The following is a 53798-nucleotide window of genomic DNA, read 5'->3' on the forward strand; positions in this document are numbered from 1 at the left end:
GAGTTTGCCCTACAGTGGGCCACGACCCACCAACCCCAAGTCGCATAGCGACTAGACCACCAAACGGGTCCCCCTCACAAGCGCGGACCGTCCGGTGAGCAGGTAGTTGAGCTGAATATCCCGCACGCAGTACCAGACATCGCCGAGTTCGTGCAAAAAGCGGAGCTGCGGCATTCCAATGAAGTTATTGCCATGGTGTTCAAGGGTTGACGGAGGCTGAACGCCTGGCGAGGGCCCGGGTGGCCTACCGCGAGGGTATTCGCTGGCGGGGCACCTCGTCGAGGCCGCTAGCGGCTAGCGTTGACGTCATCGCTGCCACGACCTTCTCTGCTGGCCAGTCATCGGGCGCTGAGATGAGCGTGCCACCTGCTAATTCGGTGGCGGTCAGTCCTTGCTCCAGCTGACTGATTGTTCCGACTTGTGCGTCGAACCAGGTTCGGTAGCCGACGGGGATCTTCCAGCCGCCACGTCTGGCCGTGCGGTTCACGAGCAGGTCGGACAGACTGAGGGCCAACGGGTTCCACGTCTCGGCAACCGCTGCGCAGACCGTGTCACCAACGATCGAGGTGACGCCGCCGAACATCAGCTCACGGATGTCAATGGAGACGGTGTGTAGAGGGACCCGTCGGCCTCTCGATTTAGCACCGGCAGAGATGTGCACGTGCAGCAGCAGTCGCTGGTTAGTGCCCGATACGGTGAAGCGATAGCCACTTTCCGGTTCCGGGCCGCCGAATGTGCCTACCGTTACGTGCTTAATCACTATCTCTGCCAACGCTTCTAGCGTTCCCGCCCATAGCTCGCCCTGGGGTGTTTCCCACCCAGGTATGTCAAGCGTCGATCCGAGTGCGATCAGTAACTTGTTGGTATGGCTGGCGATCCATTCTGATGACTCCCGGGCGGTAACCCAGACTGCCCTCAGTGTGGCACCGGGGGCCCAGGCGGGCCGCACCTGAGATGCGGGGGGCATAGCTTCGGAGTGTAAATGACGACCACGTCATACAGTTCTCGAAGATCGAACAATTGCCGAAGGGCCGCTGCGCAGTTCGCCAAGAAACCCGAAGATTGTTTCGCCGATTCTGGGACTTGCCATAGAGTTCACGACGCCGGACGTTGCCAACCGTGGGACGTCCCCGACAGCACTAACGCAAGAGGCCCCTCAATGACTGAATCGGCGCCCCAGAGGCGATCGCAGGTACTGCTGGCGCTGGCCGCCGCGATGGTGTTCGGGTTACTGGTCGGAAGTGCGGCCTTCTGGCGACCGTGGGCTGACCACCATGACGAGAAGGCCCGTCCAAGCGTCGCGTCAACTGTTCCTGCGACCGCGTCGACGGCGCCGACGCTGAGTTCCCTGCGCGCAGCGCCCCCTAGAACAGAGGGGCAGCAGGGTGATTGGCGCGAACACCACACCTGGGTGTGTGACACAGCGACGGGAGAGGTCTGCGGCAACTGGAGTCCTGAAGCGGTCACGTTCGCCTGCAAAGCAGTTGCGAGCGGGGCCGACTACACCGCAGGGCTGAAGAATATGCTGATGAGCCGCTACGGGATGAGCGAAATGGACGCCTTTTTCCTCGGCAAGGAGGCGATGTACAGCGTCAGCAGTGGCGGCCACATCAGCACCGGAGGCAATGCCGACGGCCCACATCCGTTGTGCAACGGCATCGTTCCGTGACAGGTCAAATTTGTTGGTCCGCCCCCGGGAGCCGAGCAATCGGTCACTACCACGACGGCATCGCCACGTGTCGCGAACGACGCGGCAACCCGATATGCGTTGTCAGAGAAAGCGACTCAAGCCGCTGATGCACCAGCGTGCGGTTCGTACCTGCTGCTAACCCATCGTCAGGATCGCGATCACGGCGACCGCGATCACCGTCGTGAGCGCTATCAAGATCACCGTGATCGACGCGCGCAAGATCTCTTCTTCGTCGACTTGCCAACGCGCCCGTGTCTCGGCGGTTTCCCTTCCGCCGGCGAAAGCGTTGAGTCTGGCGACCGCCAAGGCGACATCGTCGGGTACGTGTGCTGCATGACCTGCGACTGGATCAGCGAATGCGGTACTCATGTCAGCCCCCTAGGCCCTACACGTGGCGATCGGCGTTGGTTGAGGTGAAAAACCGGATCTCTCGTTAAACCACGATAGGAACGCGCAATCACAATTGCGGTAACGATCATTAACGGTCACAGCACAGTTGCGCCATCAACAGTCGCCGGTGGTCCGCTGCAGAGGCTGCACCCGGACAGTGGTCCTCAGCGGGCTTCGTAAGCGCTGCACCGACGCCGGGACGTTCATCCAATGGATGTATGACCATGTGCTCGTTACAGGGCCAACGACGAGCGAAAGGTTGACTGTTCCCCGGCGATGGTCATACATTGCAGGTATAAACGTCTGTACCTGATCCCGTCTGGGCAGCCCACGGAAGTTGAGACTCATGAACGCGCACCGCCCCACGCCCAACGTCTTCGACGCCGGTCTCCCGCGGTTCGACTACAGCCTCACCGCGACTCCGCACGACATTCTCGAGGATGTCCGAGCGGCGCAGTCGCGTGCTCCGATCGCGATCGGCCCCCTCGGCCCGGAAATTCTGTCCTACGATCTCGCCCGGGAAATATTGCGCGACAACAGATTCCGCCTGCCACCGGGTATCACGTTGGCGGCCCAGGGCATCACGTCGGGCCCGTTGTACGACAAGATGGCGAACAGCCTGCTCGGCCTCAACGGCCCACCGCATGTGCGGTTGCGCAAGCTGGTCGCCAAGGCGTTCACGCCGCGCGCGACATCGCGTCTGCAGGACACGATCCACGAAGTCGTGAACGGGCTCATCGACCAGGTGATGGACGCCGGACGCTGCGACGTCGTGACCGACATTGCGTATCGGTACCCCACTCCGATCATGTGTGCGCTGCTCGGCGCCCCACGCGAGGACTGGCAGTTGTTCGCGGACTGGACCGAGGAGGTCTTCAAAGCCCTCAACTTCCAGCCCGATGCCAACTTCGACGAGTCCGCGATCATGCGCGCCTGGAGCGAACTGGACGCCTACGTCGACGACATGGTGGCCACCCGCCGAAACAACCTCACCGAGGACCTGCTCTCCGAACTCATCCGAGCCGAAAGCGACGGCGACCGGCTCAACCTCGACGAGCTCCGCATGCTGGTGTCCGGCTTCCTGATGGCGGGAACGGACACGACACGAAACCAGCTGGCGGCGTCGGTCCAGGTGCTCTGCGAACATCCCGACCAGTGGGCGAAGCTGCGCGATCACCCGGAACTTGCCATGCAGGCGGTCGAAGAGAGCATGCGCCACTCTCCGGCGGCCTGCATCGTGCCCCGAGCCGCCGTTGACGATGTCGAGTTCGCCGGCTACCTGTTCCCGGCCGGAACCTTCGTACTCGCCAATACCTTTGCAGCCAACCGGGATCCAGCGATCTACGCCGATGCCGACCGCTTCGACATCACACGCAAGGACGTTCCCGCCATCCTGACCTTCGGCGGCGGCGCGCACTACTGCCTCGGGGCCAACCTCGCACGCCGGGAACTGGCCGAAGCGCTCATCGTCCTCACCCGTCGGCTGCCCGCCCCCCATCGCGCCGGTCCGGCGCCGTGGAAATCCGTGCTCGGGATGACCGGTCCGACGACCCTTCCGATCGAGTTCACCAGCGACAGGCTGGTAGCCGCCGATGCGTAGTCGGGGCTGGGCGGGTTCGACCCCGTCGTCGGACGACGAGGCGATCTCGCGAATTCTGACGGCGGTCGACGCCGAGGTTGCCGAGCGCGGACCGGGGATACGCCTTGCCGACGTCGCCCGCAGACTCGGAGTCACCCGCCAGACCGTGTACCGCTACTTTCCCAACGCCGACGCGCTGCTCATCGCCAGCTCGATGCGTGCGGTCAACGGCTTCATCGACCAGGTGGTAGCACACGCCCGCGGAATCGAGGACCCGGCCACCGCTGTTGTGGAGTGCGTCTCGTTCGGAGTGGAGAATCTCTCCGGTGATCCGCAGCTGGAGACCCTGCTGACCCGGCGACAGGAGGGGGAGGCCGTCACCTCGCTGACCTCCGACACGGCGATCGCCTTCTGCTTGTCGGTGTTCGATCGCCTCGACGTCGACTGGAAGCTGCACGGCTTCGACGCCGCCGCACGCGGTGAACTGGCCGAAATGACGTTGCGCACAGTGCAATCCCTGCTGATCGACCCCAGGCAGGGGCGGTCGGAAGCCGCCTCCCTCCGCAGCTTCGTCGCGCGGTGGCTTGGTCCGGCGATCCTGTATCCGCGCATGGCGTCGCTGACGCGCTACGAACAACACGCATCGCCGCGCCCGCCCCTCCCGGTATAGGGCTGACGCAGCCTCCGACCGACGTCGGAGCGTTTGGTCGGCCCGCCGCCGGGTAGCCCGGCTGCATGACAGCACAGCTGGCCCTGGTGACCGGCGCCTCCAGCGGCATCGGCCGCGAGCTGGCGAAGCTCCTCGCCCGCGACGGGTACGACCTCGTTCTGGCTGCTGACGACGACGGGATTCACGACACCGCCGCAGAATTGAGCAGCAAGGGCGTCGACGTGCGGGCGGTCCGCGTCGATCTCCGCCAACCGGACGAAGTCGAACAGCTGTACCGCGACGCGACCGAAGACGGCCGTCACCTTGATGTTGTTGCGCTCAACGCCGGCACCGGCGACTCCGGACCTTTCGTCGACACCGACCTGAGCCGGGACATGAACGTGATCGACCTCAACGTCCGCTCGACGGTCCAGCTGGCCAAGCTGGCGCTGCGCGGAATGGCCACGCGCGGCGCAGGCAAGATGCTGCTCACCTCGTCGGTGGTGGCGATGATGCCCGGATCGCATCAGACGATGTACAACGCGTCGAAGTCGTTCATCCAGTCCTTCGCCGAAGCGCTGCACGACGAGTTCCGCAACACCGGCGTGACGGTGACCGCGCTGATGCCGGGGCCCACCGACACGAATTTTTTCCGCAGGGTGGGAATGCTCGACACCGTGCTCGGGCGGTTCATCCCGAAAGACGATCCGGCCCGCGTCGCCGAGCAGGGTTACCGGGCGCTGATGGCGGGCAAGCAGAAGGTCGTGGCGGCATCTCTGTCGTCGAAGGCGATGGGCGCAGCCGGTATGGTGCTGCCCGATTCGTGGAAGGCGGCAGCCAACCGGCTGATCGTCAGCCCTCTCGGAGGACATTGAAGGAGTGATCGGTCGATGAAAGAACCTGCCGAAATTGACAGCGCGCTCACCGTACGGCGCGAGACCACTGCGTCGCGCCGCCAGGTGTGGGACGTGATGGCCGACGGATGGACGTATTCGCAGTGGGTCGTGGGCAACAGCCGGATGCGTGCCGTCGACCCGAACTGGCCTTCGCCGGGCAGCCTCATTCACCACACCATCGGGGTGTGGCCGGTGGCGTTGAACGACGAGACCGAAGTCGAAGTCTGCGTACCGGTCACCGAACTCGTGCTGTTGGCCAAGGGGCGCCCCTTCGGTGGCGCGCGAATCACGTTGCGCCTGTCCGACACCGACAGCGGCGGTTGTCTGATCGAGATGGCCGAGGTGCCGCTGGGCGGTCCGCTGCGGCTGATCCCGCGGCGGCTGGCCCTGGCCGCCGCGTGGCCGCGCAACCGCGAGTGCCTGGCGCGATTGTCCGCGCTTGCCGAACGACGTTCTGAGCCTGAGCAAGGTCAATGACCGTCGCGGACGCCGTGGTGATCGGCGCCGGGCACAACGGATTGGTGGCTGCCGCGGTCCTGGCCGACGCGGGCTGGGACGTGGTGGTGCTCGAGGCTCAGCAGGAGCCGGGCGGCGCGGTCAAGAGCGCCGAATTGTTCCCGGGTTATGTCAGCGATCTGTACAGCGCCTTTTATCCGCTGTCGGTTGCCTCGCCGGGGCTGCGTGACCTCAATCTGGAGGACCACGGGTTGCGGTGGTCACACGCCCCAGCCGTGGTTGGCCATCCGAGCTCGGCAGCCGACGACGACGCGCCCCTGATCTATCGCGATATCGACCGCACCGCTGCCGAACTCGACCGCCGTACCCCCGGGGATGGCGCCCGATGGTGTGAACTCTTCGCCCAGTGGCAGCGCATCAAGGAACCGTTCCTCGGCGCGCTGCTGGCGCCGTTTCCCCCGGTTCGTCCGGCGGTGGGGTTGCTGCGCACCCTGGGGACGGCGGAGGCGCTGCAGTTCGTTCATCAACTGCTGCTGCCTGCCGGCGTCCTGGTGGAGCAGTTGTTCGAGGGAGAGGCCGCACGACTGTTGTTTCTGGGCAACGCCATGCACGCCGATGTGCCCATCGACGCCCCGGCCAGCGGCCTGATGGGCTACATGCTGGTGATGCTGGCCCAGGACGGCGGGTATCCGGTGCCCGTCGGGGGAGCGGGTCAGCTGACCGCCGCGCTCGTCGCACGCGCGTGTGCTGCCGGGGCCCAGATCCGTTGTGGACGAACGGTTGACGCCATCGAGGTGCGGGGCGGTCGCGCGACAGCGGTGCGCTGTACCGACGGCAGTACGGTGCGCTCGCGGCGCGCGGTGATCGCCGATACGTCCGCCCCGATGCTGTTCGACGAGCTGCTGCCCGAAGACTCGGTACCGAGCGCGGTGGCAGCGGCGATGTCGCGGTTCGTCTGGGACACACCGGTGCTGAAAGTCAACTATGCCCTCGACGCGCCGATCCCGTGGCGATCGAAGAGCCTCAACGAGGCGGGCACCGTGCACGTCGGGGCGGATCGCGACGGTCTCGTTCGATGGATGGCCGATCTGAACACCAGGACGGTGCCGCGGAATCCGTTCATGCTGTTCGGTCAGATGACCACGTCCGATCCGAGTCGGTCACCGGCCGGGACCGAAAGCGCTTGGGCCTACACGCATCTACCGCGTGCCCGCGCCGATGACGCATCCGCCGACCAGCTGGCCGAATCCGTGGACCGCGTTCTCGAAGAGTATGCGCCCGGTTTCGCCGCTCGCGTGGTCGGTAAGACCGTTCAACGTCCGTCCGACCTGGAAGCCGGCGATGCGAACCTGCACACCGGCGCTGTCAACGGTGGTACCTCACAATTGTTCCAGCAGTTGGTGTTTCGTCCCGCACCCGGATTCGGCGGGCCGCACACGCCGGTGCAGAACATATTCCTGGGCAGTGCCGGCACGCACCCGGGTGGCGGCGTGCACGGGATGTGCGGCTACAACGCGGCCAAGGCCGCCCTGGCCGGCGACGGCGCGCTGAACTGGCCGCGGCGCCGGCTCAAACAGGCGGCCCTGGCGTTGCTGACCCGCTGATTGCCTGGCCCCCAACACTTATCGGCCCGGCGGAGCCACGCGGTAGACGGCGCCGGCGGCGTCGTCGGTGACGTACACTGCGCCGTCCGGTCCGACTACCGCGGCCACCGGGCGGCCCCACCGCGATCCGTCGCCGCTCTGGAAGCCCCCGACCAGCGTCTGTTGATTGCCGAGAGTGCCGTTGTGCCAAGGGAAGAATGACACCTCCGGCGCTCGCGGCGGCTGCCGGTTCCACGAACCGTGGATACCGACCAGCGCGCCGTCGGCATATGGTTGCGGCAGCACGCCGGCGGTGAAGGCCAGACCCAGCGGAGCCGAGTGCGCGCCCATGCTCTGCTCGACCGCAGGCAGTGCGGCGCAGTCCAATCGGGATCCGTCTGTATTAGTCGTCAAGTCACGGATGAACGGCACGTTGGCCGGGCCGCCGTCGGGATTGCAGAACGGCCAGCCCAACTCCCGGCCCGACGTCAGGCGGGCCAGCGACTCAGGCGGATGGTCGTTGACGTACCCGGCGTCGACATGGCCCGCCGGGTCGGGTGCATTGTCGCGGTTGTTGACCGCCGTCCAGATGGCACCGTCCGGGGCGACGGCCAGGCCGGTTCCGTTGCGCACGCCGGTCGCGAACGGCTGTGCCGGGCCGCCGCCGGGCGCAACGCGCATGATCGTCGCTCTGGGCGGGGTGGCCGCGCGATCCTGCGGTGAGATGTTGGCGGTCGAGCCGATCGAGAAGTAGACCGCACCGTCGGGTCCCACGGCCACGCTCTTCAACGCATGCGCGTAGGCCCCCTGCAAATCGGGGCTGCGCGCGTCGGGAAGGCCTCCTGCGACGACCCGGGCGTGGACTGCCCGCCCGTCGACATAGTCGTAGACAGCGATCCGGTCGCTCTCGGCGACATACAACGCCGAGCCGGCGAACGCCATGCCGTGCGGCTGGTGCAGCCCATCCAAGAACGTCGATTGGTGCGGCGCCGCCCCGGGTTTCGGGGTCAGCTTGACGATCTGCCCGCTCGCCGGAACCGACACCAGCAGCGCGCCGTCCGGAGTCCAGGTCTCCAGCCGCGCCTTCGGTACCCGCGCCCACACCGACATCGTCCAGCCGTCGGGAACCAGCGCCTGCCGCGGTTGGTCCAGCGGTGCCTGCGCCAGCGCGGCGGGCACGCCCACCGGTGTGGACACCAGCGTGCCGGCAGCCGCAGCAGGGGGCGCAGACCCGACAGCAGGATGCGGAGGATCAGCCGAACACCCTGCCGACAGCAGCACCGCGAACAGGACCCGCCCGAACGGCCCGAGTTGGCTGCCGGCCGGTTGCTGGTGCGTGCCGATCATCACGTCGGCACGCATACCCGAGGGTGTGGTGCTCAACCCGAACTGCGGGGAGCGAGGCGACTCACGTGTGAACACCAGGCGCCCGGGTATAAATGCGAGCGTATGACTACAGCACGGACGCAACCGGATCAACGCGAAATCGACAGCATCCGGCCAATCGTCGATGCCGTCTCACAGGCGTTCGACGCCAAAATCGTCGGGCAGCGCAACCTGCGGGAATCGCTGCTGATCGGCCTGCTCGCCGGTGGCCACATCCTGCTGGAGAGCGTGCCCGGCCTGGCCAAGACCACCGCCGCCAAGGTGCTCGCCGATTCGGTCCAAGGGCGGTTCCGGCGCATCCAGTGCACCCCTGACCTGTTGCCGAGCGACATCATCGGCACCCAGATCTACGATTCGTCGACCAGCTCGTTCGTCACCCAACTGGGTCCGGTGCACGCCAACTTCCTGCTGCTCGACGAGATCAACCGGTCGAGCGCGAAGACCCAGAGCGCGATGCTGGAGGCGATGGAGGAGCGGCAGACCACGATCGGCGGGCAGGTGCACCCCATCAGCGAGCCGTTCCTGGTGATCGCCACCCAGAATCCCGTCGACCAGGAGGGCACCTATCCGCTGTCCGAGGCGCAGACCGACCGGTTTCTGCTCAAAGAGATCGTGCGCTACCCGTCTCCGGAGGAAGAGGTGGAGATGATGGCGCGGATCGACGCCGGTCTCTACGATAAGCGGCGGCCCGCCCAGCCGGTGGTCAATCTGGAGGATGTGCTGCGCCTGCAGGACGTGGTGCGCCGCGTGCACATGGACCGTGCGCTGATGCTCTACGCCAGCCAGCTGGTGGATGTCACCCGTCACCCGGCGCAGACGCTGCCCAAGCAGATCGCGCGCCTCGTCGAGTACGGTGCCAGCCCGCGCGCCACCATCGCGTTCTGCAAGGCGGCGCGGGCGCGGGCGGTACTGGCCGGGCGGGCGCACGTGCTGCCCGAGGACATCGCCAAGCTCGCCCACCGGGTGTTGCGGCACCGGCTCATCCTCGGCTTCGAAGCGGCCAGCAACAACGTCACTGCCGAGTCTGTGATCGACGCCGCGATGCGGACCGTCCGGGTCCCCTGAGCTGCCGGCGGTTCATCGTGGGCAAGCATCTCAACCAGGCCAAGGCGCACTTCGGCACTGACACCCGCGGCCTACTCGAAGGCGGCCGCTACACCCTGTTGCACACGCGCAGCATGGAATTCGACGACCTGCGCCCGTATGTCCCCGGCGACGACGTCCGGGACATCGACTGGAAAGCCTCGGCACGTTCGGGCAGCGTGCTGATCAAACGGTTCGTCTCGGAGAAACACCATAAGATCCTGCTCGTCGCCGACGCCGGCCGCAACATGACCGCACTCGCTCCGAGTGGGGAGTACAAGCGCGACGTGGCCGCGCACACCATGGGTGCGGTGGGACTGATCGGCCTGCGTCGCTCCGATCAGATCGGCATGGTCTACGGCGACCGGCGCGGCTCGGTGAACATCCCCCAGCGGCGCGGCGAGCCGCACATCGAAGGACTGCTGCACCGGTGGTATCAGCACACCATGACCGACCCCGGCGCCAGCCGCATCACCGCCCAACTCGACTATGTCGCAACGCATTACCGACACAGCATGCTGATCATCGTGGTGTCTGACGAACCCGAGGTCGACGATCAGCTCGATAGCCTGCTGGCCGAGCTGAGCGCGCGGCACGACATCATGTGGGCGATGGTGGCGGACATGCCCGCCGTCGGTCCGGACAACACCGACGGATTCGATGTCGCCACCGGACGATTCGTGTTGAACGGCGCCGACCTCGGCCCGCGGGTGGTCGCCGCCTACCGCCGTGCCGAGCAAACTCGCCGGGACCGCCTCGATGCGTTCCTCACCGGTCACGCGATCGCGCACGCGACGATCGCCGGCAGCGACAACATCCGGCGCGAACTCGTCGCCCTGTCCGAGACGGCCGCCCGTGCCGGATGACCTGTTACGCCATGTCTTTGGCCCGCAGCCCTACTCATCGTGGTGGCTGTGCTGGGCCGTGTTGCTGATCCTGGCCGTAATAGGTTGGTATCTGGGCATCTTCGTGTGGACGCTGCCTGCGGAGCGGCTGCGGCGGATCCCGTTCGTGCGTCATGTGCATGCGCGGCTGATCCGTCACCGGTTCGCCCGACGGGTGCGGGGCATCGGTGACAGGCACGTTGCCGGGCGGCTGCCCGCCGCGGCGGCATGTGCGGCGATCAGCCGGACCGTCCGCAGCTTCCTGCACCAAGCGACCGGCGACCGGGCCCAGTACCTGCACGTCGACGCCATCGCCGCCGGCGAGCTGGCACCGGCGGCGCCGTTGCTGATCCGGCTCGGTGATGCGCAGTTCAACGCCGAGTCCCAGATCGACGTCGCCGAGGTGAGCGCCCAGGCGCAGGAGTTGATCCGCTCGTGGACGTGAGGTGGTGGCCGGTGGCCGCTGTCGGCCTGGCCGGTTTGATCGCCGCAGTGGTGTTGGCGGCGCTGCTGCCGATGACCGCTGCCCGCGGCCGGCTGCGTCCACTGGCCAACGTCGCACGACTGACCCGGCTGCCCGAGTACGCGAAGGTGGCCCGGCTGCGTTCGCTGTCGACCGTTCTGACGTTGCTGCTGCTGACCGTCATGTTCGGCGCCGCCACCTGGACATCGGCCCGTCCGACCGGAGCGGGACAGGGTTTCGACGCCGCTCATCCCGAGGACATTATGGTGTGTGTCGGCCAACCCGTCCCCGACGCGGCGACGGCCGAACTGCTCGATAACTTCGCCCGGCAGATCTCGACGTATCAGACTCAACGCATCGGACTGACCTCGATCAACCGTCGCCTGGTGCCGCTGACACGCGACTACGCCTACGCCGCCGAGCGGTTCGCGGAATTCGCCCGCGCGCGTCAGGCGTCGTTCACGGCACCAGTGCCCTACATCGATTACGCCCCCAGTATGGAAGATGTTCTGGCGCTGTGTATCTCGGGCTTCCCGACGCTCGAGGAACGCGGCCTGCGGCGACGGTCGGTGATCTACCTCGGCCCCTCCGATCTGCGGGCCGCGGGCGAACCGCGCGCCGCCCTGTTCACCGCCGACGGGGTGCGCGGTCTGGTGGAGCGGGCGGGCATCCAGCTCAACGTGATCGACACGGCGCCGTCGCGCTCGAGCGGTTCGCTGCTCGCGCTCACCCAGCAGACCGGGGGCCGTTACCTCGTGCCGGGACCGGGCTCGGTGAGCGAGATTCCCAAGGTTCTCAACCAGATTCGGTCCAACACCCCGCCGGCGCGGCTGGCCGACGGCACGGTGGTGACCGGAGACTTTCCGGACGCACCGGTCGTGCCGCTGGTGATCGCCATGGTGTCGGCGGCCGCACTCTCGGTGGCGTTGTTGGTGTTGCGCCGATGACGTTTCAGCCGGTGCTGCCGTGGGCGATCCTCGCCGTCGTGATCGCGGCGCTCGTTCTGGCCCGCGCGGTGGCACTCCGGTTGGTGCTGAGCGTGAGCTATGGAACCCGTCGATCCGCAATGTTGCGCTGGAGCGCTGTGACGTTGGCCGTACTGCTGATCCTTGCGGCGACCACCCGCCCGGGAATCCGCGGCGAGGAGACGCACCGCGGTCCGGGCGCGGCCGGCGCGAATCTCAACGTGTTCCTGGTCGTCGACCGGTCCGTGGACTCCAGCGTCACAGGGATGCACAACGACATGGCGGCGCTGATCGATCAATATCCTGCGGCACGATACGCGCTGATCACCTTCAGTTCCCGGGCCTCGCTCGATTGGCCACTGTCGCAGGATGTGTGGAGCCTGCGTCCGACGATCGCGGCGCTGGGTTCCGTGCCGACGCCGGACGGGCAGGGCGTAGCCGCGGGTGCGGCCCGAAATGTGCTGCGGTATCAGCTGTTGCAGGCGGCGCAGCAGTATCCCGGTTCCCGGAACGTGGTGTTGTATTTCGGTTCTGGCGGAACACCCGCGGCACAGGCCGACTTCGACCTCGCCCGCGGGTTGGTGGACGGCGGGCTGGTGCTGGGCTACGGCCGCAGCGCCGCGATCGACGAAACAAAGCTGCGGCAACTCGCTGCGCAGCTCGGCGTGCTGTATGAACACCGGGAACCCGGTCAGCCCTTCCGGCCCACCCTGCCGCAGACCGGCATCCGGCCGGCGGCCGTCGACCGGATCGAACTGTACTGGCTGCTGACGATGCTGGCAGCGGTGCTGCTGCTGGGCGAGATCTATCTATCGGTCCGCGACTTTCGGCGCAGCCGCATCGCCCGACGGGATGTGTCATGGTGAGGCCGGCCCGGCTGCGGCTGCGGCGACGGTTGCTGATCTGTTCGGCACCGCTGACCTTGCTGGCGCTGCTGATCGCCGTCAAGCTGATATCGGTTGTCGTGCTGGGTAATTCGGCTGTGTCGGATTACGCGAGCCGGAACGGGAATGCGGTGCGCACCGATGCGGAGGTGCTCGGCGTGGCCAACATCGTGGAACCGGCCAAGGCGCCGTTCGCCGCGGGCGCCGCCGCCGTGCTCGCCGGCCGTCTCGAGGACGCCGACCGCCACTTCAGCGCCGCCCTGTCCCGCGCCGATGCCGACGATTCCTGCCCGGTGCGGGTGAACCTCGAACTGGTCCGCGAGACGCAGGGTGATCGGGCCGCGGCGGCGGGGGACCGGGCCCGCGCCGAAGAACGCTATGCGAGCGCGTTGACCATCGTCGACGGTGCGCCCCAGGGTTGCTTTGCCGGGAACAGCGACGTGAACCTGCAGCGGCAGGCCATCCGCCACGACGCTGCGAGCCGGCTGGCCGCCAAGCAGGCTGCATTGAACGCCCCGCCGCCGGCGGCACCGCCGCCACCGCCACCGCCGCCGCCGCTACTGCCCCTGCCGCCGCCGCTCGCGCCCCTCGCGGTACCCGACAGTCGCGACACCCCGGCACGTCGGCTCAATCCGACCGAGGGAGATCCACTCAACAAGTTGCAGCAGGTGTTGCAGGACGCTGCGGGTGCCGCGTCCCCGTAGCCGCTGCTCGGGCTAGGGCCGCGAATTACGCACGCCCACAGCCAAACCCGCGAGCGTGAAGACTGTGGTGAGCACCGACGCGGCGCGTACCCAGCCGGCGTCTTTGCCGTCCCGGCCGGCCAGCAACCCCGACGCGGTGTCCATGCCGTCGCACACGACTCCCATGCACAGCGCGGTATGTTGCGCCGGTCCGGTCACGGTCGCGGCGCCGATCACCATGTCGCGGGCGCCGAAAAGTCGGGTGACATACCGACTGTCGGTGCTGGCGCCTGCCCCGGTGATCTTGCCGTGTCTGGCGAAGGCCGTCGGCCAGAAGTAAGCGGCCGCGCCGCCGGCAGCCCGGCATACTCCGATCACGGCGATGATGGTCCGGGTAGACATCCTCACTCCTGTCCGGGTGGTGTGCGGTGGTTACGAACTCTGACGTACGAACCGGCGTGGTATCCGCCGTCGCACGGGGTGGTGAGCGCGCTCGCGTCGGCGGCGCGAACAGTGCGTGCGACGCAGCGGCACGGTCGTCGCCCGCCACGGCCAGCTGGACACGCCGGGTGCCGACAGCGGCACGGACGGCGACCAGGATCGGGATGGCGAGCACCATGGCCAGCGCCACCAGCGTGAGGAGCAGTTGCTCGCTGTGATCGGGGGTGCGCGATGCCGGGGTGGGCGTCGGCGGGGCCGGTGCCCGGCCAACCGGCGGGACCACCGGATCCAGGGCGGCCGCGGGCGCTGCGGGCGGAGCCGGCTTCTCGCTCATGGCGGCGATCACCGTCTGCGCGTAGAGGTCGGCGCCGGCACCCGGCTGCGGATGGACGTGGTCGGCGTAGAGCAGGTCTTCGTGTCCGCTGACGGCGCTCTGCCAGTCGATCAGGCGGACATTGGCGCGGTGCGCGAGCGCCACCTCGGTCAAGGTCTGATTGACCTCGTCGGTCCACGGTCTGTCCTGCAGATACAGGTTGACCAGGAACAGTTTCCGCTCCGGGCCGAGCTCGTCGACGATGCCCTCGAGCAGGTCGCGCGGGAACGACCCGTTGCTGCCCAGACCCAGCAACACCACCGGGCGCAGCGCACCGCCGGCATCGAGTGCACTGAGGATGCCGGGCGCCGCCTGCATGCTGCGGTTGGTCACCGCGTCGATCCGGATGCCGGGTAGCCGGTCGCGCAGCGCAAACGACGACGCCAGCATCACCGAGTCGCCCACCGCGCTGATCTGGTCGCCGGGCGGCGGCCCGACCGACTCAGTTGCCGCCGGGGACGCAGGTGGGGCGTCGACGACGGGCGCCTGCGGCCGCGCACCCGGCGCCGCAACGGCCGCTGCTTGTTGCGCGGCGAGCGCCTCGGCCAATTGCTTGTCGAGCCCCGTCAACGGCGGTGCAGGTGCGAACACCAGCGCACCCAGGACCAACACACCGCCCGCAGCCGTCGCACCTGCCACCCAGATTCGTCCCGTGCGGCCGCCGCGCACCGCGCACCAGCCGGCCTGCCACGCGCGGCGGTAGCCGAGACGCAGGACAGGCTTCTCGATCCATCGGTACGAGGCCGCGGCGAGCAACACGGCAGCGGCGATCTCGACGCCGGCGACCAGCAGCGTCCGGCGCCCCAGCAGGCGATCACCCAGCACCAAAACCGGCCAGTGCCACAGGTACAGGCCGTAGGACCGGGCGCCGAGCCAGCACAGCGAGGGTCGCGACAGCAGCCGCTCGACGGAATTGCGGCCGAGGCCCAGGCCGCTGATGAGCAACGCGCAGGCCGCCGAGACGGCGAGGATGCCACCCCGATAGGTGGCGGACCCGTCCTCGTCCAGCAGCCAGTAGCCGATGGCGATCCCGGCCAGGCCCGCGCCGGCCAGCACGCCGCTGCCGAAAGACGAACCCACGCGCGCCGCGACGGCCGGCCACACCACGGCCAGCACCGCACCGCCGAAAAGGCCGGCGCTGTGGGTCGCGGTGCTGTAGTAGATCGGCGACGGATCGGTGCCGGGTTGATAGAGCACGGCCATGGCCGCGGCAGCGGCGAGCGCACCGGCACCCGCGACGATCGCGACCGCGGTGTTGCGGCCCCACCAGCACAGCACCGCGATGACGAGCACGGGCCACACCAGGTAGAACTGCTCCTCCACCGCCAGCGACCACAGGTGCTGCAGCAACGAGGGTGGCCCGAATCTGGTGAAGTAGGACTGGTGTTCGCTGATCTGCACCCAGTTGCTGGTGAACGTCACCGCGCCCAGCACTTCGTTGCGCAGCGCATGCAACATCGTCCGGTCCACGAGCGCGGTGACCGCCACGGTCGCGAACAGCATCGGCAGCAGCGGCGACAAGATGCGCCGGACCCGACGAATCCAGAACTGCCGCAAGCTGATCCGACCCGAGCCCGCGCGTTCGGCGATCAGTAGCCGGGTGATGAGGAATCCGCTGATCACGAAAAACACGTCGACGCCGAGGTAGCCGCCGGGCAGCCACGCCGGGTTGACGTGATACAGCACCACCGCGCTCACCGCGAGCGCGCGTATCCCGTCGATTCCCGGGAGTCTGCCCAGCCGAGCGCGTGTCGACGCGGGCGTGCAAGAACTGGCTCGCACCCCCGTCGAGCTCGTGATCGTTGCCAAAGCTGGTCGGCTCCCCGCTGCCGCTTACCAATCCGAAGTTGTCGTCGAGTCAGCTACGCTAACCGATCCAACGCGCCGGGGACAGACGATTTGTCGTGTGTCAGCTCGACGGTTCGATGTCCATCTCGGCCAGGACCCGACGTAGCAGCTTGCCGGTGGCATTGCGCGGTAGTTCGGTGACAAACACCACATCGCGCGGCACCTTGTGGCGCGCCAAATTGTCCTTCACGTACTGCTTGATCTCGGCGGCATCCTGGGCGGCACCGGGTTCGGAAACGATGTAGGCGCGCAACCGCTTTCCGAACTCCACGTCGTCGACACCGACTACCGCCACTTCGTCGACATCCGGGCGCTCCTCGAGCAGGTTCTCCACTTCCTGCGGGAAGACGTTCTCCCCGCCGGAGACGATCATGTCGTCGTCGCGGCCGTCGACGAACAGCAGGCCGTTCTCATCGAAGTGACCCATGTCACCGCTGGACATGAAGCCGTCCAGGATCTGCTTGTTGCGACCGTCGGTGTAGCCGGAGAACGGCGCCCCGTTACGGACGAAAATCCGGCCGCGACGGTTCGCGCCTTCGAGACGTCGGTCGTGCTCGTCGTACAGGACCACCTCGCAGGTCAGCGGGGCCCGGCCGGCGGTGCCGGGCGCCTGGCGCAGTTCGGCGGGGGTGGCGACGCTCGCAATCGCGCACTCGGTCGACCCGTACATGTTGTAGAGGACGTCACCGAAGGTGTCCTGCACCCGGTTGGACAGTTCCGGACTCAGCGCCGATCCGGCAATCAGGATCACCTTCAACGACGAGGTGTCGTACTTGGCGATGACGTCGGGTGCGAGTTCGACGATCCGGTGCAGCATGGTCGGCACCGCCACCAGCATGTCGGCGCGGTGCTCGGCGATCAGTTTCAAGGTGGCTTCCGGCTTGAACCGCCGGGCGGTCACCACCTTGTTGCCCAGGGCGGCGCCCACGGTGTACGTGGCCCACCCGGTGCTGTGGAAGATCGGCGAGACGATCACCATGGTTCCCTTGCGGGGGAACGGGATCCGGTCGACGATCTGCGCGGTCGCCAGCGGCGACACGGTGTCGCGCGGCGCGCCCTTGGGGAGCCCGGTGGTGCCGCTGGTCAGGATGACCGACCCACCGGCTTTGCTCGGCGGAGGTAGCGGCTCGGTGGAGTTGGCCGCGACGATGTCGTCCAGCGTGTGCGCCCCCGCGGGCACTTCCGCGTCGTCGTCGACCCAGACCAGCACCCGCGGCAGGTCGGCGGGCAGCGCGTCGAGCAGGCCGAGGAACTCGCTGTCGTGCAGCACCACCTTGACGTTCTCACGCTTGCAGACCTCGGCGAACTGCGGTTTGGCGAACCCGGTGTTCATCAGCACGAGGCGGGCGCCGAGCTTGCCGCAGGCGGCCATCGCGATGACCAGTCCCCGATGGTCGCGGCACAGCAGCCCGACGACAGAGCCCGCGTTGACGCCGAAGGATTGCAGGCCGTGCGCCAGCGCCCAGGACTGGTCGTCGACCTGCCGGTAGGTCAGAGTGCCGCGCTCGTCGACGATCGCGGGCAACGCCGCATACCTGCGGCCGCCCAGGATCGTCATCGTGGCCTGCGGTCCGTAGACGCGGGTGAGCTTGCCGGCCTGCACCGTCGAATTGAGGTCCCGCAGGTCGATGATGCCGGTGTCGGCGAGGCGCTTGACCGCGCGTCCCGCTTCGGTGATGTGCTGCAGCTTCTGCTGAATGCCGTTCAATGCACTGGCCATCGGGGCTCCTCGACGTCGAGTTTGCGTGGTCACGGTAGCAGTCGTCGTCGCGTGCAGTGCCGCCCCCGCCGCCACGGCATCCGGCCCAGCCATACACTGACCCCTCGTGGGCATGCTTTATGGCTTTGCGCCGTGGATCGTCTACTGGATCCTGGTCGGTAACGTCCCATTCATCACCGCCGTGTCGGTCGCGCTGCTGATGGCGGTCGCGGTGTTCGCGGTCGGGCGGGCCTCCGGCAAATCCGGGCAGACGCTCGAAATCGGTGCTGTCACAATCTTTGTGGCGCTCACGGTGTTGACCCTGGCGGTCAGCGACGCGTTCATGACGCGCTGGATCCAGCCGCTGAGCAACGTCGGGATCTTCCTGGTGGCGCTGACCGGTGTGCTGATCGGGAAACCGTTCGTGCGCGAGTTCGCCGCCGCCGAGCAGCCCCCCGACGTCGTCAACACCGAGCTGTTCCGGCGCATCACCGGCATCCTGACCTGGGTCTGGGTCGCTGCCTTCGCCGGCATGACGGTGTCATCGGCGATCCCGCCGATCGTGGAGGGTGACGCGACGATCCTGGACACCAGGACCCCGCTGTCGTTCGTCTTCTACTGGGTGATCCCGTTCTCGCTGCTGGGGTTGGCCGCCTTGATCTCGCGCTTCCTGCCGGAACGGATGCTCGCCGGGATCGACGACGTCGCCCGGGAGACGTCGTTCGTGGCGTATGACGAAGCCACCATCGACGAGCTCTACTTCCTGGCCCAGGAGCACGCCAACCGGGAGGTGGGTCCGGGTAAGGAGGCCTACGCCGTCAAGGTCGGCGGCATGGGCACCCCGCTGACCGGCGACGAATCCCGAAAGTCGTGGCCCTCGACCTACAAGGTGCGGGACAAGAGGGGCTAGCGACGCCGGCCTGCGTACACCGCGGCGTCAACTTGGCTTGCTATGCACAGCGAATGGCAGACAGCGTGAGAACGTCGATCGTGCTCGCGACGGTGCTGGCCACCGTCGTGGCCTGTTCCTCGCATGGGTCACCGTCGACCGCAAAATCCGAATTCCGCACGGCCGCGGGACAGCCGCTGACCATCGCACCGGGCCGCATGCTGGCGGCTACCGGCGGCGCCACGCCCGTCGCGTTCGGTAAACCCGCCCACGGCAAGATCAGCTACGGCGACAACGGGAGCATGGTGTACGCGCCGGATCGCGGCTTCACCGGGACCGACCACCTCGATGTCACCGTCAGCCGCGCGGTGCAGGTCTACGCCGAAGATCAACTGCCGCTGGCCACGATGGGCGGCGTGACGATCAAGGCCAGTGCGCACGGGTCCAGCATCGCCGCGGTGCCGGGCAGCGCCGACGAGATCTACGGACTCACCGACCGCGGACCCAACGTCGACGGGCGTGGCCCCGGCGAGAAGGTGTTGCCGCTGCCCGACTATCACCCCCAGATCGTCAGGCTCAAGCTTTCCGCCGGCGTCGCGACGGTCCAGCGGACCATCCCGCTGCAGGCCTCGGACGGTGTCCCGCTGGTGGGGCTGATCGACCCGCACGCGAGCACCGGCGAGTCGCTGGTGGACCTCGACGGAGTGCCACTGCCGCCGTCGGACTACGGCGTGGATCCCGAAGGGTTGGCCGTCACCCGCGACGGCACCTTCTGGGTGTCCGAGGAATACGGCCCCTACATCATTCATTTCGACGCCAACGGCAAAGAGCTGGAACGTCTTTCGCCGTTCGACGACACCCTGCCGCGGGAGCTGTCCCTGCGCACGCCGAATCAGGGGCTCGAGGGGCTCACCCTCACCCCGGACGGCAACACGTTGGTGGGGGTCATGCAGTCGGCGATCCAGACACCGGGGCTGTCGGGTTCGGCCAGGGACGTCCCGGTGACCCGCATCGTGACGGTCAACCTCGTCGACCGCAGCATCGTGCACGAGTATCTGTATCCGCTGGCCAATCCGCGGGAGTCGAAGGTCGGGGTGTCGGAGATCACCGCGCTGAGCGCCACCACCTTCCTGATCGACGAAGGTGACTCCAAACCCGCCCCGAAAGCCAGCAAGAAGATCTATTTCGTCGACGTGGCCACCGCCACCGACGTCGGGCCCCGCGCCACGGTGCCCGGCGCCGCGTACCAGGCCGACGCGGGCGGCTTGTTGATCGACCGGGTGCCGATCGAGACCCTGATCGGTGCCGGCACCGACACCGACGCCGTCGCCAAACTCAAGTCCGTCGGAATCGCCGTTGCCACAAAGACTCTCAAGCTCGATCTCGGTGCGCTGGTGCGCTCGCTGTCCGGTGACGGTGACTTCTTCGGTCACAGCAAGGTCGAAGGCCTGTTCACCCGCGACGGGGGGAACACGTTGGTCATCGCCAACGACAGCGACTTCGGGTTGGCCGGCATCGCCTCGGACGCTCCGCCGTTTCGGCTCAAACCCAAGGTGTTGCCCAACGGCACCCAGGACAGCGGCGAATTCCTGATCGTCGACACCACCAAGCCGACGGCCACGACGGAGACGGTGCAGGTCTCGTTCCGAGTCGGTTGAACCGCCGCAGGCCTCTGGCGCCGTGGCAAGCCGGCACCGAAGCGGAACCACCCGACGCAGTCGGGTGCGCCCGGGCGGGCGACAACACGGCCACCGGCGCTGTGATATGCGCCTCTTTTTGCTGACGCTTAAATAAGAATATTCTTATTTAACGGTTACCACACATAATGGTAAAAACTTAGCCGCTGCGCGTAAAACCGTGCGTGAACACGGCAAAACGATTTGCTGAGCAGCGAATTTCCGAGTCGGCGAATTTGCGAACCTGAGGGCAAGCTGAGTGCGCGACGTGACGTGGGTAACACCAATAGTTTTACATTCTATTTACCCGGAATTATGCGACTAAAATTGTCGGTTAAACGCACGGAATGGTTGTGGTGCGTGTGAGCCGGTTACCAATGTCGTGCAACGTCGCGCGGGGTACATCCGGGAGATCCGACGATCGACATTGAAGGCGGTGCCAGGTGAGCCTCGTGATTTTCGACAGCAAGATGAACGGCCCCGATCTACGGGATGTGGAGACCGCTCCCGAGCCAGTGGCTGTCCAGATTCCGGTCAGCGACGGACCCATCAGCGACATCGCCGTCAGCCCCGACGGCAGCCGGCTGCTGGTCACCAACCACGGCGGCGACAGTGTCTCGGTCATCGACACCGCCGCCTACCGGGTGGTTCAGACCATCGCCGGTCTTGAGGAACCTTTCGTCATCGCCACCGATGCGACCGACCGGGCCTACCTGAGCACGGTGTCGAATGCTTACGACGCGATCCAGGTCCTCGACACGACCACCGGCGCCGTCATCGAGACACACCCCGTTGCGCTCAGCGTCAGCGACCTCGCGGTCAGCGCAGACGGCAAGCACGTGTACATCGGCCGCAACGGCGTCCGCAACGCCGATATCGCCGTGCTGGACACCGCGACCGGCGGCATCCAGGTGGTCGACATCGCCACCGACCCCGGCACCACCACCGACTGCGTCCGGCTCAGTCCCGACGGCACCCGCTTGTATGTCGGGGTCAACGGACCGGCCGGGGGGCAGTTGGTGGTCGTGGACACCGGCGTGCCGGAAGAAACCGGACGCCGTTCGCGCTGGCGTCGCAGGAACGCCCACCCGCACGCGCCGGCCGTGATCGCGACGATCGGCACCGGCCTGCCCGTGCGCGACGTCGCGATCAGTCCCAATGGGTCACTGGCATACGTCGCCAGCACCGGCCCGGACTTCGCGGTGATCGACGTCGTCGACACCCGCACCACCAAGATCACCGGCACCCGCAAGATCACCGAGGTCACCGGCATCCTGACCCGGCTCACCCTCAGTGGCGACGGCGACCGGGCCTACCTGGTCAGCGATGACAGCGTCACGATCCTCTGCACCCTCACCCAAGACGTCATCGACTCGGTAAACGTCGCGGCCGAGCCGTCCTGCGTGGCCGAAAGCCGGGACGGGCGCTACCTCTACATCGCCGACTACTCCGGTGTGGTCCTGGTGACGCCGCTGGCGGCGAGCCTGCACTCCGACGTCGAGCCGGCGGCCCTGGAAAGCAAGCGGTCGGTGGATCTGTTCGTCCCCGACGTGCTGCAGTACGACCCGGCGCTGGTGTAGCCCCGCCCGGGGCGGGCGTTCCTCGTCGCACGGTTCGGCGCTAGCATCGCGCAGGAGGCCATGATGCTCAGCCGCGACGCGTGAGGCGGTACATCGATGTACAGCACGATGCAGGACTTTCCGCTGACGATCACCGCGATCATGCGGCACGGCTGCGGTGTGCACGGACTGCGGGAGGTCGTCACCGCAACCGGTGACGGCTATCGCAGCACCACTTATCGCGAGGTAGGCCAGCAGGCTGCCCAGTTGGCAAATGCGTTGCGCCGCATCGGTATCACCGGTGACGAGCGGGTGGCCACCTTCATGTGGAACAACGCCGAACATCTGACGGCCTATCTCGCGGTGCCGTCGATGGGCGCGGTGCTGCACACGCTGAACATTCGACTGTTCGCCGAACAACTCAGCTACGTCGCCAACGAGGCCGAGGACCGCGTGGTGCTGGTTGATGTGTCTCTGATCAAGCAGCTCGCCCCGGTACTGGGCGATCTCGAGACCGTGCACACCGTGATCGCGGTCGGTGAGGGCGACATCGCGCCGCTGGAAGAATCCGGCAAGACGGTGCTGCGCTATCGCGACGTGATCGACGGCGAATCAGCCGAATTCGACTGGCCGCGACTCGACGAAAACTCCGCGGCCGCCATGTGCTACACCAGCGGCACCACTGGCCATCCCAAAGGTGTTGTGTACAGCCATCGTTCGAGCTTCCTGCACACGATGGCCGCATGTACCAGCAACGGGATCGGGGTGGGTGCCAGCGACCGGCTGCTGCCCATCGTGCCGATGTTCCACGCCAACGCCTGGGGCCTGCCGTACGCGGCGCTGGCTGCCGGCGCCGATCTGCTGCTGCCCGACCGGCACCTGGACGCGCCGTCGTTGATTCATCTCGTGGAGACCCTGCGACCCACCCTGGCCGGGGCGGTGCCGACGATCTGGAATGACGTCATGCATTACCTGGAACGCGAACCCGACCATGACGTGTCCTCGCTGCGGCGGGTGGCGTGCGGTGGATCGGCGGTGCCGGAGTCGTTGATGCGCACCTTCGAGGACAAACACAACGTGCAGATCCGCCAATTGTGGGGCATGACCGAGACCTCGCCGTTGGCGTCCATGGCCTGGCCGCCGCCCAAGACCCCCGACGATCAGCACTGGGCCTTCCGCGTGACCCAGGGTCAACCGGTCTGCGGCGTGGAGACCCGCATCGTCGACGATGAAGGCAACGCGCTGCCGCACGATGGTGAAGCGGTGGGAGAGTTGGAAGTTCGCGGTCCGTGGATCACCGGCTCGTACTACCGGGGGCAGGACGAGTCCAAGTTCGATTCTGGTTGGCTGCGTACCGGCGACGTCGGGCGCATCGACGAACAGGGCTTCATCACGTTGACCGACCGAGCCAAGGACGTCATCAAATCCGGTGGCGAGTGGATCTCCTCGGTCGACTTGGAGAACTGCCTCATTGCGCATCCCGATGTGGTGGAGGCCGCCGTCGTCGGAGTGCCCGATGAGCGTTGGCAGGAACGGCCGCTGGCCGTCGTCGTCGCCCGGGACGGGGCCGACGTCAGTGCCGACGGGCTGCGAAAGTATCTGGCGGACAAGGTCGTTCGCTGGTGGTTGCCGGAACGGTGGACGTTCGTCGAGGAGGTTCCGCGCACCAGCGTGGGCAAGTACGACAAAAAGACCATCCGGTCGCGCTACGCCGACGGCGAGTATGACGTCACCGAAGTGCACAGCTAGGACTCCGCGAGCGCTCGCCGTCGGGAAGAGAGAGATATGGCCAGGTCCGTGACCGTCGAACAGTCGCGCGCAATACCCGTCTCCGTCGAGGATGCGTTCGCGCAGACGATGCCGATATCGCTGCCGAAGACGATGTCGCAGTGGTACGGCGTGATCCCGCCGATCAGGGAAGTGCGGGATCAAACGGGCGCCTGGGACGCGCCCGGCCAGACCCGCACCATTCTGATGGTGGGCGGCGGTCGGGTACGCGAGCAGCTGACCGCGGTGGACCCGCCGCACTCGTTCGCCTACACGCTCTCCCAGCTCACCGGCCCGCTCTCGGCGCTGGTCAGCTCGATCGACGGTAAGTGGTCGTTCACGCCGGCGGGCACCGGGACGCGGGTGAGCTGGCAGTGGACGCTGCACCCCAAGTCTGCGACGGCGGCGTCGCTGCTGCCGGTCTTCGCCAAGATGTGGAAGGGCTACGCGCGGGTGGTGCTGGAGAAGCTGTCCGCTGAGCTGGTGGGCTGAGTCCCGCCATGTGTCGACTTTTCGGGTTGCACGCCGGGACGGAAGTTGTCACCGCCACGTTCTGGTTGCTCGACGCGCCCGACAGCCTCGCTGCGCAGAGCCGCAAGAACCCGGACGGCACCGGCCTCGGGCTGTTCGACGAGCGCGGCCGGCCGCACCTGCACAAGGAGCCGATCGCGGCCTGGCAGGACGCGACGTTCGCCACCGAGGCGCATGAGCTGACCGGCACCGCGTTCATCGCGCATGTCCGGTACGCGACGACGGGGTCCCTCGACGTGCGCAATACCCACCCGTTCCTGCAGGACGGCAGGATTTTCGCGCACAACGGCATGATCGAAGGTCTGGACATCCTCGACGACCGGCTGCGCGAACTCGGCACCTATGACCTGGTGCTGGGCCAGACCGATTCCGAGCGGGTGTTCGCCTTGATCACCGCTGCCATCCGGGCCCGAAAAGGGGACGTGACAACGGGTTTGGTCGATGCGGTGAGCTGGTTGGCCGCCAACGTGCCGATCTATGCCGTCAACATCCTGCTGTGCATGGGCACCCAGATGTGGGCACTGCGGTACCCGCAGACGCATCAGTTGTTCATGCTGGATCGTCGTCGCGACGGTGAACCCGACTTCGACATGTCCACCAGCAGGATCCACGCCCGATCCGAGACGCTGACCGACAGCTCGGCGGTGGTGTTCGCGACCGAACCGATGGACGACGATCCCCGCTGGCGGCTGCTCGACCCGGGCGAACTCGTCTACGTCGACGCCGACCTGCAGATCAGCCGCTCGGTGGTGCTGCCCGACCCGCCCAAGAACCTGGTGCGCCGAGACGATCTGAGTCAGCCGGTCTTCCGTGCCCAGCACGCCCTGCCGGGCACGCGGCACCTCCCATAGCGGCGACTGGCAGAGTAGTCAGCTATGCGTGCACTTGTCCTGGCTGGTGGTGGAGTAGCGGGAATCGCTTGGGAGACAGGCATTCTGCGTGGGATTGCCGACGAGTCGCCGGATGCGGCGCGGCTGCTGCTGGAATCCGACGTGCTGGTCGGCACCTCCGCCGGCTCGACGGTGGCCGCGCAGCTCAGCAGTGGTTGCACCCTGGACACGTTGTTCGAACGGCAGACGGGTGAGGCGTCGGCCGAGATCGACCCCGGCGTCGACATCGAATCCATCACCGAACTGTTCCTGGACGCCCTGCGCGAGCCGGGCATTCCGAAGCGGGAACGCCTGCAGCGGATCGGTTCGGTGGCGCTGGGCACCCACACCGTGCCCGAGGACGTGCGACGCGGCGTCATCGCCCAGCGCCTGCCGTCGCACGAGTGGCCGGACCGCGCGCTGCGGATCACCGCAATCGACACCGCCACCGGGGAATTGGTGGTCTTCGACCGCGCGTCCGGTGTCGGCCTGGTCGATGCGGTGGCATCCAGCTGCGCGGTGCCGGGGGCGTGGCCGCCGGTGACCATCGGTGGGCGACGCTACATGGACGGCGGGGTGAACAGCTCGGTCAACGTCGATGTCGCGGCCGACTGCGACGAGGTGGTGGTGCTGGTGCCCGCCGCCGCGGATGCCCCGTCGCCGTTCGGTGCCGGGCCGGCCGCCGAGATCGCGGCGTTCGCAGGCACGACGTTCAGTGTGTTCGCCGACGAGGAATCCCTGGCGGCGTTCGGGGCCAACCCGCTGGATCCGCGCTGCCGGGTCGGGTCGGCGACGGCGGGCCGGGCGCAGGGGCGCCGCGAGGCGCGGGCGGTCGCGCGCTTCCTGAGTCGTTGAGCAGGGGCCCCTACTCGTCGTCGCCGCCGTCCTCGAAGTCGTCCAGTGCCCGGTCGGCCAGCGCGCGTCCCGCGTCGATCACCTCCACGGCCCGGTGGAATTCCAGACTGCGGCAGGTGCTGCGCGGCACCTCGATCAGCACGTCCGGCGGATAGGTCGCCAGAATGTGCCGGGCCAGTGCGGACTGCGCGATGTCTATCGTCCGATTCATCACGTCGAAGCCGCCGAGCTTGGGCAGCTCGGGCAGCTCCCCGTCGTCTTCGGCGCCGGAGTCCGACCCCGACTCCTGCTCCTGCTCCGGCACGGTCGCGCCGAAGCGTCCGAGGACCGCGCGGGCCGTGGGCCGGTCCAGCAGGGCCTTGGCGGCACTGATGTCGAACAACGCGGTGGTACTGCGCACCATGCGGTTCATCCATTCGGTCGTCATCCCCGGTTCCGCGTCGCGGGTGGCGCCCGGCTCACTTCCGTTGAGGCTGACCGCGATCGTCAGGTCGGCGTTGATCGCTGCGATCGGTGCCATCGGCAGCGGGTCGAGGATGCCGCCGTCGGCGAGCAGGCGGCCGTCGAGCTCGTGCGGTGCGATCACCCCCGGAATGGCGATCGACGCGCGGATGGCTTCGTCGACGGGACCGCGCTGAAACCACACCGACTTACCGGTCAGCAGATCGGTGGCCACCGCGGTGAAGGGGACGTCCAGTTCCTCGATGGTGACCGGGCCGAGGATGTCGCGTACCGCATCCAGAATCTTCTCGGCCCGCAACACCCCCGCCGCCGTCAACGACGGGTCGAGCAGCCGCAGAATGGTGCGCTGGGTCAGCGACTTGGCCCAGTCGGCGAGTTCGTCGAGCCGCCCGGCGGCCTGCACGCCGCCGACCAGGGCGCCCATCGAGGAACCGGCGATCCCGGCGATCTCATAGTCACGTTCCTGCAGCGCCTGGATCACTCCGATGTGGGCGTAGCCGCGGGCGCCGCCGCTGCCCAGTGCCAACGCGACGCGGGCACGCGGGCGAGCAGCTGAGGGACCGGCCATAGTTTTTTGCACCCCTGATCGCAATTGGTAAGGCTGCCGTCAGCCGCACTCGCCGCGGGCGGCCGCCTGCGCCGCGACGATCACCGCGGCCTGGCGAGCAGGGCCCAACTCGCTCCACTGCTTGTTGAAGCTGCCGGCAACCCCGGCCGCAGCCGTCTGAACCATCTGCAGATACGGCTCGACGGCCGCCTCACCGGTGGTCGACCGCTCATCCATCCACACCTTCGCGGCATGGCAGGCCTGGAAATACTCTTCCTCAGTCGATTCGGCGGGAGCGTCCACGCGGGTCGTCACACCGGCCGGGGAGACGCCGATCGCACCGGGTGCCAGCGAACCCGTCGCCGCCGACGACTGCGCCGACGTGGAAGCGGGGTGGCCGCCGTGGTCACCGGACGAGCAGCCGGCCAGCACCGGCAGAATTGCCGCAATCATGACCGTTCGGCAGGTCGCGTCCGGCCGGGGCAGCTGAGATCGGGATCGGCGCACGCCACCCAATCTATGCAACACTTTCCCTGTGTTGGAGCGGTTCGGTTTTTGCGAGTGTTGTCGGCCCTGACGCCGCCGCTTGCCCTGACCGTTTCGACTCCGGAGTTCTTCTCATGGCTCACCCTGTTCTGCAGCCCCTGTCCCGGCCCTATCCGACGCTGACTGCCCCCTACCCGGGGCCCACCCGGTTGCGCGTGCCCGATCTGTTGCACGCCACCGATCAGGCCGCCGACGACGTGCTGAGCGGACGCTGCGACCACCTGCTGCCCGACGGCGGGGTGCCCGAGCAGCAGCGCTGGTTCGCCCGCATCCACGGTGACGAGGAACTCGACATCTGGTTGATCAGCTGGGTTCCCGGGCACGCCACCGAACTGCACGACCACGGCGGTTCGCTCGGTGCGCTGACGGTGCTCTCCGGTGCGCTCAGCGAGTTCCGTTGGGACGGAAGGAAATTGCGTCGCCGTCGGCTCGAGGCCGGCGACCAGGCGGGATTTCCGCTGGGCTGGGTGCACGACGTGGTGTGGGCGCCCAGGTCGGTGGAGGGACCGGTCGACATCGGCACCGGTGCGTCGGCTCCGACCCTGAGCGTGCACGCCTACTCGCCGCCGCTGACGGCGATGTCCTACTACGAGGTGACCGAGCGAAACACGCTGCGCCGCAATCGAACCGAGTTGACCGACCAGCCGGAAGGCCCGGGATGAGCCGGATCGACGCCGTGCTGGACGCGGCCCGGGACCGATACCGCCGGTTGCCTGCCGAACACGTGCCCGCGGCGGTTCGCGGCGGCGCGTTGCTCGTCGACATCCGGCCGCAGGCTCAGCGTGCCCGGGAAGGCGAGGTGCCCGGTGCGCTGGTGATCGAACGCAATGTGCTGGAGTGGCGCCTGGACCCGACCAGCGACGCCCGGCTCCCCGCAGCCGTCGACGACGACGTGCAGTGGGTGATCCTGTGTTCGGAGGGCTACACCTCGAGCCTGGCCGCGGCCGCGCTGCTGGACCTGGGCCTGCACCGCGCGACCGACGTGATCGGCGGCTATCACGCGCTGAGCGCCGCCGGCGTGCTGGGCGACCTGGAACCGGTCAGCCGCTAACCGGTGGCGTCCTGATCGTCGCCCGAGCCCAGCGGCATCGCGTTGGCGTTCAGCATCGGCCGTAGCCGTTCGGTCTTTTCCGGCGTCCACCCCGGCGGCGACAGCACCGCGGCCCAGCCGTCGGCGCAGTTGGCCACGTAACGGTGGCCGTGGCCGTCGGGAACGTCGACCGCAACCGCCATGTCCGCCGACACCTGCAGGAACGTCACCAGCGGGATCCACCGCGTCTCGGGTAACACGTCGTAGCCACGCTTCTCGCGCAACCAGTCCGGTTTGTTGAACAGCAGGTCCGGTGTCCACCAGGCGATCGGGTCGGAGGCGTGCTGCAGATACACCACCCGGGGTCTGCTCCACTCCCGGCTGGGACGGTTCAAGTCCTCCGGGCGCGCGACGAAGCGGACGTTGTGACCGCCGTCGAAGATCGGCAACCACTCCGGCGAACCGCGGTCCCGCGTCGCGGTCAGCTGCGTCCAGATGGTGTTGTTGAACGTCGGCCCGCTGAACAGGGCGCCGTCGGTACGGGCCAGCACGTTGTTGAGGCTCATGAACGGCGCCTCGCCGCCGAACGAGCCCAGGCTCTCGCCGAAGACGACGAGCTTGGGACGCTTGAATTCCGGCATCTGCCGGATCAGCTTGTCGACGGCCTCGAACAACGCCTGCCCGGCGTGCCGGGCGTTCTCCTTGTCCACCAGAAACGACAGCCAGCTCGGCAGGAACGAGTACTGCATGCTGACGATCGCGGTGTTGCCGTTGTACATGTATTCCAGTGCCGAGGCCTCCGCCTCGTTGATCCACCCGGTGCCGGTGGTGGTGCCCACTGCGACGACGGCGCGCTGCAGGCCTCCGGTCCGCAGCAGCTCCTGGGCCGCCAGTTGGGCGGTCGCGTCGATGTCTGCCGCGGATTTCAGGCCGGCGTACGCCCGGATCGGCTGAAGCGCCGCAACGCCGTTGAATGCGGTCAGCTTCTTCACCGACGGTCCACCCCGGACGAAGATCCGGCCCTGATGGCCCAGTGACTCCCACGACACCAGCGACTCCGGACCGCCGGAGCGCAGCCTGGTCTTCGGCGGTGCACTGTCGGGGTCCATCTCGTTGTTGAGCGAGGCGAACGAGCCGTTCATGGACCGCATCGCGAACTTGAGCACCACGCCGTTGAGCACAGTGATCGTCAGCGCGGTGAGCGCGATCACCACGATGGCCGCCGAAACGCGGAACGGGGCGACCCGATCCACCTGTGCCACCAGGCGAGTGACGATCCAGCGGATGAACTTGCCGATTTCGACAAAGGTGAACAACACGACCATCGACAGCGCGCCGGTCAGCGGGTAGTCGTACCACTGCAGGTGCTCGACGCCCATCATGTCGCGCACGTCGTCCTGCCAGACATGGAATCGGATCGCCATCACCACCACGCCGATCGCGCCGACCACGATCAGCGGCGGCCACGCCCACGGCGGCGCGGGGGGAGTGGTGTTCTGCGAACGCATGTAGCGGACCAGCCACACGGTGAACACACCCAACCCGTATCCGGTTGCGCCCGAAGACCCGCTGACCACTCCCTGGAACAGCGGCCCGCGGGGCAGCAGCGACGGGGTCAGCGACAACCACACGAAAATCAGGCCCAGCATGGTCCCGGTGTAGGTGTAATTTCGCACCCACCAACGGCCGTGGACCAGGGGTGGGGCCAGATCCTTGTCGTCAGGGCGCGGCTCGTCGGCCGATTCCTCGTCGGTGGCCAGGGCCGCCGAACCGTTCATCGGTGGGTGAAGTCAGGCGGGCGCTTCTCCACGAAGGCAGCCATGCCTTCGGATTGGTCGTCGGTGGCAAAGGTCGAGTGAAACAGCCTGCGCTCGTAGAGAAGTCCCTCGGCCAGGGTGGACTCGAAGGCGCGGTTGACGGCTTCCTTGGCCATCCGGGTGGCCGACAGCGACAGCTGCGAGATGGTGGTCGCGACGGCTTTGGCTTCAGTCAGCAGGTCGTCGGCGGGAACCACCCGCGACACCAGTCCGCTGCGTTCGGCCTCGGCGGCATCGATGGTGCGTCCGGTCAAGATGAGGTCCATCGCCTTGGCTTTGCCGATCGCCCGGGTCAGCCGTTGCGAGCCGCCCATACCGGGGATCACGCCCAGCTTGATCTCCGGCTGACCGAATTTCGCGGTGTCGGCAGCGATCAGCAGATCGCACATCATCGCCAGCTCACAGCCGCCGCCGAGCGCGTAGCCGGCCACCGCCGCGATCGTCGGGGTGCGCACCGCGGCCAACTTGCCCCAGGTGACGAAGAAGTCGGCGCCGAACGCGTCGGCGAAGGACAGTCCGGCCATCTCCTTGATGTCGGCGCCCGCGGCGAACGCCTTGGCCGAACCGGTGATGATGATCGCCCCGATGCCGTCGTCGGAATCTAGTTCTGTTGCGGTATCAGTGACTTCGTGCATTACCTGGCTGTTCAGCGCATTGAGGGCCTTGGGCCGGTTCAGGGTGATGATGCCAACTCGTTCATCACGCTCGACCAGGATGGTTTCGTAGGACATGCGATTGCCTCCCTAGAACGTCAGATCGTCGTCCACTGGTGCGAAATATGCGTCGACGTCGGCTGCGGTGACTTCGTCCAGTTGCGCCGGGGACCACTTCGGGTTGCGGTCCTTATCGACCAGTTGGGCGCGGATGCCTTCGACGAAGTCGTGCGAGCGCAGCGACGCCGACGACACCCGATAATCCTGCACCAGAACATCTTCCAGCGTTTCCAGCTCGGCGGCACGGCGTACCGCCTCGAAGGTCACCGACAGTGCGATGGGGGAGCGGGTGGCGATCAGGTCCGCGGCGTCGTGGGCCGGCTCCGCGTCGTGTGCGCGCAACGCGGCGATGATGTCCGCGACGGTGTCGCCCGAGTAGCAGTCGTCGATCCATTCACGTTGCGCCGCAAGCTTACTCGGTGGCGGTTCGACGGCGTAGTGCGCGAGCGCGCCTTCGACGCCCTCAGTGGCGACCGCGGCGGTGAAAGCATCGAGTTCGCTGTGTGGCACGTAGTGGTCGGCGAACCCCAGCGCGATGGCGTCCGCACCGTCGAACGGTGCACCGGTCAGCGCGGCGTGCAGGCCGAGCTTGCCGGGCGCCCGCGACAACAGATAGGTCCCGCCGACGTCGGGGATGAAGCCGATCCCGACCTCGGGCATCGCGACCTTGGAGGTGTCGGTGGCCACCCGGGTGTTCGCGTGGGCGCTGACGCCGACCCCGCCGCCCATCACGATGCCGTCCATCACCGCGACGTAGGGCTTGTCGTAGCGGCCGATCTTTCCGTTGAGCAGATACTCGTCGCGCCAGAACCGCCGCGCCTCGGCGCCGTCGCTGCGGGCCGAGTGATACAGCGCCACCACGTCACCGCCGGCGCACAACCCGCGCTCGCCGGCGCCGGTGAGCACCACCGCACGCACCGCGTCGTCGCGCTCCCACCGGGTCAGGACCGTGCTCAGCAGGTCGATCATCGTCTGGCTGAGCGAGTTGATCGCCTTCGGGCGGTTCAGTGTGACGTAGCCGACGTTGTGGTCCACGCGGGTCAGGACCTCGTCGGATTCCCCAGTCACGGCGCCAGTCACGCGCACGTCTCCCCTCGTCGTGAAGCACCCCTGGCCGCTGTGACCATGAGTTTGACCAGCAATCTAGATCGTTACTCGCTCGGCGGTGCCCGCGGGTCTAAGGTTTATGGTTATCCGGACCTTCATCCGGACCAGGTCGATAAGCAGCTCCGCGGGAACCCGCGCGGACCGCCAAACGTTGAGTAACTGTTTGCACAGCTCGAAACCACAGCATTTCAGAGAGGATCCGACGGTGCGGGAGACAAGCAACCCGGTATTCCGCTCGCTGCCGAAGCAGCAGGGCGGATACGCGCAGTTCGGCCCCGGCGTCGCGCCGGGCTACCAGGGCGACCCATACGCCCCCTACCAGCCGTCCCAGCCTTACCAGCCGCAGGCGGGGACTTCTCGTCCGGTGACCATCGACGATGTCGTCACCAAGACCGGCCTGACGCTGGCCACGCTGTCGGCGACCGCGGTCGTCTCCTACTTCCTGGTCGCGGCGAACAACAGCCTGGCGATGCCGCTGGCCATGGTCGGCGGGATCGGTGGTCTGGTAATGGTGCTGATTGCGACGTTCGGTCGCAAGCAGGACAACCCGGCGATCGTGCTGAGCTACGCCGTCCTCGAGGGTTTGTTCCTGGGCGCCATCTCGTTCCTGCTGGCGCACTTCACTGTGGGCTCGGCCAACGCGGGTTCGCTCATCGGCCAGGCCATCCTGGGGACTCTCGGCGTGTTCTTCGGAATGTTGGTCGTCTACAAGACCGGTGCTATTCGGGTCACGCCGAAGTTCGTTCGGATGATGACCGCTGCGATCTTCGGTGTGTTCTTCCTGATGCTGGGCAACCTCGTGCTGAGTTTCTTCACCCACTCGGCGGGCCCGCTGCGGGGTGGCGGCACCATCGCGATCATCTTCTCGCTGGTCTGCATCGGCATCGCGGCCTTCAGCTTCTTGATCGACTTCGACGCCGCCGACCAGATGATTCGCGCAGGGGCGCCGGAGAAGGCCGCGTGGGGCATCGCGCTCGGCCTGACCGTGACCCTGGTCTGGCTGTACATCGAGATCCTGCGACTGCTGAGCTATCTGCAGAACGATTGATCCCTGGACGGGCAAAGCCGGCACGCCATGGCGTGCCGGCTTTCTCTTTTGTGTGCGCCCTCTTTCGTGTGGCGCCGCGCGGGTGGCGCCGCGGGTGTGCGGCGTTGACGCTGCGCTGGCGGCGCGGTGGGTGGCTTCCCCGGGCGTGACTCTGCGCTGGTGGCGGGGGGTTCTCGCAGTTTTGCGCCCTGGACGCAGAGTGAATTGCGGTGTCGGTGCCGGCTGCCACCATGCGGGGTATGTGGTACGCACAGCAGCCCTTTATCGGCAGCGAGGCACTCACCGACGGCCGACTCAGCCGGCACGAGCTGCGCACTTACTACCGCCCGATCATGCCGAATGTCTACCTGGACAAGCGTGTGGACCCGTCATTGCGCGACCGCACCGTCGCCGCGTGGTTGTGGTCGCACCGCGAAGGTGTTCTGTCCGGTGCCGCCGTTGACTTTGCGCTGAGGGCGCTGCGCTCTCGCACTCTGTCGCCCTGGACGCAGAGTGACCGGGTGGGCCGACGCAGAGTGAACGGCGGGAGGGGCGGCGCAGCGCCGACGAAGCGCAGCTACGACAGCCGCTCGACCACCATCGCCATACCCTGCCCACCGCCGACGCACATGGTCTCCACGCCGAACGTCTTGTCGTGCGTCTGCAGATTGTTGAGCAGCGTCGCGGTGATGCGGGCGCCGGTCATGCCGAACGGGTGACCCAACGCGATAGCACCGCCCGACACGTTCAGCTTGTCCTCGTCGATACCCAGCTCGCGCGCCGACCCCAGCACCTGCACCGCAAACGCCTCGTTGATTTCGAAGAGGTCGATGTCGGTGACCGACATGCCGGCGCGGGCCAGCGCCTTCTTGACCGCCTCGATCGGGCCCAGCCCCATGATCTCCGGGGAGAGCCCACTGACGCCGGTGGACACGATGCGCGCCAACGGCGTCAGGCCCAGCTCCTTGGCCTTGGTGTCGCTGGTGATGATCACCGCAGCCGCGCCGTCGTTCAACGGGCAGGCATTGCCCGCGGTGACGGTGCCGTTGGGCCGGAACACCGGCTTGAGCTCGCTGATCTTCTCGTAGGTGGTGCCGGCGCGCGGGCCGTCGTCGGTGTCGACGGTGCTGCCGTCGGGCAGGGTGACCGCGGAGATCTCGCGGGCGAAGAACCCGTTCTTGATCGCTTCTTCAGCGCGGTTCTGGCTGCGCACACCCCAGTGGTCCTGGTCTTCGCGGCTGATGCCCGTCATCGCAGCGACGTTCTCGGCGGTCTGCCCCATCGCGATGTAGATGTCAGGCACATTCCCGTCGGCGCGCGGGTCGTGCCATTCGTCGGCGCCGGCCGCCGCCGCGGCGGTGCGCTGTTGCCCCTCGTCGAACAGCGGGTTCTTGGTGTCCGGCCACGAGTCGGCGCTGCCCTTGGCGAAGCGGGACACCGTCTCCACACCGGCGGAGATGAAAGCGTCACCCTCACCGGCCTTGATCGCGTGAAACGCCATGCGGGTGGTCTGCAGCGACGACGAGCAGTACCGGTTGACGGTGGTGCCGGGCAGGAAGTCGTAGCCGAGTTGGACGGCGACGACCCGCGCCATGTTGAAGCCGGACTCACCGGCGGGCTGTCCGCATCCCAGCATCAGGTCGTCGATCTGATGTGGGTTCAGCTCCGGCACCTTGTCGAGTGCGGCGCGCACCATCTGGCTGGCCAGGTCGTCGGGCCGCATGCCGACCAGCGACCCTTTCATGGCACGGCCGATCGGTGAGCGGGCAGTTGAGACGATGACGGCTTCGGGCATGTCGGCTCCTCCGGTGGGCGGTGGCCATTCGAATCTGGCAGGCCGAGCCTAGTCCCGCGGCCCAACGCGCCGGAGTCAAGGTAGGGCGACGGCTTCACCTTCGGCCGCACGCGCAGCCGACGGGCGCGGCCAGAACCGGGACACCAGTGCGCGTCGGGTGGCACTGACCTCCGGGGTGACGATCTCGGCTGAAACCGGCGGCGGAACCGGCGGCAGGTCCAGCTTGTCACTGAGCGCGCTGCGCAACGCCGCCAGCAACTGCTCGGCCGCGACGGCATACCCGGCCGCCGAGGGGTGGAACTGGTCGGCGGAGAACATCAGCTCCGGCATCTCCCGGAATTTGGGCGCCACCAGATGCGCGATCGACACTGGCACACCCCCGGCCGCGCGCACCGCGGCGGCTTGTGCGCGGGCCAGTTGCAGACCCCGGGTGCGCGCCAGCGAACGCAACGGCTGGGGGATTGCCGTGATGACCCCCAGGTCTGGACAGGTCCCCACCACCACGACGGCGCCGCGGTCATGCAGCCGGCGCACCGAGGAGCCGAGTCGCTGGGCCGACGGGCTGACCCCGTTGAGCGCGGTGATGTCGTTCGCGCCGAGCATGATGACCGCCGCGTCGGGTGGCGGTCCCGCGACGAACATCGCATCGACCTGACCCCAGAGGCCTTTCGACGTGGCTCCGACAATGGCCTTGGTGCTCAGGCGGATTCGCAGCCCGGTCTGCTCGGCCAGCCCGCGGGCGATCACCACCCCGGGAACATCCTCTGCGGTCACGCACCCGTACCCGGCCGCCGTCGAGTCGCCGAAAATCATCAGGTGCAGGTCCACGGGCATGCCGCGCTGCCAGCGTTGCACGGGACCGCCGCCGCGGGTGTAGACGCCGTCGGCGCGGGGCGGGATGTCCCACGACTTGGGGATCACCGTGCGCGCATGCATGGCCTGGCCGACCAGCAGGTTGCGTGCGCCCAGATAGGCCGAGCCTGTCGAGGCGAGTGCACCCGCGGTGGCCAGAGCGATCGTCGAACGACGTGGCACGCGCATGCTCACGGCAATCAGTTTAGGACGGTTGTGCTGATTTCGTGGGTAGCTGAAGAACAAAGCGATTACGGTGTGAACCAGAAGTGATATCGAACTGAATAATCGAGTGCCGAGTGGGTAAACGGCTGCCAAGCTAAGTTGGCGAGGTTGGCTGGAGTCACTGCTCAGCGTCTTCGTCGCATGCTATCGGACTACAACGGCGTAGGAAGTAGTGAGCAATGACCGCTCCCAGTAAAGTATCTGGTTCCCCCCGGGTTCACATTCGGCCGCGCGATGTGCTGAAGTCTCGTAGACTTGAAGCCCGCAGGTTTGCGATCAGTGACGGTGCCCCCGTTCAGGTGGTCGAGTCTGGTCCAAGTGTCTCTGCGCGAATAGCCACGCTTGCTTCGCGTGTCACGATCCGTCCGTTTCTGGCGGTCGGCAGCTACGTTCCACAGTTTCCCTGGCCGTGGGCTCTGATCGACCACGCCGCCCGCGTACTGCTGCCGGCCACCAACACCGTCCGAGCCGAAGTCGACTTGCCCAATGCCTCAGCGCAATTGGTGCGGGCCACCGGCGTCTTGCCGGCCGACGGTACCCGGCGCGTGATTCTGTATCTGCACGGCGGAGCCTTTCTCACCTGCGGAGCAAACTCGCACGGTCGCCTGGTCGAGACGCTGTCGAAGTTTGCTGACGCCCCAGTTCTGGTCGTCAACTACCGGCTGATGCCCAAGCATTCGATCGGGATGGCGCTCGATGACTGCTACGACGGCTACCGGTGGTTGCGGCTGCTCGGGTACGAACCCGAGCAGATTGTGCTTGCCGGCGACTCGGCCGGCGGCTACCTCGCGCTGTCCCTGGCGCAACGTCTGCTGCGGGAGGACGAGGAGCCCGCGGCCCTGGTGGCGATCTCGCCGCTGCTGCAGCTGGCAAAGGAAGAGAAGCAGGCCCACCCGAACATCAAGTGCGACGCGATGTTCCCGCCGCGAGCATTTGACGCGCTTGGCGAATTGGTTGCTAGCTGCGCCGCCAAGAACAAGAAGAACGGTGCGCCCGAGGAGATCTACGAGCCGTTGGAGCACATCGAGCCCGGCTTGCCGCGGACGCTGATCCACGTTTCCGGCTCCGAGGTGCTGTTGCACGACGCCCAGCTGGCCGCGCAGCGGCTGGCGGCGGTGGGGGTGCCCGCCGAGGTGCGGGTCTGGCCGGGCCAGGTGCACGACTTCCAGGTGGCCGGACCGATCTTGCCGGAGGCCGAGCGTTCGTTGCGGCAGATCGGCGAGTACATCCGCGAGGCCACCGGCTAGACACCCGAGTGCACCGCGCGGGACCGCCTGAGACCATAGGCGTATGCGAATCGCGCAGCACATCAGTGATCTCATCGGCGGCACTCCGCTGGTTCGGCTGAACTCCGTCGTCCCCGAGGGTTCGGGCATCGTGGCCGCGAAGGTCGAATACCTCAACCCGGGCGGCAGCTCCAAGGACCGGATCGCCGAGCGGATGATCGACGCGGCCGAGGCCAGCGGCGCGCTGCGGCCGGGCGGCACCATCGTCGAACCCACGTCGGGCAACACCGGTGTCGGCCTGGCGTTGGTGGCCCAGCGCCGCGGTTACAAATGCGTATTCGTGTGCCCCGATAAAGTCGGGGAGGACAAGCGAAATGTGTTGCGCGCGTACGGTGCCGAGGTGGTCGTCTGCCCGACGGCGGTGCCCCCGGAGGACCCGGACAGCTACTACAGCGTGTCCGACCGGTTGGTGCGGGAAACCGAAGGTGCCTGGAAGCCCGACCAATACTCCAACCCCGAGGGCCCGGCCAGCCACTACGCCAGCACGGGTCCGGAGATCTGGGCCGACACCGACGGCAAGATCACGCACTTCGTCGCCGGCATCGGCACCGGCGGCACGATCACCGGCGCCGGTCGCTACCTCAAGGAGGTGTCCAACGGGCGGGTGCGGATCATCGGCGCCGACCCGGAGGGTTCGGTGTACTCCGGCGGCACCGGCCGGCCGTATCTGGTCGAGGGCGTGGGCGAGGACTTCTGGCCGGCGGCCTACGACCCTTCGGTGCCCGACGAGATCGTCGCGGTCTCCGACTCCGATTCCTTCGACATGACCCGGCGCCTGGCCCGCGAGGAAGCCATGCTGGTCGGCGGCTCCTGCGGGATGGCCGTTGTCGCGGCGCTCAAGGTGGCCGAGCAGGCCGGGCCCGAAGCGCTGGTCGTCGTGCTGCTGCCCGACGGTGGGCGCGGCTACATGGCGAAAATCTTCAACGACGCGTGGATGTCGTCCTACGGGTTCCTGCGCAGCAGGCTCGACGGGTCATCGGCGGAGTCCACCGTCGGAGATGTGCTGCGGCGCAAGTCCGGTGCGTTGCCCGACCTGGTGCACACCCACCCGTCGGAAACGGTGCGCGACGCGATCGGGATTCTGCGCGAATACGGGGTGTCGCAGATGCCGGTCGTGGGCGCCGAGCCGCCGGTGATGGCCGGCGAAGTCGCCGGCAGTGTCTCCGAGCGCGAACTCCTTTCTGCGGTGTTCGAGGGCCGCGCCAAGCTGGCCGACGCGGTGTCGGAGCACATGAGCCCCCCGTTGCGACTGATCGGGGCCGGCGAGCTGGTCAGCGTGGCCGGCAAGGAGCTGCGCGACTGGGACGCGTTGATGGTGGTGGAGGAGGGCAAGCCGGTCGGGGTGATCACCCGCTACGACCTGCTGGGCTTCCTGTCCGAAGGAACGCGACGACGCTAGCGGGGTCCCGCTGGTTCCGGCGCTCCGGTACTCTAACCGGCTTAGTTCAGCAAACTCCGTATCGGAAGGTTGTCCATGACCGATCAGCCGCCCGGTGGGCCCTATCCGTCCGCGCCCCCGCCCCCGCCGCCCGGTGGCTACCCGCCGCCACCCCCGCCGGCCGGCGCGGTCGCGCCGCCACCGCCGGGACCGGCCGTGCGCCAGTTGTCGACGGAGTCCTACACACCGTGGGTCTCCCGCGCGCTCGCATTCCTCATCGACTACGTCCCGGTGCTGATCATCGTCGGTATCACCACGGCCCTGTTGATCGCCGTCCCGGACGACTCGATGGCCGGCACTTTCCTGAACATGCTGGGAAATGGGTTGGTCGCGGCCTACGTCGTGTGGAACTACGGCTACAAGCAGGGCACCACCGGATCGAGCATCGGTAAGTCGATCCTGAAGTTCAAAGTGGTGAGCGAGGTCTCCGGCGCTCCGTTGGGATTCGCCATGTCACTGGTGCGTCAACTCGCGCACTTCGTCGACGCGATCATCTGCTACATCGGATTCTTATTCCCGTTGTGGGACAAGAAGCGCCAGACCCTGGCGGACAAGATCATGACGACGGTCTGTCTGCCGCTGCAAAGCTGAGGAGGGAGCCCACCCGGTAGGAGCGATTAGGCTGGCCGTCGATGAACCACGACCACAGATTCACCGGCCAGGCCACCAAAGCGATCCACGCGGGCTACCGCCCCGATCCGGCGACCGGCGCCGTCAACGCCCCGATCTACGCCAGCAGCACCTTCGCCCAGGACGGGGTCGGTGGGTTGCGCGGCGGCTTCGAGTACGCCCGCACCGGCAACCCGACCCGGGCCGCGCTGGAAGCCTCCCTGGCGGCGATCGAGGAGGGTGCGTTCGGGCGCGCGTTCAGTTCCGGGATGGCCGCCAGCGATTGTGTGCTACGCGCCGTCCTGCGCCCCGGCGACCATGTCGTCATTCCCGACGACGCCTACGGCGGCACCTTCCGGCTGATCGACAAGGTCTTCACCCAATGGGGCGTCCGGTACACGCCGGTGCCGTTATCCGATCTGGACGCGGTGCGCGCGGCGATCACCCCGCAGACCCGGTTGATCTGGGTGGAGACGCCCACCAACCCGCTGCTGTCGGTCGCCGACATTGCCGGCATCGGCCAGCTGGGTGCCGATGTCAAGGCAAAAGTATTGGTGGACAACACGTTTGCCTCGCCGGCGTTGCAGCAACCGCTGACGCTGGGTGCCGATATCGTGCTGCACTCGACCACCAAATACATCGGCGGCCACTCCGACGTCGTCGGCGGCGCGGTGGTCACCAACGACGAAGAACTGGATCAGGCGTTCGCCTTCCTGCAGAACGGCGCGGGTGCGGTACCGGGGCCGTTCGATGCGTACCTGACCATCCGCGGCATCAAGACGCTGGTACTGCGGATGCAGCGGCACAGCGAAAACGCCGCTGCCGTAGCGCATTTCCTGGCCGAGCTGCCGGCGGTGAGTGCCGTGCTCTACCCGGGTCTGCCCACCCATCCCGGCCATGCGGTTGCCGCGCGCCAGATGCGCGGCTTCGGCGGCATGGTGTCGCTGCGGATGCGCGGGGGACGGCAGGCGGCCGAGAAGTTGTGCGCCAGGACCGAAGTCTTCATTCTGGCCGAGTCACTGGGCGGGGTGGAGTCACTGATCGAACACCCCAGCGCGATGACGCACGCATCGACGGCCGGCTCACAGCTGGAAGTTCCCGACGACCTGGTGCGGCTGTCGGTGGGCATCGAGGACGTCGCCGACCTGATCGCCGACCTCGAGCAGGCGCTGGGCTGACCCACCGGCCTGACGCCGACTGTGCGTCTCACGACGCGACACGCCGCAGATACGTCGTGCCGTGCACACTGGGCAGGAACTACGAGTGGTACGGCTCCGCGCTGACCAGCGTCACCTCGACGGTGTTACCGCTGGGCACCTTGTAGCTGCGGGTCTCGCCGACCTTCGCGTCAATCAGCGCACCGCCGAGCGGAGAGTTCGGTGAGTAGACCTCGAGTTTGCCGTCGTTAACGCCTTCTTGGCGGGTGGCGATCAGGAAGGTCTCGCTGTCCGACTTGTCGCCGTTGTAGTAGACCTTCACCACCGAGCCGGGCAGCGCGACCCCGGACTGCTTGGGGGCCTCGCCGACCTTGGCGTTGTTGAGCAGATCCTGCAGCTGCCGGATGCGGGCCTCCTGCTGACCCTGCTCCTCCCGCGCAGCGTGGTACCCGCCGTTCTCGCGCAGATCGCCCTCTTCGCGGCGATCGTTGATTTCCGCGGCGATGACCGGACGATTCGCGATCAGCTGGTCGAGCTCGGACTTGAGCCGGTCATGTGATTCCTGGGTCAACCAGGTCACCTGAGTGTCCGTCATCTCGTACCGCTCCTTGTGTTGTCGTTCCGCGTGTCGCGTAAGTCCTCTGATCCGCTTGCTGACGTAAGCGGCTTCCCCCACCCCGGTTGCTGCCAAGTCCCGCGTGCCGAAGGCCTCTAATGCAGCAATACACGGTCCCAGGCAGGACCGTGCATTCACCTATGTTACCACCGCGCTAACAACTGATGACCTGCATCGCCGCAGTTCGGCGTTTGTCGCGCGGTCAGGACGGGCGCAGATACGCGGGTACGTCTGTGCCGCAGCCATATACGTCGGCCATCATCGGCGGCTTGCCGGATTTCAGGGTGGTGGTCACCTGCACCGTCGCCTGGTCGGCGGGAGGCACCAGGACCTCGCGCCGGCCGGTCTCGCTGCCGTCCCTGGCGCGCACCCGCACGATGCACGCCACGGCCCGGGACGGGTCTTTGCGGGTCACGCTGATGATCACCGAGGCCGTTTCGTCATCGATCACCTGGTAGCCCGCCAGCGTGCCGGTGACCGGGGCGGTGCCGATCCGCTGGTAGCCGGCGACGGCGATGCCGATGCCCGCCGCCAGCACCGCCGCGGCGAGCCCGATGACGACTCGGCGCCGTGCTTTGCGCGAAAGCCGGGACCGTCCGTAGCGTGCCTCGGGACGCGGAATCGATTCGTCAGTCAAGCCGTCAGTCTTGCCCTGGGGAGTTGTGGGGTACAGCAGAACTGGAAGTATAGGGAGCACTGAGCAGGGCCGGTGGACGGACTCGTACCCACAGACACAAGGGAGCACGTGAGCAAACTGCGGTTGATGGCGGTGCACGCCCACCCCGACGACGAATCCAGCAAGGGCGCCGCGACTCTCGCCCGGTACGCCGACGAGGGTCATCAGGTGCTGGTGGTGACGTTGACCGGCGGTGAGCGCGGCGACATTCTCAACCCCGCGATGGACCTGCCCGACGTGCGCGGACACATCCATGAGATTCGCCGCGACGAGATGGCCAAAGCGGCCGAGATCCTCGGTGTCGAGCACACCTGGCTGGGCTTCGTCGACTCCGGGCTGCCCAAGGGCGACCCGCCGCCGCCACTGCCGGAGGGTTGCTTTGCGCTGGTGCCGCTGGAGGAATCGGTTGCAGCGCTGGTGCGGGTGGTCCGCGAATTCCGCCCGCACGTGATGATCACCTACGACGAGAACGGCGGCTACCCGCACCCCGACCACATCCGCTGCCATGAGGTGTCTGTCGGTGCCTACGAGGCGGCCGGCGACTACCGCCGCTTCGGCGACGCCGGGGAACCCTGGACGGTGTCCAAGCTCTACTACGTGCACGGCTTCCTGCGGGCCAGGATGCAGCTACTGCAGGACGAGTTCGAAAAGCACGGGCAGCAAGGGCCGTTCGACAAGTGGCTCAAGCACTGGCTGCCTGAGCACGACCAGTTCGAGAAGCGGGTCACCACCCGCGTCGAATGCTCGTCGTATTTCGGTCAGCGCGATGACGCGCTGCTCGCGCACGCCACCCAGATCGACCCGAATGCCGAGTTTTTCGCCGCGCCGATCGCCTGGCAGCAGCGGCTATGGCCGACCGAGGAATTCGAGCTGGCCCGGTCGCGGGTGCCGGCCACCCTGCCGGAGACCGATCTGTTCGCCGGAATCGAAGGCGACCGATGAACGCTCTTGTGCTCACAGTGATTGCAGACGGCGGAACCCGCAACCACGGGCCCGATTTTGGCAAGGCCAGTCCACTGGGGTTGTTGATCGTGGTGCTGCTGGTGGTCGCCACCATCTTCCTGGTGCGGTCGATGAACCGACAGCTCAAGAAGGTCCCCGAATCGTTCGACCGGCAGCACCCCGAGGCCGACCAGGCAGCGGACGAGGGCACCGACGCATTGGACGACCCGCCCGTGCCGCCAGGGGGCGACGGGTCCGCGCGGCCGCCGGGATCGGCTCATGACCCCGGCTGAGGCCGGCCGCAATACGCTCGCGCTCGCCACCAGCCCCTACCTGCGTCAGCATGCCGACAACCCGGTGCACTGGCAGCAGTGGACGCCGCATGCGCTGGCTGACGCGGCCACCCGCGACGTGCCCATCTTGCTGTCCATCGGCTACGCCGCCTGTCATTGGTGTCACGTCATGGCGCATGAATCGTTCGAAGATCCCGGGGTGGCCGAGGTGCTGAACGCCGACTTCGTCTGTATCAAAGTGGACCGCGAGGAACGCCCCGACATCGACGCGGTCTACATGAACGCCACCGTCGCGCTCACCGGCCAGGGCGGCTGGCCGATGACATGCTTCCTGACCCCGAACGGCCGGCCTTTCTTCTGCGGCACCTACTACCCGAAAGACAGCTTCCTGCAACTGCTTTCGGCGATCAGCGAGACCTGGCGCGAACGCCGTGGTGAGGTGGAGGAGGCCTCGGACCACATCGCCGGTGAGCTGCGCTCGATGAGCGCCGGGTTGCCGGGCGGCGGCCCGGCGGTGGCCCCGGAATTGTGTGATCAGGCGGTGGCCGCCGTGCTGGGTGACCAGGACGTCGAGCACGGCGGTTTCGGTGGCGCTCCGAAGTTTCCGCCGTCGGCGTTGCTGGAGGCGCTGCTGCGCCACTACGAGCGCACCGGGTCGCGGGCGGTGCTGGCCGCGGTGACGCGCACCGGCCGCGCGATGGCCCGCGGTGGCATGTATGACCAGCTGGCCGGGGGCTTCGCGCGCTACAGTGTCGACACCGCCTGGGTGGTGCCGCATTTCGAGAAGATGCTGTACGACAACGCGCTGCTGCTGCGCTGGTATGCACACTGGTTCCGACGCACCGGCGACCCGCTGGCCCGGCGGATCACCGCGCAGACGGCGCGGTTCCTGCTCGACGACCTCGCCGACGGCGACCTGTTCGTCTCCTCGCTGGACGCCGACGCCGACGGCCGGGAAGGCTCGACCTACGTGTGGACGCCGGCCCAGCTGGCCGAAATTTTAGGTCCGGACGACGGCCGTTGGGCGGCAAGGGTTTTCGGTGTCGCCGAGGCCGGCACCTTTGAGCACGGCACGTCGGTGCTGCGGCTGTCGGTGGACCCCGACGATCGCCTGGACGAGGTCTGCGAGCGGCTGCTGGCGGCGCGGCGTACCCGGGTCCAACCTGGACGCGACGACAAGGTGGTCACCGCCTGGAACGGGCTGGCCGTCACCGCGCTCGCCGAAGCCGGCGTCGCGTTGAGTGACCCGCAGTTGACCCGGGCCGCGCAGCGTTGTGCGGCCGCGCTGCTGGACCGTCACCTGGTGGACGGGCGGCTGCGCCGCGCGAGCCTGGGCGGGGTGGTCGGCGACAGCGCGGGGATTCTGGAGGACTATGCGATGCTGGCCACCGGCCTGCTTGCGCTCCACCAGCTGACCGCGGAGCCGGCGTCGCTCACCGCGGCCACCGGTCTGCTGGACACCGCGATCAGGCATTTCGCGGATGCGCAGCATCCCGGCCGGTGGTTCGACACCGCCGACGACGCCGAGCAGTTGTTGCTGAGGCCCGCCGACCCGCTGGACGGGGCCACGCCGTCAGGAGCCTCGTCAATCGCCGAGGCATTGCTGACCGCGGCTCACCTGGTGGCTGGCACCCGCGCCGAGCGATATCTACGGCTTGCCGGCCAGACACTGGACGCGCATGCGGTGCTGCTGGCCCGGGCCCCTCGGTCGGCCGGCCATTGGCTGGCGGTGGCCGAGGCGGCGGTACGCGGGCCACTGCAGATCGCCGTCGCCTGCCAGCAGCCCGCATCATTGCTGGCCGAAGCCCGTCGGCTGGCCCCCGGCGGGGCGATCGTTGTCGGCGGCCAGACGGACTCGTCGCCGCTGCTGGCCGGGCGGAACCAGGTGGCCGGCGCCGACGCCGCCTACGTGTGCCGGGGCCGGACGTGTGACCTGCCGGTGACCGACGCGGCGGCACTGGCTACCGCACTGAACGTACCCGGGTAGTAGCGTGCGTCACATGCCAAATGCCGAGCGGGTGCAAGCAATCACCGACACCGTGCATCGCTACATCGCCACGGTGAGCGACGGCACCGCCGAGGACCTGGCGGCCTTCTACGCCGACGACGCCACGCTGGAGGATCCGGTGGGTGGTGAGGTGCACATCGGCACCCGTGCTATCCACGGCTTCTATTCGGCAGTGACCGGCGCGCAACGCGAATGCGAATTGGTCACGCTGCGGGTATCTGGCAACGAAGCGGCCTTCCACTTCCGGCTGACGGTCGCGATGGGCGACAGCAAGATGCGGATCGAGCCCATCGAGACGATGGTGTTCGACGGCGACGGCAAGGTCACCGCGATGAAGGCCTACTGGTCAGCGGCCGACGTGACCCAGCTCTAGAAGACGACGAACCACATCGCGATGTAGTGGCAGATCGCCGCCACCGCGGTGCAGGCGTGGAAGAACTCGTGGTAGCCGAAGGTCCGCGGCCACGGGTCGGGCCACTTGATGGCGTACAGCACGCCGCCGATGCTGTAGAGGGCGCCGCCGACGAACAGCAGCACCATGGCCGTCACGCCGGCGTTGTGCAGGATGGTGCCGGTGTACCAGACCGCGACCCATCCGAGCAGGATGTACAGCGGCACGCCGACCCAGCGCGGCGCCGAAGGCCACAGCATCTTGAGCAGAATGCCGCCGGCCGCACCGCCCCAGACGATCCACAACATCAGTTTCGCCTGGTCGGGAGGCAAGGCCAGGAGCGCGAACGGCGTGTAGCTGCCCGCGATGAACACGAAGATCATCGAGTGGTCCGCGCGCTTCATCCACATCCGGGCGGTCGGGGACTTCCAGTTGACCCGGTGGTAGGTGGCGCTGACCGTGAACATGATGATCGTGGCGAAGGTGTAGAGCATTGTCGCCAGACCGGCCCTGGTGGAATCCACCGCCCACGACACCGCCACCAGCGAGGCGCCCGCGGCGACGGCGGTGCCGGCTGAGTAGACGTGGATCCAGCCGCGGAACCGGGGCTTGGTCAGGACTTTGGCGACGCCCTCGGCGATCTGGTGGGCGGCGCCCTCCACGGCGTCCTGGGCGGCCTGGACCGGCGAGGAGTCGTCCTTGTCCGGCTCAGTGTTCTTGTTCGGCTCAGCGTTGGTGAGCGTGCTGGATTGGCTGCTCATCTGTTCTGCCTCGTCTTGTGTTCGGCCGTTGGGGTCACGGATCAGGGTAGCGAAATCAGCTGAGTGAAACCTGATGACATGACGTGATATAGCCCGAATTCGCCACCGGAAACTGGTGCGGTTCACAGTAGTGTGGATCTTCGTGGAGATCGTCCCGCCGCGGATCAAGGAGCCGTTGTACCGGCTTTACGAGCTACGGCTCCGGCAGGGCCTGGCCGCGTCCAGATCGGAGTTGCCACGGCATATCGCGGTGCTGTGCGACGGGAACCGGCGGTGGGCGCGCAGCCTGGGGTACGACGACGTCAGCGTCGGTTACCGGATGGGGGCGGTGAAGATCGCCGAGATGCTGCGGTGGTGCCAGGACGCCGGCATCGAGATGACCACCGTCTATCTACTTTCCACCGAGAACCTGCAACGCGACCCCGAAGAGCTCGGTGCGCTGATCGAGATCATCACCGATGTGGTCGAGGAGATCTGCGCGCCGGCCAACCGCTGGAGCGTGCGGACCGTCGGAGACCTGGAGTTGCTGGGTGAAGAACCGGCCCGGCGGCTGCGCGACGCGGTGGATTCCACCCCGCAGAACGCCGCGTTCCACGTCAACGTGGCGGTGGGGTACGGCGGCCGGCAGGAGATCGTCGGTGCGGTACGTGCGTTGCTGAGCAAGGAACTCGCCAACGGCGCCACCGCCGAGGAACTCGTCGAGGTGGTGACGGTTGACGGGATCTCGGAGAACCTCTACACCTCCGGGCAGCCGGACCCCGACCTGGTCATCCGCACCTCCGGGGAGCAGCGGCTGTCCGGCTTCCTGCTGTGGCAGAGCGCCTACTCGGAGATGTGGTTCACCGAGGCGCACTGGCCGGCGTTCCGGCGAGTCGATTTTCTGCGTGCTCTGCGCGACTACAGCATGCGGCATCGCCGGTACGGCAAGTAGCCGACGCCGGCAGATCAGAAGACCGGTCGGTCTACTTCCAGCAACCGTTTGGCTGGCTCTGCGTCGTGCCGTTGCCGTGACACTCCCGAGAAAATTTGTCAATCGCCACTTCGCAATCCCGAGGCGGTAGTGCGGCACACAGCAAACTTTACGCCCGGTCACGGCGGTGTCAGGCGAGTCGCTTTCCCTGCTGGTTTCTGACGCTATTGACAATAATTATTCAACTGGCGTCAGTAGGCCGCTCGGTACTGCGAGATAACTGATGAACTGAAAAGTGTTGGCGTACAACACTTTATCGCTCACGTCAGTGACCGTGTGAGTCGACCCACCAAGATGGATAGCTGAAGGTTGAATCCTTCAGGCTCCCGCAAACATCTGCGCGGTTGGCGCGCAGGGGCGCGGAGGCAGTCGTCGAATCGGTGAGATAGAAAAATCTGGAAATTCCCGTTTCAGCATCTGGTGTTTTCGCTTACCGAAGATGTACATTCCCAAACCGAGTGACCTCGTCGGCTATGAACCACAGGAGTTTCAGCGATGTCGTATTTGGTGGCTGCCCCGGATCTGTTCGCCCTCGCCGCGACGAACCTGGAGAGTCTGGGCACGTCGATGTCCGAGGCCAATTGTGCGTGGGCCAGCCCCTTCACCTCGCTGCTGCCGGCGGCCCAGGACGAAGTGTCGGCGGCCATCGCCGCGTTGTTCGGGACGCACGCGCAGGGGTATCAAACGCTGAGCAGCCAAGCCCAGGCGTTTCACGAGCAGTTCGTGCAGGCGTTGAACGCCGCAGGTAGCTCCTACGCAAGCGCCGAGGCGGCCGCCGCCAGCCCGCTCGGGCTCGTCGGAGACCTGATCAACGCACCGTCGCAGGCTTTGCTGGGTCGCCCACTGATCGGCAACGGCACCGACGGTGCGCCGGGCACCGGCGCCAACGGTGGTGCCGGCGGATTGCTGTGGGGCAATGGTGGTGCCGGTGGGTCCGGTGCTGTGGGACAGGTCGGCGGTAACGGCGGGGCCGCCGGGTTATTCGGCAGTGGTGGCATCGGCGGTACGGGCGGCGCCGGCGCCCAGGGCGGTAATGGCGGCTCCGGCGGGATCTTGTACGGCAACGGCGGTATGGGCGGTGCCGGCGGCATCGGTGCCGCCGCCGGTCTGACCGGTGGTATCGGAGGCATGGGCGGAAACGCCGGCTTCTTCGGCGCCGGTGGTGCCGGCGGCGTGGGCGGTGCCGGTGGTGAAGGCGACCCGTCGTTGGCCATCGCCGGCGGCACCGGTGGAACCGGGGGACGGGGCGGCAACGGAGGGCTGGTATTCAGCACGGCCGGTGCCGGTGGCGTCGGTGGTGCTGGTGGATTCGGTGGTGACGGTGCGGACGCCGTCGTCGCCGGCGCGACGGGTGGCGGCGGAGGCCAGGGCGGTAATGGCGGTGCGGGTGGTGCCGCCGGTGGCACGGGCATCTTCGGTGCCGGCGGTGTGGGTGGCGCCGGTGGCGTGGCCGGGCTCGGTGGCGAAGGTGGTGACGGCGGCGCTGGCGACATCGGCACCCCCAACGGCGGTGCCGGTGGTGTGGGTGGCAACCCCGGCATCGCCGGTGCAGGCGGGGCGGGTTCACTCGGTGCGGCAAACGGCGCCGCCGGTGCTGCGGCAACCGGCGGCGGTAACGGCGGTACGGGTGGAGCGGGTCTCACCGCCGCCGGTGGCTCCAACGCGGCGGGCGGCAACGGCGGTGTCGGCGGTAATGGCGGGGCGGTCGGTCACGGTGGCGCCGGTGGTGAGGGCGGTGCCGGCGACGGCAGCGGCGCGGGCGGCAAGGGCGGGAACGGCGGCGTGGGTGTGGTCGGCGGGACCGGTGGTGCCGGTGGTGACGGCGGTGCGACCGCTAACGGCGGTGCGGGTGGTACAGGTGGTGCCGGTGTGGCCGGCGCCGCGGGTGCGAACGGGCTCGCCCCCGGTAGTGCAGGCGGTGCTGGAGTGGTCGGTGGCACCGGCGGTGTCGGCGGGGCCGGTGGCCACGGTGGCACGACATCCGGCAACGGCGGTGACGGCGGAGCCGGCGGTGCCGGAGGGCTCGGCGGAGCCGGTGGGACCGGCGCCAAGGGCGCCGACGCGACAGTCGCCGGTGCTACCGGTGGGGCTGGCGGTCTCGGCGGTTCGGGTGGCGCCGGCGGTCAGGGTGGGGCAGGAGGCGCCGCGGGTACCGCGCTGGGTTCCGGCACCGGTGGCGTCACCGGTGTGGGTGGAATCGGTGGTAACGGCGGTGCTGCGGGACTCGGTGGTGACGGCGGGACAGGTGGCGCCGGTAACGCTGCCGTCCGCAACGGCGGCGTAGGCGGCCAGGGCGCCAACGCCGGTGCGCAAGGGGCCGGCGGGGCCGGCGGACTGAACGGCACCGGGACCACCGCCGCAGCAACAGGTGCCGCAGGCGCCGCAGCCCTGACTGGCGGCAACGGCGGCACCGGTGGCGCGGGCTGGAACGCCGTCACGCCAGGGGCTCATGGCGGTAACGGTGGCCGTGGTGGTGCCGGTGGTCTGGTAGGCAACGGCGGCGCGGGCGGCGCCGGCGGCAACGGTGCCATCGGTGCAACCGGCACCGACCCAACCCAAACCGGTGGTGCCGGTGGTACCGGCGGCAACGGTGGTACCGGTGGTGCCGGCGGTGACGCCGGTACGAAGGCGGGCTCTGGCGGGACCGGCGGCCAGGGCGGCATTGGCGGGCAGGGCGGCACCGGCGCAGTCGGCGCCTACGCAGCTGACCCGTCCCAGATCGGCGGTACCGGCGGGGTCGGCGGAGCCGGCGGCCAAGGCGGCGGCGGCGGTCGTGGCGGCCTGGCACAGAACCCGCTCGGCAACCTGGGTGCCGGCGGTGCCGGTGGTGCCGGCGGTGACGCCGGCCTCGGCGGTGACGGCGGCCACGGCGGTAATGGCACCATCACCAACATCCATGGCAGCGCAGGCGGGCTCGGCGGTAACGCCGGCACCGTCGGGGCCGGCGGGGCCGGCGGATTGAACGGCAACGGGACCGTCGCTGCCGCGAATGGCGCCGCGGGCGCCGCGGCCACCAACGGGGGCAACGGCGGTGCCGGCGGCGACGGGTACAACGCCGCCGCGGGCACGGTGACCGGTGCAGCCGGCGGTAATGGTGGCGCGGGTGGCGCGGGTGGCTCGGTAGGCAACGGTGGTGCCGGCGGTGCCGGCGGGGCCGGTGCCGCGGGCGCCCAGGGCGCGACCGGTGGTACGGGTCTGGTTGGCGACACGGGCGAGGCCGGCGGTATCGGCGGTAACGGCGGCGCCGGTGGTGCGGCCGGGTCGCTGGCGGGCAACGGTGGTGCCGGTGGTGCCGGTGGTGCCGGTGGTGACGGCGGTGTCGGTGGTACCGGTGGTGTTGGCGCGGACGGCGCTGACGGCGGAGGGACCGGCGGTACCGGCGGCCAGGGCGGCATCGGCGGGCAGGGTGCCGCCGGCGGTAACGGTGGTATCGGCGGTGCCTCTGCCAAGGGGGTTGCGGGTGCGCTCGGCGCCGGAGGCGCCGGCGGTGACGGTGGCGCGGCCGGTGTCGGTGGCACCGGTGGTCTCGGTGGTGACGGCAACTCGGGCAGCGTCAACGGCGGCACGGGCGGTCAGGGCGGTAACGCCGGTTCCGGTGGGGCCGGCGGGTCAAAGGGCAGCGGCGGCGCCGGTAGTGGTCCGAACGGCGCTACTGGCGCTGCCGCCACCAATGGCGGCGACGGTGGTGTCGGTGGCGACGGTTATGCCGCCGACGCCGGGTCGAACGCCGCCGGTGGTGTGGGCGGCACCGGTGGTGCCGGCGGTGTGCTGGGTAGCGGTGGTGCCGGTGGCCACGGTGGTGCCGGCGACGGCACCGGCGCCGGAGGCGCAGGCGGCCACGGTGGCGACAGCGGGGCGCAGGCCGGCAACGGTGGTGCCGGTGGCACCGGTGGCGCCGGCGGGGAAACAGGTACCGGCGGCATCGGTGGCGAGGGTGGCCTCGGTCGATCGAAGGCGGGTCTCGGCGGTGCTGGCGGTCACGGCGGTGCCGGCGGTGCGACATCTGGTGACGGTGGCGCCGGCGGTGTCGGCGGTATGGGTCAGGCCGGCGGTGGCGCCGGCGGTCACGGCGGTGATGCGGGGGCGAGTGGCAACGGTGGCGCGGGCGGCACCGGTGGTGCGGGTCTGACGGGCGCGGCCGGCGCGGCCGGGGTCGGCTCGGGCGGCGCCGGTGGCGCCGGTGTTGGCGGCGGTTTCGGTGGTGCCGGTGGTGACGGCGGGGCCGGCGGCTCGGTGTCTGGCAATGGCGGCGCAGGCGGTACTGGTGGCGCCGGCGCACAAGGCGGAACCGGCGGTACCGGCGCCAACTCGACGAACCCGACCACAGTCGGTGGCGCCGGTGGTGCCGGCGGCGCCGGTGGTGAGGGTGGCGCCGGCGGTAACGGTGGTACTGCCAAGGCGGGAACCCAGGGTGCTGCCGGAGACGGCGGTGCCGGCGGTGCTGCGGGCCTTGGCGGTGACGGCGGCGACGGCGCCAACGGCACGGCGGGCAACATCCACGCCAGCAATGGCGGTAAGGGTGGCGATGCGGGCGCGGTCGGTACCGGTGGCGCGGCGGGCACTGGCTCGACCGTTGGCAACGACGGCGTTGATGGAGCCGATGCCACCAACAGTGGGCACGGCGGTAACGGTGGCAATGGCTTCGACAACGGCGCGAACACCAACGGTGCGGCCGGCGGCAACGGCGGCAAGGGTGGCGCCGGCGGTTCGCACGGTGACGGCGGTAACGGTGGCAGCGGTGGCAACGGCGCGACCGGCACCGCCGGTACTACCAGCGGCACCGCCGGAACCGCTGGCGGTACCGGCGGCCGGGGCGGCGACGGTGGTGCGGGCGGTACTGGCGGATCCGTCCTTGGTGACGCGGGTAATGGCGGCGAGGCCGGAAACGGCGGTAAAGGCGGCCAGGGCGGTAACGGTACAAACGGAACCAGCGGCACCACCGGTGGCGCCGGCGGTAACGCGGGCGGCGGCGGCAAGGGCGGAGACGGCGGCAACGGCGGTGCCGCGGGTACGGCCCTGGGGGCTGGCAACCACGGCACCGCCGGTAATGCCGGCGACGGCGGCGACGGTGGTAACGCCGGGACTGCCGGCATCGGCGGTAACAGCACCGGCAACCGCACCGTCGGCGGTGTCGGCGGTAACGGGGCCGCTGGTGGGGATGCCGGCCACGGTGGTACGGGCGGTACCGGCACCGCGACTACCGACGGTGGCGTTGGTGGTAGCGGTGGCAAGGGTGGCATTGGTTCCGCCGGGGGTACCGGTGGCAACGGTGGCGGTACGACTGGTGGCGCTGGTGGCAACGGTGGTACGGGCGGCAAGGGAGGCGCCGGCGGTAACGCGGGTGCCGGTGGCGATGGCCAGAATGGTGGTCACGCGGGTAGCGCCGGGACCGGTGGCGCCGCCGGCAACGGCGGTACCGGTGGAAATGCCGGTGCTGGCCAAAACAGCAACACGGTTGCTAACAACGCGGGACGAGACGGTGGCGTCGGCGGCAACGCTGGTGCGGGTGGTGCCGGTGGCGATGGCGCGTCCGGTGGCACCGCGATCGGCGGCGGCACCAACGGGGCGGCGAGTGCCGGGGGCAACGGCGGTGCCGGCGGCACCGGCGGGGGCGGCGGTACAGGCGGCAACGGCGGCAACGCATCCAGCGGGTCCAACCCCGGCGGCATCGCCGGCAACGGTGGTGCCAGCGGTGCCGGCGGCGCCGGTGGTGCTGGCGGTAACGGTGGTGCCGGCACCGACACCACCGCAGGCGCAGTCGGTGGCAATGGCGGGCAGGGCGGCTCAGGCGGCACGTCGGGTACCGGCGGTAAAGGCGGCAATGGCATTGGCACCAACCAGAATGGTGGTAAGGGCGGCAATGCCGGTACGGCCGCCTCGGGCGGCATCGGTGGTGCCGGCGGCGACGGCGGCGACGGCAACGGCGGCGGGAACGGCGGAAACGCCGGAAACTCCGGTGCCGGCGGGAACGGCGGTACCGGCGGCGGCGGTGGCAACCCGACGGGCACCGGCATCGGTGGAGGGGCCGGCAACGGCGCGAACGGCGGCGCTGGCGGCAACCACGCCAACGGTGGCACGGGCGGAACTGGCCTAGGCGGCGGCACCGACGGCATCGGCGGCACCGACGGTAACCCTGGTACAGGCGGTACCGGCGGTCTCGCGGGCACTCCGGGTACGGGCGGCGTCGCAGGCGCTCCGGGCAGCAACGGGCCGAACGGCACCTAGCAACCAAGCGATATCGGCCACGCGTGCGCGGCCCTCCCAGGCAATATTCCACACACGTCGAACAGCGAACGTCTGACTCTGTAAGGGAAGAGGGTTGAGCCGGTGAGTTTTGTGACTTTGCCTCCTGAGATCAATTCGTTGAACATGCTGCGGGGTGCGGGTTCGGCGCCGATGGTGTCGGTGGCTGCTGCGTGGGATGGTTTGGCG

Annotated in this window: 47 protein-coding genes and 2 pseudogenes; 34 read left to right on the forward strand and 15 right to left on the reverse strand. The window is 68.0% G+C overall.

The window, feature by feature from the left end; translation table 11 throughout:
- Positions 1–244 precede the first annotated feature (244 nt).
- The gene (locus ACZYZ9_RS24525) at positions 245–772 is read right to left on the reverse strand and encodes a hypothetical protein (protein WP_463828775.1); all 528 of its coding nucleotides are present in this window, start codon (positions 770–772) and stop codon (positions 245–247) included.
- A 387-nt stretch (positions 773–1159) separates the two neighbouring features.
- Here ACZYZ9_RS24525 and ACZYZ9_RS24530 point away from each other — a divergent pair, with 387 nt between their 5' ends.
- A complete protein-coding gene (locus tag ACZYZ9_RS24530; RefSeq protein WP_463828776.1) occupies positions 1160–1669 on the forward strand; it encodes a hypothetical protein in 510 nt (169 codons plus the stop codon).
- A gap of 156 nt (positions 1670–1825) precedes the next feature.
- On the opposite strand, the gene ACZYZ9_RS24535 is transcribed toward ACZYZ9_RS24530, so the two are convergent.
- Complete coding sequence (locus ACZYZ9_RS24535; RefSeq protein WP_463828777.1) at positions 1826–2059, reverse strand: hypothetical protein; 234 nt, start codon at positions 2057–2059, stop codon at positions 1826–1828.
- A 367-nt stretch (positions 2060–2426) separates the two neighbouring features.
- On the opposite strand from ACZYZ9_RS24535, the gene ACZYZ9_RS24540 reads away from it, so the two are divergent.
- From ACZYZ9_RS24540 to ACZYZ9_RS24560, 5 genes are all read left to right on the forward strand, one after another.
- Positions 2427–3680 (forward strand): cytochrome P450, encoded by a 1254-nt coding sequence (locus tag ACZYZ9_RS24540; protein WP_463828778.1) that lies wholly within the window; start codon positions 2427–2429, stop codon positions 3678–3680.
- Positions 3673–4329, forward strand: coding sequence for a TetR/AcrR family transcriptional regulator (locus tag ACZYZ9_RS24545; RefSeq protein ID WP_463828779.1), 657 nt, complete (start codon positions 3673–3675; stop codon positions 4327–4329). The genes ACZYZ9_RS24540 and ACZYZ9_RS24545 overlap by 8 nt, the downstream gene beginning before the upstream one ends.
- A 65-nt stretch (positions 4330–4394) precedes the next feature.
- Positions 4395–5183: an SDR family NAD(P)-dependent oxidoreductase gene (locus ACZYZ9_RS24550; RefSeq protein ID WP_463828780.1), complete on the forward strand. Its 789-nt coding sequence runs from the start codon at positions 4395–4397 to the stop codon at positions 5181–5183.
- A gap of 15 nt (positions 5184–5198) precedes the next feature.
- Entirely contained in the window at positions 5199–5681 is a 483-nt protein-coding gene (locus ACZYZ9_RS24555) for an SRPBCC family protein (RefSeq protein WP_463828781.1), read from the forward strand.
- Positions 5678–7264, forward strand: a complete 1587-nt coding sequence (locus tag ACZYZ9_RS24560; protein WP_463828782.1) for a phytoene desaturase family protein — start codon at positions 5678–5680, stop codon at positions 7262–7264. The genes ACZYZ9_RS24555 and ACZYZ9_RS24560 overlap by 4 nt, the downstream gene beginning before the upstream one ends.
- Before the next feature lie 18 nt (positions 7265–7282).
- Here the strand turns inward: ACZYZ9_RS24560 and ACZYZ9_RS24565 are convergent, their stop codons facing one another.
- Positions 7283–8590: a PQQ-dependent sugar dehydrogenase gene (locus tag ACZYZ9_RS24565; protein ID WP_463828816.1), complete on the reverse strand. Its 1308-nt coding sequence runs from the start codon at positions 8588–8590 to the stop codon at positions 7283–7285.
- Positions 8591–8692: 102 nt separating this feature from the next.
- On the opposite strand from ACZYZ9_RS24565, the gene ACZYZ9_RS24570 reads away from it, so the two are divergent.
- The 6 genes from ACZYZ9_RS24570 to ACZYZ9_RS24595 are packed head-to-tail and all read left to right on the forward strand — an operon-like array spanning position 8693 to position 13612.
- Entirely contained in the window at positions 8693–9694 is a 1002-nt protein-coding gene (locus tag ACZYZ9_RS24570) for an AAA family ATPase (RefSeq protein WP_463828783.1), read from the forward strand.
- A 17-nt stretch (positions 9695–9711) separates the two neighbouring features.
- Positions 9712–10578, forward strand: coding sequence for a DUF58 domain-containing protein (locus ACZYZ9_RS24575; RefSeq protein ID WP_463828784.1), 867 nt, complete (start codon positions 9712–9714; stop codon positions 10576–10578).
- A complete protein-coding gene (locus ACZYZ9_RS24580) occupies positions 10568–11041 on the forward strand; it encodes a hypothetical protein (protein WP_463828785.1) in 474 nt (157 codons plus the stop codon). The genes ACZYZ9_RS24575 and ACZYZ9_RS24580 overlap by 11 nt, the downstream gene beginning before the upstream one ends.
- A gap of 11 nt (positions 11042–11052) precedes the next feature.
- The gene (locus tag ACZYZ9_RS24585; RefSeq protein ID WP_463828786.1) at positions 11053–12006 is read left to right on the forward strand and encodes a hypothetical protein; all 954 of its coding nucleotides are present in this window, start codon (positions 11053–11055) and stop codon (positions 12004–12006) included.
- A complete protein-coding gene (locus ACZYZ9_RS24590; protein ID WP_463828787.1) occupies positions 12003–12890 on the forward strand; it encodes a vWA domain-containing protein in 888 nt (295 codons plus the stop codon). Before ACZYZ9_RS24585 ends, ACZYZ9_RS24590 begins: the two co-directional genes overlap by 4 nt.
- Positions 12884–13612: a hypothetical protein gene (locus ACZYZ9_RS24595; RefSeq protein ID WP_463828788.1), complete on the forward strand. Its 729-nt coding sequence runs from the start codon at positions 12884–12886 to the stop codon at positions 13610–13612. Before ACZYZ9_RS24590 ends, ACZYZ9_RS24595 begins: the two co-directional genes overlap by 7 nt.
- Before the next feature lie 25 nt (positions 13613–13637).
- On the opposite strand, the gene ACZYZ9_RS24600 is transcribed toward ACZYZ9_RS24595, so the two are convergent.
- Entirely contained in the window at positions 13638–16187 is a 2550-nt protein-coding gene (locus ACZYZ9_RS24600; protein WP_463828789.1) for an acyltransferase family protein, read from the reverse strand.
- 127 nt (positions 16188–16314) lie between these two features.
- Complete coding sequence (locus tag ACZYZ9_RS24605) at positions 16315–17973, reverse strand: acyl-CoA synthetase (RefSeq protein WP_463828790.1); 1659 nt, start codon at positions 17971–17973, stop codon at positions 16315–16317.
- Positions 17974–18079: 106 nt separating this feature from the next.
- On the opposite strand from ACZYZ9_RS24605, the gene ACZYZ9_RS24610 reads away from it, so the two are divergent.
- The 7 genes from ACZYZ9_RS24610 (at position 18080) to ACZYZ9_RS24640 (ending at position 26098) form a co-directional block, all read left to right on the forward strand.
- Complete coding sequence (locus ACZYZ9_RS24610) at positions 18080–18862, forward strand: hypothetical protein (protein WP_463828791.1); 783 nt, start codon at positions 18080–18082, stop codon at positions 18860–18862.
- 53 nt (positions 18863–18915) lie between these two features.
- A complete protein-coding gene (locus ACZYZ9_RS24615; protein ID WP_463828792.1) occupies positions 18916–20499 on the forward strand; it encodes an esterase-like activity of phytase family protein in 1584 nt (527 codons plus the stop codon).
- Between the two features lie 488 nt (positions 20500–20987).
- Positions 20988–22097: a YncE family protein gene (locus ACZYZ9_RS24620; RefSeq protein WP_463828817.1), complete on the forward strand. Its 1110-nt coding sequence runs from the start codon at positions 20988–20990 to the stop codon at positions 22095–22097.
- Positions 22098–22193: 96 nt separating this feature from the next.
- Positions 22194–23825: a long-chain fatty acid--CoA ligase gene (locus tag ACZYZ9_RS24625; protein WP_463828793.1), complete on the forward strand. Its 1632-nt coding sequence runs from the start codon at positions 22194–22196 to the stop codon at positions 23823–23825.
- Positions 23826–23861: 36 nt separating this feature from the next.
- Positions 23862–24335: an SRPBCC family protein gene (locus ACZYZ9_RS24630; RefSeq protein ID WP_463828794.1), complete on the forward strand. Its 474-nt coding sequence runs from the start codon at positions 23862–23864 to the stop codon at positions 24333–24335.
- Between the two features lie 8 nt (positions 24336–24343).
- On the forward strand, positions 24344–25225 hold the full coding sequence (locus tag ACZYZ9_RS24635; protein ID WP_463828795.1) for a class II glutamine amidotransferase: 882 nt from the start codon (positions 24344–24346) through the stop codon (positions 25223–25225).
- A gap of 24 nt (positions 25226–25249) precedes the next feature.
- A complete protein-coding gene (locus ACZYZ9_RS24640; protein ID WP_463828796.1) occupies positions 25250–26098 on the forward strand; it encodes a patatin-like phospholipase family protein in 849 nt (282 codons plus the stop codon).
- 10 nt (positions 26099–26108) lie between these two features.
- On the opposite strand, the gene ACZYZ9_RS24645 is transcribed toward ACZYZ9_RS24640, so the two are convergent.
- Together ACZYZ9_RS24645 and lpqV are read right to left on the reverse strand one after the other, a co-directional pair.
- Positions 26109–27128: a patatin family protein gene (locus tag ACZYZ9_RS24645; protein WP_463828797.1), complete on the reverse strand. Its 1020-nt coding sequence runs from the start codon at positions 27126–27128 to the stop codon at positions 26109–26111.
- 39 nt (positions 27129–27167) lie between these two features.
- Entirely contained in the window at positions 27168–27560 is a 393-nt protein-coding gene (gene lpqV / locus ACZYZ9_RS24650; RefSeq protein WP_463828798.1) for a lipoprotein LpqV, read from the reverse strand.
- Between the two features lie 167 nt (positions 27561–27727).
- Between lpqV and ACZYZ9_RS24655 the strand changes: the two genes are divergently transcribed.
- A complete protein-coding gene (locus tag ACZYZ9_RS24655) occupies positions 27728–28315 on the forward strand; it encodes a cysteine dioxygenase (protein ID WP_463828799.1) in 588 nt (195 codons plus the stop codon).
- Positions 28312–28704 carry a rhodanese-like domain-containing protein gene (locus tag ACZYZ9_RS24660; protein ID WP_463828800.1) on the forward strand — a complete coding sequence of 131 codons (393 nt, stop codon included), beginning with the start codon at positions 28312–28314 and terminating at the stop codon, positions 28702–28704. The genes ACZYZ9_RS24655 and ACZYZ9_RS24660 overlap by 4 nt, the downstream gene beginning before the upstream one ends.
- Here the strand turns inward: ACZYZ9_RS24660 and ACZYZ9_RS24665 are convergent.
- From ACZYZ9_RS24665 to ACZYZ9_RS24675, 3 genes are read right to left on the reverse strand one after another with little or no spacing between them, the layout of a single operon-like run.
- Positions 28701–30461 (reverse strand): alpha/beta hydrolase, encoded by a 1761-nt coding sequence (locus tag ACZYZ9_RS24665; RefSeq protein WP_463828801.1) that lies wholly within the window; start codon positions 30459–30461, stop codon positions 28701–28703. The genes ACZYZ9_RS24660 and ACZYZ9_RS24665 overlap by 4 nt on opposite strands.
- Entirely contained in the window at positions 30458–31231 is a 774-nt protein-coding gene (locus ACZYZ9_RS24670; RefSeq protein WP_463828802.1) for an enoyl-CoA hydratase, read from the reverse strand. Before ACZYZ9_RS24670 ends, ACZYZ9_RS24665 begins: the two co-directional genes overlap by 4 nt.
- Before the next feature lie 12 nt (positions 31232–31243).
- Positions 31244–32281 (reverse strand): enoyl-CoA hydratase/isomerase family protein, encoded by a 1038-nt coding sequence (locus ACZYZ9_RS24675; RefSeq protein WP_463828818.1) that lies wholly within the window; start codon positions 32279–32281, stop codon positions 31244–31246.
- A gap of 244 nt (positions 32282–32525) precedes the next feature.
- Between ACZYZ9_RS24675 and ACZYZ9_RS24680 the strand changes: the two genes are divergently transcribed.
- Positions 32526–33368 (forward strand): Bax inhibitor-1/YccA family protein, encoded by an 843-nt coding sequence (locus ACZYZ9_RS24680; protein ID WP_463828803.1) that lies wholly within the window; start codon positions 32526–32528, stop codon positions 33366–33368.
- A 239-nt stretch (positions 33369–33607) separates the two neighbouring features.
- Positions 33608–33805 (forward strand): annotated as a pseudogene (locus ACZYZ9_RS24685) (hypothetical protein); the annotation flags it as partial.
- Positions 33806–33924: 119 nt separating this feature from the next.
- On the opposite strand, the gene ACZYZ9_RS24690 reads toward ACZYZ9_RS24685, so the two are convergent.
- Positions 33925–35142, reverse strand: a complete 1218-nt coding sequence (locus ACZYZ9_RS24690; protein WP_463828804.1) for an acetyl-CoA C-acetyltransferase — start codon at positions 35140–35142, stop codon at positions 33925–33927.
- A gap of 75 nt (positions 35143–35217) precedes the next feature.
- Complete coding sequence (locus tag ACZYZ9_RS24695) at positions 35218–36177, reverse strand: SGNH/GDSL hydrolase family protein (RefSeq protein WP_463828819.1); 960 nt, start codon at positions 36175–36177, stop codon at positions 35218–35220.
- Between the two features lie 221 nt (positions 36178–36398).
- Here ACZYZ9_RS24695 and ACZYZ9_RS24700 point away from each other — a divergent pair, with 221 nt between their 5' ends.
- From ACZYZ9_RS24700 to ACZYZ9_RS24715, 4 genes and pseudogenes are all read left to right on the forward strand, one after another.
- Positions 36399–37466 (forward strand): alpha/beta hydrolase, encoded by a 1068-nt coding sequence (locus ACZYZ9_RS24700; protein WP_463828805.1) that lies wholly within the window; start codon positions 36399–36401, stop codon positions 37464–37466.
- Between the two features lie 43 nt (positions 37467–37509).
- Positions 37510–38904 carry a cystathionine beta-synthase gene (locus ACZYZ9_RS24705; protein ID WP_463828806.1) on the forward strand — a complete coding sequence of 465 codons (1395 nt, stop codon included), beginning with the start codon at positions 37510–37512 and terminating at the stop codon, positions 38902–38904.
- A gap of 114 nt (positions 38905–39018) precedes the next feature.
- A pseudogene (locus ACZYZ9_RS24710) lies at positions 39019–39534 on the forward strand (RDD family protein); the annotation flags it as partial.
- A gap of 41 nt (positions 39535–39575) precedes the next feature.
- Entirely contained in the window at positions 39576–40730 is a 1155-nt protein-coding gene (locus ACZYZ9_RS24715) for a cystathionine gamma-synthase (protein WP_463828807.1), read from the forward strand.
- A gap of 79 nt (positions 40731–40809) precedes the next feature.
- On the opposite strand, the gene greA is transcribed toward ACZYZ9_RS24715, so the two are convergent.
- Complete coding sequence (greA, locus tag ACZYZ9_RS24720) at positions 40810–41304, reverse strand: transcription elongation factor GreA (RefSeq protein WP_463828808.1); 495 nt, start codon at positions 41302–41304, stop codon at positions 40810–40812.
- Positions 41305–41527: 223 nt separating this feature from the next.
- Positions 41528–41962, reverse strand: a complete 435-nt coding sequence (locus tag ACZYZ9_RS24725; RefSeq protein ID WP_463828809.1) for a DUF4307 domain-containing protein — start codon at positions 41960–41962, stop codon at positions 41528–41530.
- Between the two features lie 108 nt (positions 41963–42070).
- Here ACZYZ9_RS24725 and mca point away from each other — a divergent pair, with 108 nt between their 5' ends.
- From mca to ACZYZ9_RS24745, 4 genes are read left to right on the forward strand one after another with little or no spacing between them, the layout of a single operon-like run.
- Complete coding sequence (gene mca / locus ACZYZ9_RS24730) at positions 42071–42943, forward strand: mycothiol conjugate amidase Mca (RefSeq protein WP_463828810.1); 873 nt, start codon at positions 42071–42073, stop codon at positions 42941–42943.
- A complete protein-coding gene (locus ACZYZ9_RS24735; RefSeq protein WP_463828811.1) occupies positions 42940–43236 on the forward strand; it encodes a hypothetical protein in 297 nt (98 codons plus the stop codon). The genes mca and ACZYZ9_RS24735 overlap by 4 nt, the downstream gene beginning before the upstream one ends.
- The gene (locus tag ACZYZ9_RS24740; RefSeq protein ID WP_463828812.1) at positions 43223–45223 is read left to right on the forward strand and encodes a thioredoxin domain-containing protein; all 2001 of its coding nucleotides are present in this window, start codon (positions 43223–43225) and stop codon (positions 45221–45223) included. Before ACZYZ9_RS24735 ends, ACZYZ9_RS24740 begins: the two co-directional genes overlap by 14 nt.
- A 13-nt stretch (positions 45224–45236) precedes the next feature.
- On the forward strand, positions 45237–45617 hold the full coding sequence (locus tag ACZYZ9_RS24745) for a nuclear transport factor 2 family protein (RefSeq protein WP_463828813.1): 381 nt from the start codon (positions 45237–45239) through the stop codon (positions 45615–45617).
- Here ACZYZ9_RS24745 and trhA read toward each other — a convergent pair.
- Entirely contained in the window at positions 45614–46396 is a 783-nt protein-coding gene (gene trhA, locus ACZYZ9_RS24750) for a PAQR family membrane homeostasis protein TrhA (RefSeq protein ID WP_463828814.1), read from the reverse strand. The two genes, ACZYZ9_RS24745 and trhA, sit on opposite strands and share 4 nt — an antisense overlap.
- Before the next feature lie 142 nt (positions 46397–46538).
- Between trhA and ACZYZ9_RS24755 the strand changes: the two genes are divergently transcribed.
- The 3 genes from ACZYZ9_RS24755 to ACZYZ9_RS24765 form a co-directional block, all read left to right on the forward strand.
- The gene (locus tag ACZYZ9_RS24755) at positions 46539–47327 is read left to right on the forward strand and encodes a (2Z,6E)-farnesyl diphosphate synthase (RefSeq protein ID WP_463828820.1); all 789 of its coding nucleotides are present in this window, start codon (positions 46539–46541) and stop codon (positions 47325–47327) included.
- A 534-nt stretch (positions 47328–47861) separates the two neighbouring features.
- Complete coding sequence (locus ACZYZ9_RS24760) at positions 47862–53591, forward strand: PE family protein (RefSeq protein ID WP_463828815.1); 5730 nt, start codon at positions 47862–47864, stop codon at positions 53589–53591.
- A 111-nt stretch (positions 53592–53702) separates the two neighbouring features.
- The coding region (locus tag ACZYZ9_RS24765; RefSeq protein WP_463828821.1) for a PPE domain-containing protein at positions 53703–53798 on the forward strand (96 nt) is incomplete at its 3' end.

This window comes from Mycobacterium sp. IDUB_28 (assembly GCF_055419285.1).

What these genes read in the sequence shown, in the direction of transcription:
- ACZYZ9_RS24530 (WP_463828776.1), top strand. Translation starts at nt 1,160, where the DNA reads ATGACTGAATCGGCGCCCCAGAGGCGATCGCAGGTACTGCTGGCGCTG.
- ACZYZ9_RS24535 (WP_463828777.1), bottom strand. Translation starts at nt 2,059, where the DNA reads ATGAGTACCGCATTCGCTGATCCAGTCGCAGGTCATGCAGCACACGTA.
- ACZYZ9_RS24540 (WP_463828778.1), top strand. Translation starts at nt 2,427, where the DNA reads ATGAACGCGCACCGCCCCACGCCCAACGTCTTCGACGCCGGTCTCCCG.
- ACZYZ9_RS24545 (WP_463828779.1), top strand. Translation starts at nt 3,673, where the DNA reads ATGCGTAGTCGGGGCTGGGCGGGTTCGACCCCGTCGTCGGACGACGAG.
- ACZYZ9_RS24550 (WP_463828780.1), top strand. Translation starts at nt 4,395, where the DNA reads ATGACAGCACAGCTGGCCCTGGTGACCGGCGCCTCCAGCGGCATCGGC.
- ACZYZ9_RS24555 (WP_463828781.1), top strand. Translation starts at nt 5,199, where the DNA reads ATGAAAGAACCTGCCGAAATTGACAGCGCGCTCACCGTACGGCGCGAG.
- ACZYZ9_RS24560 (WP_463828782.1), top strand. Translation starts at nt 5,678, where the DNA reads ATGACCGTCGCGGACGCCGTGGTGATCGGCGCCGGGCACAACGGATTG.
- ACZYZ9_RS24565 (WP_463828816.1), bottom strand. Translation starts at nt 8,590, where the DNA reads ATGATCGGCACGCACCAGCAACCGGCCGGCAGCCAACTCGGGCCGTTC.
- ACZYZ9_RS24570 (WP_463828783.1), top strand. Translation starts at nt 8,693, where the DNA reads ATGACTACAGCACGGACGCAACCGGATCAACGCGAAATCGACAGCATC.
- ACZYZ9_RS24590 (WP_463828787.1), top strand. Translation starts at nt 12,003, where the DNA reads ATGACGTTTCAGCCGGTGCTGCCGTGGGCGATCCTCGCCGTCGTGATC.
- ACZYZ9_RS24595 (WP_463828788.1), top strand. Translation starts at nt 12,884, where the DNA reads ATGGTGAGGCCGGCCCGGCTGCGGCTGCGGCGACGGTTGCTGATCTGT.
- ACZYZ9_RS24605 (WP_463828790.1), bottom strand. Translation starts at nt 17,973, where the DNA reads ATGGCCAGTGCATTGAACGGCATTCAGCAGAAGCTGCAGCACATCACC.
- ACZYZ9_RS24615 (WP_463828792.1), top strand. Translation starts at nt 18,916, where the DNA reads ATGGCAGACAGCGTGAGAACGTCGATCGTGCTCGCGACGGTGCTGGCC.
- ACZYZ9_RS24620 (WP_463828817.1), top strand. Translation starts at nt 20,988, where the DNA reads ATGAACGGCCCCGATCTACGGGATGTGGAGACCGCTCCCGAGCCAGTG.
- ACZYZ9_RS24625 (WP_463828793.1), top strand. Translation starts at nt 22,194, where the DNA reads ATGTACAGCACGATGCAGGACTTTCCGCTGACGATCACCGCGATCATG.
- ACZYZ9_RS24630 (WP_463828794.1), top strand. Translation starts at nt 23,862, where the DNA reads ATGGCCAGGTCCGTGACCGTCGAACAGTCGCGCGCAATACCCGTCTCC.
- ACZYZ9_RS24635 (WP_463828795.1), top strand. Translation starts at nt 24,344, where the DNA reads ATGTGTCGACTTTTCGGGTTGCACGCCGGGACGGAAGTTGTCACCGCC.
- ACZYZ9_RS24640 (WP_463828796.1), top strand. Translation starts at nt 25,250, where the DNA reads ATGCGTGCACTTGTCCTGGCTGGTGGTGGAGTAGCGGGAATCGCTTGG.
- ACZYZ9_RS24645 (WP_463828797.1), bottom strand. Translation starts at nt 27,128, where the DNA reads ATGGCCGGTCCCTCAGCTGCTCGCCCGCGTGCCCGCGTCGCGTTGGCA.
- lpqV (WP_463828798.1), bottom strand. Translation starts at nt 27,560, where the DNA reads ATGATTGCGGCAATTCTGCCGGTGCTGGCCGGCTGCTCGTCCGGTGAC.
- ACZYZ9_RS24655 (WP_463828799.1), top strand. Translation starts at nt 27,728, where the DNA reads ATGGCTCACCCTGTTCTGCAGCCCCTGTCCCGGCCCTATCCGACGCTG.
- ACZYZ9_RS24660 (WP_463828800.1), top strand. Translation starts at nt 28,312, where the DNA reads ATGAGCCGGATCGACGCCGTGCTGGACGCGGCCCGGGACCGATACCGC.
- ACZYZ9_RS24665 (WP_463828801.1), bottom strand. Translation starts at nt 30,461, where the DNA reads ATGAACGGTTCGGCGGCCCTGGCCACCGACGAGGAATCGGCCGACGAG.
- ACZYZ9_RS24670 (WP_463828802.1), bottom strand. Translation starts at nt 31,231, where the DNA reads ATGTCCTACGAAACCATCCTGGTCGAGCGTGATGAACGAGTTGGCATC.
- ACZYZ9_RS24690 (WP_463828804.1), bottom strand. Translation starts at nt 35,142, where the DNA reads ATGCCCGAAGCCGTCATCGTCTCAACTGCCCGCTCACCGATCGGCCGT.
- ACZYZ9_RS24700 (WP_463828805.1), top strand. Translation starts at nt 36,399, where the DNA reads ATGACCGCTCCCAGTAAAGTATCTGGTTCCCCCCGGGTTCACATTCGG.
- ACZYZ9_RS24705 (WP_463828806.1), top strand. Translation starts at nt 37,510, where the DNA reads ATGCGAATCGCGCAGCACATCAGTGATCTCATCGGCGGCACTCCGCTG.
- ACZYZ9_RS24715 (WP_463828807.1), top strand. Translation starts at nt 39,576, where the DNA reads ATGAACCACGACCACAGATTCACCGGCCAGGCCACCAAAGCGATCCAC.
- greA (WP_463828808.1), bottom strand. Translation starts at nt 41,304, where the DNA reads ATGACGGACACTCAGGTGACCTGGTTGACCCAGGAATCACATGACCGG.
- ACZYZ9_RS24735 (WP_463828811.1), top strand. Translation starts at nt 42,940, where the DNA reads ATGAACGCTCTTGTGCTCACAGTGATTGCAGACGGCGGAACCCGCAAC.
- ACZYZ9_RS24740 (WP_463828812.1), top strand. Translation starts at nt 43,223, where the DNA reads ATGACCCCGGCTGAGGCCGGCCGCAATACGCTCGCGCTCGCCACCAGC.
- ACZYZ9_RS24745 (WP_463828813.1), top strand. Translation starts at nt 45,237, where the DNA reads ATGCCAAATGCCGAGCGGGTGCAAGCAATCACCGACACCGTGCATCGC.
- trhA (WP_463828814.1), bottom strand. Translation starts at nt 46,396, where the DNA reads ATGAGCAGCCAATCCAGCACGCTCACCAACGCTGAGCCGAACAAGAAC.
- ACZYZ9_RS24760 (WP_463828815.1), top strand. Translation starts at nt 47,862, where the DNA reads ATGTCGTATTTGGTGGCTGCCCCGGATCTGTTCGCCCTCGCCGCGACG.